A 57,671-nucleotide genomic window follows, 5' to 3' on the forward strand; every position below is an offset into this window, starting at 1 on the left:
CATTATAAGGAGTTATTTACGAATCCAAGCTTCCAATACGGTGTTTGGTACTTGAATACGCTCAAAATTGCAACGTTGACGATGATCTTCTCTACGATTCTGGTCACGCTCAGCATGTACGCGTTGTCGCGCTTCCGCTTCCGCGGCCGTAAGATGACACTGACGATTATGCTTGTACTGGGCATGTTCCCTGGCTTCATGAGTATGATCGCTATCTTTATCTTCTTATTGCAGCTTAACCTGCTCGATACACATGCGGCGCTCATTATCGTATATTCTGCTGGTGCAGTGCTCGGTGGCTTTGTCGTTAAAGGCTTTTACGATACGATTCCTCGGAGCTTGGATGAAGCGGCTCGGATCGATGGAGCAACTCATCTGCAGGTGTTTGTAAAAATCATGCTTCCGCTGTCGCGTCCGATGTTAACCTATGTAGCGCTGACTACATTTGCTGGTTCATGGGTAGACTTTATCTTTGCAAGATTGGTACTTCGAAGCAAAGACAACTGGACACTTGCTGTAGGAATGTGGGATCTTGTAAGCAATTATCAGAACAGCAACTTCACGTTGTTTGCCGCGGGTGCGGTGTTGATTGCGATCCCGATTACTCTCCTATTCATCTTCTTGCAGCGCTTCCTTGTACAAGGGCTGATGTCTGGCGCTTCGAAAGGATAAGAGAATGAACCGCAGCCGTTTGCGTTATGCGATAGTCCTGTTATGCTCGCTAATCTTTATTATGCTCGCTGCTTGCTCTTCAGAGGAGGCGGCGAACAATAATAAACCAAGTAGCACAGCTTCTGCAGAAGCGGATGAAGAAGGTGCAAGCGGCGAAGCTTCCACTGCTGCTTATACGGTAGATGAGCAGCCTGGCGGCGTATACTATGAAATATTTGTCCGTTCCTTCTATGATACGAACGGAGATGGAATCGGCGATTTGAATGGTGTAACCGCTAAGCTTGATTACTTAAAGGAGCTTGGGGTTAGCGGTATTTGGCTAATGCCGATTAACGCTTCGCCAAGCTACCATGGCTATGATACAACCGATTATTATGCGGTAAATCCGGAATACGGCACGCTGGATGATTTGCAGAAGCTGCTTCAAGAAGCGCATAAGCGCGATATTAAAGTAATTATGGATCTTGTCGTTAATCATTCGAGCAAGGAACATCCTTGGTTCAAAGAAGCATTAAAGGATGAGAACAGTCCTTACCGCAGCTGGTACACATTTGCTAAACAAGGTGAGAAGGTTAGAGCAGATGGGGCAGTTGGCGGTGATCCATGGCATAGCTATGGCAGTCTCAAGTATTTAGGTGTCTTCTGGGAAGGCATGCCCGATCTGAACTTTGACGAGCCGAAGGTTCGCGAGGAATTGGTTAAGATCGGACAATACTGGCTGGAGCAGGGGCTGGACGGCTTCCGCCTTGATGCGGCAAAGCATATTTACGGCGACTTCGCGTCTACGGCCAGCACGCCTGAGATTCAAGCGAAAAATAAAGCTTGGTGGCAAGAGTTCCGAGCTGGCATGAACAAAGTGAAGCCAGATGCTTATCTGATCGGAGAGGTTTGGGATTCACTAACGGTTATTGCGCCTTACTTTGACCAAGCGCTGAACTCCGCATTCCACTTTGATCTAGCTGGTCGGCTGCTGAGTGCAGCCGGTACGGAGAAGGATGCAGACTTAGCTTATTCTCTAGGACGTGCATACGGCGTTTACGAGAAATCATCTGGTGGTACATTTGTTGATGCGCCGTTCCTAAGCAATCATGATCAGAATCGTGTCATGACGGTTTTAAACGGAAATATCAATCATGCCAAGATGGCTGCTGCCATGCTGCTTACTTTGCCAGGCACCCCGTACCTTTATTATGGTGAGGAGCTGGGTATGAAAGGGGCTAAGCCGGATGAATACATTCGTGAGCCAATGCCTTGGTATAGCGCAGCAAGCGGAGGAGAAGGTCAAACCACTTGGGAGCAATCGCGATTCAATGGGAATGCCGAGACGGTATCTGTTGAGGCACAGACAGCAGATAAGCATTCGATGTTAAACCATTATCGCGAGCTCATAAAGTGGCGGAACGAGGAGCCCGCTTTGCGCAATGGCGGAATAGCCGAGTTTAAGCTGGAGCCTGCCAATCAGAAGCTAAGTGTATATGTTCGCGTCATTGCTAGCGAGAGAGCGCTTGTTGTGCACAATCTATCGGGCGAGGAGCAGATGACTGATCTTCAGCCATCCAAAACGTTTGGATCATTCGAGGGGATCATTCACTCAAGCAATGATGGGGCTAAGCTGGATAAAGGGAAACTGACCATTCCGGCTTACACCACAGTCATATTAAAATAATACGGTAAGAGGGAGCTGCACCGTCGGTGCTGCTCCCTCTTTTTTTTGTGCGTTCCAATGCGATTCCAGCCCATTTGTATTCAAATTTTGTAAAAAAATTAAGGAAATTACTAGTTGGTATATTGACATGTTGACATATTGTTTATAATATACTATTTGTAAGCGCTTATCACAAAGCTTTATCCAACTTGTAGAAGGATCACCATTAGGAGGAATGTTTGCGAATGAATCTGTCTATTACCGATATGAAAAAGAGTGACGCATTGATTTCATCTCTGGAGAAATGGCCTGAAATCGTTAAGTTTTATAAAAACTGCTTCTATAACACGCTGGAGACGACGACGGAATGGCTTGAGGATGGAACCACTTTTGTATTTACGGGTGATATACCAGCCATGTGGCTGCGTGATTCATCTGCTCAGGTTCGGCATTATATTCCACTGGCTGTTTCAGACAGCCACTATCAGAAAATGATAGAGGGACTTATCAAAAGGCAAATGCAATATATCCAGATTGATCCCTATGCAAACGCATTCAATAAAGGCCCGGACAACAGGGGACATACGGAAGATGTAACCGAGGGCAATTCATGGGTATGGGAAAGAAAATATGAAATTGATTCCCTATGTTACCCGATACAGCTCGCTTATTTGTACTGGAAGGCAACAAACAGCACCGCAATGTTTGATGATGCTTTTAAAGAAGCGGTTAACAAAATTATTGGACTTTGGACAGTCGAGCAGAAGCATGCAGAACAATCGAGCTACAGCTTCCAAAGATTTAATTGTCCAGAATCGGATACGTTAAGCCACGATGGAAAAGGGAGTCCCGTCGCCTATACAGGGATGACATGGTCGGGCTTTAGGCCAAGCGACGATTCGTGCAAATATCATTATTTGATTCCTGCGAATATGTTCGCTGTTGTTGTGCTGAGATATGTGGAAGAAATCGCCCAAGACATATACAAAGACGAAACACTGGCGCTCGCAGCCAAGAAATTAGGCGGCGAAATCGATGCCGGCATCAAAGCATTTGGGATATACAAGCACGAAACGTTTGGCGAAATATACGCTTACGAAACAGATGGCTTAGGAAATTACAACTTGATGGACGATGCTAATGTGCCAAGTCTGCTGTCGATTCCTTATCTCGGATATACAAGCAAAGAGGATATGATCTATCAGAATACGAGAAGGTTTATTTTAAGTGAAGAGAATCCCTATTATTACGCAGGAAAAGCAGCTAGAGGAATCGGAAGCCCACATACTCCCACGAATTACATATGGCATATCAGCCTAGTCATGCAAGCGCTCACTTCAGACAACGACGCAGAAATACAAGAACTTCTAAGAACGATAATCAGCTCAGATGGCGGTACTGGCTTTATGCATGAGGGTTTTCACGTAGACAATCCGAATGAATTCACGAGACCGTGGTTTGCATGGGCTAACAGCTTACTCGGTGAACTTATTTATAAGCTCGTAGAAGACAAGAAACAGCATCTCTTTTAATTGGTTTGACCTCCACTTGTGTTAGAGCGGGCCTGACTCCGCTGCGGACAGGACTTGCATAACAAATAAAAGATTTGAAAGGGGCAGAAAAATGAAACAAAAGAGAATGTTTTTGTTAGTCGTATGCGTCCTCATTATTTCCATCTTTGCGAGTGCTTGCACAAGTAATAACGGCGGAGGCAAAGACAAGGAGACGGCTGAAGCAACGAACAAGGCAGAAAACACAGCCTCGCCAAGTCCGGAAGCAACACCAGATGACGGAGCTCCTCCAGTAAAAGATTTAGGCGGTTATAAATTTATCGTTGCGGATAACAATGCGAACAGATGGTTCCCGCAAGAAGGAAGCTCTGATCATGCCAATGCCATTATTGATCGAATCAAGTGGGTAGAAGAAACGTACAACGTAAAAATTGAAGTGAGAAAACATTCCGAGGAAGAGTTTGGCGCGGCGGTACTGGCAGGCGACAAATACGCTGACATCATCGTTGCTCCTACATGGGAGCTGGGAAGACATATTAACGGCAAGCGTATTGTGGACATGAATACGATTCCTAACCTTCGGATGGATCAAGATTATTGGAAGGAATACAACACTTCATTCTTGCTCACTTACGACAACAGAACATATGGAACAGCAGCTCCATTCGCTAACCAGGGGGATGAAGTATGGGTTCTGGCATTCAACAAAAGCATTATTCAAGAGCTAGGTCTTGAAAATCCTTATGAGCTGGTAAAAAACAAACAATGGACATTCCAGAAAATGCTCGAGATGGAGCAAGCGGCAAAACGTGATCTAAATGGTGATGGCGTGATGGACAGCAATGACCGTTATGGACTGGCGACTGGACATGACTGGGATATTTCTGTAGCGCTTTATCTGGCATCCGGCAATAAAATCATTGATATCGCCAGTGATGGAAAAATGAAATATGCAGTAAATACACCAAAAGCATACGAGACGATTGAAATGATTAAGAAGATGGCGAAAAAAGGTGATACGTTCTTCCCGAAAAACGAAGGCGAGGATATGGACGCTTACGTGAAAGCTTTTGCAGAAGGGAAATCGCTGTTTTTAGCTTACTCCAGAGGCAGAGGCGTTATTGATCCGATTTATGAAATGGAAAGTGACTTTGGCTTTATCCCATTGCCAATGGGCAACAACACAGACGATTACCTTGATTGGGTAAGCCATGATGCTCCTTCGATCGCAGTGCCGGTAACGAACAAAGAGCTTGATAAAACCGGACTTATCTTGGATGCGCTAGCGTGGAAAGCGCAAAGCGAAGAGAAAATTTGGATGGATGAAATTGCTCTCACGCAATTGCGTGATGAGGAATCGCTTCAAACGCTGTTACAGCTGAAAAATTATGGCGTGTCGGACATGGCGTTCATCGGTCAGCAAATGCAAGGCAATGTACACAGTGGTTTGGCACTCATTCCCGATGTTGGGTTCTACGATCAGAACCTAGAGCCTGCCTCCAAGGTTGCGGAAATCGAGGATGCTGTAAATATTGGTCTTGAGGAGCTTGCTTTAAGGCTGAAAGGTGAATTCGTAGAGCCTGAACCGAAGCCTGAGGAAGAGAAAAAGGCGGAATAGCAGCTTTCACCAAATAGATAAAGGGGCTGTCAGACAGATGACGATTGCTGCTAGCGCAACAGCCCCTTTTCTTTTTTTTGCAAAAAAAAGAGGCTGCTTTCTCTATCGTTCACGAAAAGGCAATGAATCTCTGTCCATATGGAGGAAACAAATATGACGGTGCGAGTTGAACGTTTATGAATAATAAAATAGCGAAATTTTCAGTTGCAGCAATAGCCTTATGTTTGTTGGTGATTGTTTGGCCGCATGCGGCATTTGCAAGCAAGGATGATAACTTAATCAAGCTGCAAAGCTACCGCACCTATCTTGAACAGCACGCCGATAAAAAAGCTGGGAAAGCGGATATTGTGATCAAGGCGGATGCGTATACGAATGCGGAGGGAGATTTGAAAACCCTCGATCTTTTTGAAGGAAAGGAAGGCAAATCTGTTCTGACGGGCGAAACCGGAAAGATTGAATGGGAAATTAACGTTCCTGAGAGTGGCATGTACAATGTAGAACTGCTTTATTACCCGATAGATGGGAAAGGCAATTCCATTGAAAGAATGATATCCATTGACGGTGAAGTACCTTATAACGAAGCGAAATACATAAATTTATCACGGGTTTGGAAGGACAAAAGCGAGATTGCGCAAGACAAAAAAGGCAATGACATTAGGCCGAAACAGACAGAAGCGCCTAGATGGAGAACGGTGCTGTTGCATGATTTGCTTGGCTATTATAACGATCCATTACTATTTTATTTGGAAAAAGGTAAGCATACCATTGGATTCGAATCGGTGAGGGAATCGGTGGTTTTAAATACCGTTCGTATTTATAAAGCGGAGGAGCTTCCGACCTATGATGAAGTAAAAGCGGGTTATGAAGCAAAAGGCTATAAGGAAGCGGACGCCGAGACAATTAAGGTTCAAGCGGAAAACAGCTTTGAGAAATCTGATAATACGCTATATCCGGTGTCCGATCGCTCATCAGCTATAACCGAGCCGCAGGACCCATCGAAGCTTCGCTTGAACAGCATAGGCGGCGATAAATGGAAAATGCCGGGCCAATGGATCAGCTACCGATTCACGGTAGAGGAAGCGGGCCTATACAAGATTGCAACGAGATTCAAGCAAAACAAATTAGCTGGGATGTACGTCAACCGTAAAATTTTGCTGGATGGAGCCGTACCGTTTAAAGAAGCGAAAGCAGTGAAATTTAAATACGGGAACAACTGGCAAGTGAAAACATTGGGGAACGACGATCAGGCGTTTTCTTTTTACCTAGAACCGGGCGAGCATGAGCTGACGATGGAGGTCACGCTCGGAGATTTGGCTGATGTGCTGAACAGGGTTGATGATAGTTTATTTCAACTGAATGCCGTATATCGGCAAATTCTGATGATAACCGGCGCTGAGCCGGATTTGTATCGTGATTACGGCTTTGAGAAATTAATACCGGATGCCATAGCCGCCATGAGGGAGCATGCCGCGATACTTAGAGAAGTATCGGCTGACATGGAGGCGCTGGTTGGTCAAAAAGGCGAAAACATGGTGTTGCTCGATAAAGTCGCCTTCCAGCTCGAGCAAATGGTTAAAAATCCGGAAGCCAATATTGCGAAGACGTTTACCCCTTTTAAAGAAAATGTAGGCGCGCTTGGTACGTGGATCTTGACGGTAGGCGAGCAGCCTTTAACGGTCGATTATTTTAGCGTGATGCCGTTGTCCAAGAAGCTGCCAAAAGCGGATGCATCCTTTTTCAAAAAAATGATGTTTGAAGCGAAGTCTTTTTCGATGTCTTTCTTTGTGGATTACAATGCCTTGAATACAGAAGGTGAAACCAAAGGAGAGCCGCTCGAAGTATGGCTGACGTCTGGACGGGATCAATCGCAAATTATTAGGGAAATGATCAATGACACGTTCACGCCGGAATCGGGTATAAACGTAAAGCTCAAGCTGGTAACGGAAGGAACGCTTTTGCCATCGGTGCTCGCAGGTACGGGTCCGGATGTGGCGATGGGAAATCTAGCTGCCGACCCTATTCAATACGCGTTAAGACATGCGGTAGAGAACATCAAAGACATGCCGAATTATGAGGCTATTGCCTCTAGATTCCATCCTAGTGCATTAGTGCCCTTCGAATTAGACGGAAAAGTATACGCTCTGCCGGAAACACAATCGTTTCCCATGATGTTTTATCGGAAAGATATTTTGCATGATATGGGGCTGAAGGCTCCAGAGACATGGGATGAGTTTTACAAGCTAATACCGGAAATTCAGAAACAAAATATGCAAATTGGTTTTCCGGCGGATATTACCGGCTTGCAAATCTTTTTGTATCAGAAAAAGGGGGAGCTTTACAACAAGGAGCGCAGCCGCTCAACGCTGGAAGACGATCTGACGATCGATGCGTTCCAGAAGCAGACGGAGCTGTTCACCACCTATAAGTTTCCGAGGGATTATGATTTCAGCAACCGCTTCCGTACAGGGGAAATGCCGATAGGCATCGCGGATTATACGACATACAACCAATTAATCGCGTTTGCTCCTGAAATTAAAGGACTGTGGGAATTTGCTCCGCTTCCTGGAACGGTGATGGAGGATGGACAATTGAACCGGGCGACACCGTCGACGGGGACAGCGATCATGATGCTTAAGGGCGTTAAGAAAAAAGATGACGCATGGCGCTTTATGGAGTGGTGGACGAGTGCAGAGACGCAGTCCAGATTCGGAATGGAAATGGAAGCGATTCTCGGCAAGGCAGCCAAACAAGCGACCGCCAATATGGAAGCCCTTGTTAATATGCCTTGGACAAAAACAGAGTATGACCATTTGATGACGCAGTGGTCGTTCGCAACAGGTACACCGGAGGTGCCGGGCGGTTACTATGTGACAAGAAGTATTGGATTTGCTGCCGCAACGGCGTATAACAACGGAGACCCTGAATCTCTTCTGGACTATGTGAAAGAAGTTAATACTGAAATAACGCGAAAAAGGCGGGAGTTCAAGTTGGAATGATGCTGCCTTGCGATTTTACTGATTCAGGAGGACCCATTCATGAGTAGAGATTTGGTGATATCAGGAGCTGTTGACCCTAAGAGGCAGGGCAATCCGGTTTTGCGAAAATTGGAGCAGGGCTGGAAGTCGATTAAAAAAAATAAAGTGTCCTACCTCTTTGCTGCTCCCTACATGATCTTGTTTTTTGCTTTTACCGCTCTGCCCGTCATTATTTCATTGATTTTAGGTTTTTTCTCGTTTAACTTGCTCGAAGCGCCTATCTTCGTTGGCATGGACAATTATATAAGGCTGTTTCTAGGCGATGATATTTTCATTAAAGCGATCGGAAATACGTTCCTGCTAGCTGTGATGGTAGGTCCGATCGGTTATATCATGTGTCTAGTGTTCGCTTGGCTTATTAATGAGCTGCCCAAGTCTCTAAGAACGATTTTGACTTTAATTTTTTACGCGCCATCCATTTCAGGAAACATTTATTTGGTTTGGGGCATTTTCTTCAACAAGGACGCTTATGGTTATGCCAATGCTATTCTGCTTCGTTATAATGTCATCTCTTCGCCTATTCTATGGTTTGAGAATCCGAAATATATGATGACTCTTGTCGTCATCGTTGCTTTATGGACCAGTGTTGGAACGAGCTTCCTTTCCTTTATTGCGGGATTGCAGGGGATAGATCGAACGCTTTATGAAGCAGCGGCTATGGATGGTGTTAAAAATCGGTGGCAGGAGCTTTGGTACGTCACGCTGCCTTCGATGAAGCCGCAGCTTATGTTCGGGGCGGTAATGAGCATTACCGGCGCGTTCGGCACCGGCGCCATTGTTACCGCATTATGCGGCATGCCAAGCAACAGCTATGCAGCGCATACCATCGTAAACCACTTGGAGGATTACGGCGCCATACGTTATGAAATGGGCTATGCCTCTGCTATAGCTACCATTCTATTTATCATCATGATTGGAGCGAATAAGATTGTGCAAATGCTTCTGGCAAAGGTAGGTGAATGAAGTGATTCAAATCAAGCTTCATCGAAGCAAGAGCGGCATTAAACGTTCCTTTTTTGCGGATTTTGGCATCTATTTGTTTTTGCTGCTGTTTGGCATTTTTATGATGCTGCCACTGGTATATGCGATTTCAAATTCAATTAAGCCATTGGAGGAGATTTGGTTTTTCCCTCCGCGGTTTCTAGTAAATAACCCAACCCTAGATAACTTCAGAGATTTGCTCGCAGTCATGAGCGACTCATGGGTGCCCTTCAGCCGGTATATCTTTAACACTGTATTTATAACGGCTGTTGGTACGGCTGGCCATGTGGTCATCGCTTCCTTATGCGCTTATGTCTTATCCAAGCATAAGTTTCCTGGCAAAGGAATCATGTTCAGCACGGTCGTGCTCTCGCTTATGTTTAGCGGTGTCGTTACCCAAATACCGAACTTTATCATCATTTCTTCGTTAGGCTGGATTGATTCGTATCAGGCTATTATTGTTCCGGCATTTGCATCCTCGCTCGGTTTGTATCTCATGAAGCAGTTTATGGATCAGATGATTCCCGACGCCATCTTGGAATCGGCTCGCATTGACGGCTCCAGCGAATGGAAGATTTTCTGGTCAATCGTTATGCCGATGGTTAAGCCTGCTTGGCTGACGCTCATCATCTTCTCCATGCAAGGTTTGTGGGGAATCGGCGCGAATCACTTCATCCAAAGCGAGGAGCTGAAAACCTTAAACTATGCGTTGTCCCAAATCTTAGCCGGCGGAATTGCCCGTACAGGGACAGGATCGGCTGCAGCGGTGCTGATGATGATTGTGCCTATCATCGTGTTTATCATCTCGCAGTCGAAGATTATAGAGACCATGTCTGCATCAGGCATGAAAGAATAGGCATGGAAGGGGAAGAATGCGGTGGTTAGAAAAAAGTGGATTTTGTTTTTGGCCGCACTATTATTGTTGTGCAGCTTCGGTATTGAATCAGCTTCCGCCATGGTTCCATATAAAACCTATTTTTATGATTATGACGGGGAGTATCTCGTTTCTCCTGACGCTTATGTGCCAGGCAAAGTGTTAAACGCCAAGGCGATGGGAATCGAGGGCGCTGGGCTGAACCAGCCTCTGGATTTGTTTGTAGACAACAATAACTCGGTTTATATCGCAGATACGGGATCGAACAGAATTATTATTCTCGATGAACAGTACCGAATAAAACGAGAAATTACGGAGTTTGTCCATGAAGACGGCGTGACGAAGGATCAGTTCAACACGCCAAGCGGCATATTTGTGTCAGAGGAGGGGCTGATCTACGTTGCCGACTCCAAAAACGCTAGAATCGTCGTGCTTCATCAGGATGGAAGCGTAGAGAAAATATTGGAGGCACCGGATTCGGATGTGTTTCCTGCCGGCTTTATTTACGAGCCATCAGCAATCGGTGTTGATCCATCCGGTCTTATCTATGTGATTTCGAAGAGCACAAACATGGGTGTTATTGCTCTGAATGCTGACGGCGGATTCGAGGGTTTTGTCGGAGCGGAGAAGGTAGTGCCCAAAGTGTCCGATTTGTTCTGGAAGCTGGTGACGACCAAGGAGCAGAAGAGCCGCACGGCCAAAAGCGTGCCGACCGAGTACAACAACATTACGATCGATGAGCTTGGCTTCGCTTATGTTACGAGCAGTGCGATCCACGCAAGAAACCAATACAGCGCGCTCATTAACCGGGATAAATCGAGCAAGCATGCGCCAATTAAGCGGCTGAACAATACAGGCATCGATGTATTGAAACGAAATGGCGCTTTTCCGCCTGCTGGAGATATTCAAACAACCGACAAGGTTTCACGTTTTATTGATGTAGCTTTGGCAGAGGACGGGGCTTACAGCACGCTCGATTCTTCGCAAAATAAGATTTTTACTTACGACGATAATGGCAATCTTCTTTATGTATTTGGAGGATATGGAACACAGGACGGCGTGTTCCAAAGCGCTTCAGCACTCGCTTACCAGAGTAATAATCTGCTTGTGCTGGATAAGGATTCAAGCAAGCTGATTGTATTTAGGCGGACCGAATACGGCGCTAACATTGCAGCGGCGATTCATCATCGCAAGAATCGCAATTACGATGAATCCATCGCTGCATGGCAGCGGGTTTTGAAGATGAATCCGACGCTTGAGATGGCGTATTCCGGTGTGGCGCAGTCCAATATGCGCAAAGAAGAATACAAGAAAGCGATGCATAATTACAAGCTGGCTAATGACTGGGATCATTATTTCAAAGCTTTTGCGGAGTATCGGAAAGAAATAGTAAGCAAATTTATTATCCTCATTCCAATAGTCGCAGCAGCCATTCTATGGTTAGTGTACAGATTTTTCAAATATGCCAAGAAGGTCAACACAGCAGGCTGGAGAAAGCCCGGCAAGCGAACGCTGTGGGAAGAGCTGCTTTATTCCTTCCATGTGATGTTCCATCCGTTTGACGGGTTTTGGGATTTGAAGCATGAGAAACGAGGCAGCGTTCGTGCCGCTGTCATTATTGTTGCAGCCGTTATGGCTGTAGACATCTTTAAACAGCTGGCAGGCGGATACATATTGTACCCTTCCGACTGGCGTGTTATTGAGCTTTGGGATACGCTGCTTAGCGTCCTTATTCCATTTGGATTATGGTGCTGTGCAAACTGGGGTCTTACAACATTGATGGATGGTGAAGGAAGCCTTAAAGATATTTTTATCGCGTCTTCCTATTCGTTAGTCCCAATGGTGATTATTACGATTCCTGTCACCCTATTCAGCAACATCGTTGTTTTGGAAGAGCAGCAGTTTATTACCTTTTTTACAACCCTAGCGTTAGGCTGGTCTCTCGGGCTCATATTTATAGGTGTATTGGTGACCAATGATTACAGTCCATTCAAGAATTTCTATACCTCTGCTATTTCAATAGTAGGAATGGGTTTCATTGCTTTCCTTACGGTGCTGTTCATTAATATCCTGCAAAATATGAATTCCTTTATTACGACGATCATCAATGAAATTACGTTTCGGTTGTAGAACAAGATGGTGGATAGGAGGTCAGCGATATGAATGCCAAGGGGATTATCTCTAGGCTATTGGTCATAGTGGTTGCCATTACGCTCGGGATACCGACAAATGAGAAAACGGCGGAGGCAGTTGAAGCAACAACAGCAGAAACAGCAGTTGCAGCAAAAGCAAGCCCGCCAAACATGAAAAAAGCTGTAAAGGATGGCGGATTGGCACTTGCTGCTGAGAATGATCGCCTCCTGCTGTACTTCGATAATGAATCGGGCGGCGTGGCGGTTGAAGATAAAGCGACGGGAAGCAAATTTTATTCCAACCCGCCAAGTGCTCTGGAAGACCCGAAAGCCAGTGATGCGATGAAGCAGGAGCTTATGTCGCAGGTCAAGCTTGTCTATAATGTGCAAGGCAAAGAAGGCGACTTGGAAATGAACAGCTACACGCATGCGATGAAGCTGGATCAGGTGAGCTGGGGCAAGATTGATAACGGCATAAGGGTGGACATGGTTATCGGGCGCGAGGAACAGCGCATGCTGCTGCCGCGTCAAATTACGAAGTCCAAATTTGAGCAAAATGTTCTTGATCATATGGAAGCTGATCGGGATAAGAAGAAGCTATTAGCCTACTATATCCTCTACAGTCGTGCTGATGTAGAAGGGAGCAAAGGCAAGGAGCTGATCGCGAAATACCCTGTTTTGGAGAAAGAAGATATTTATGTGCTGAAAACCTCCGTCAAGGAGCGGGACAAGAAAGTGTTGGAAAACTACGTCAAGGAAGCAGGTTATACGTACGAGAAGCAGGAGGAGGACTACGCCGAGGTTGGATTTGACGGAGATGATTCCGTATTCCCTTATTTTAAAATGAGTCTTGATTACGTGCTTGCGGACGGCGGTCTATCGGTCACTCTTTATAACGGCGGCATTGAATATGATCAATCCCGTTTTAATCTTGTGAAGCTTTCCTTGCTGAATTATTTCGGTGCAGGGCAAACCGGCGAGGAGGGGTATGTATTCCTTCCAGACGGCTCGGGAACGCTCCTCAATTTCAATAATGATGCAAGCAAAAATACGCTATTAACGACAGGGAAAATGTACGGGCCGGATTATGCATTAACGCAGTCGCCAAGAGGCAGCTTCAAACAAGAGTTTCGAGCGCCGGTGTTTGGCATCAAGAAGGATGGAGCAGCGCTATTCTCGGTTATTGAAGAGGGCGATGCGGTAGCGGATATTAATGGCGTTATGGGCGGCATTAATCACTCCTATAACACGGCGTATGCTAACTTCACCATTCGAAATAAAGACTCTTTTATTGCCAAAAATGCTTTTGAACAGGCTCCTTGGATTATTTACGAGAAAAATGCTTATACCGGCAACATCGTCATGAAGTACTTCTTCCTTACAGGCGACGATGCAAATTACGTTGGAATGGCAAAGGCATATCGTCAGTATCTCGTTGATAAAGGAAGCTTGAGCAAAGTGAGCGCCGAAGAGAACATTCCGTTCTACTTGGATACGATGGGTTCTGTCGATAAGATGGTGCGGAAGCTGGGTATTCCGTTTCGCAGCCAAGTGGCAGTTACTTCCTTCGATCAAGCGGGACTAATGCTGGATGAGCTGTCGCAAAGCGGTATCCAAAACATTAAGTTTCGCTATACCGGATGGTATAACGGAGGCATGAGCCATACCGCACCTACAAAAATGAAGGTAGAGTCCGTGCTCGGCGGTGCAAAGGGACTGCGCAAGCTGTCAGAGAAAGCGGAGAAGCTGGGGGCAAAGGTGTTCCCGGATGTGGATATGCTATTTGTTTCTTCTAATAAAGCATTCGATGGCTTTAAGCCGCAAAAGGACAGCATTCGTTCCTTGTTTCAGAAAACTAGCTATAAAGGGTTGTTCAATGTAGCTACGCTTGAGTATGAGAGCAGCGTGTGGGGAATTAATCCGGACAAAATTTCAGGTTATTACAATAAATTTTCCAAAGATTATCATTCGCTTGGTTTAAAGGCACTTTCCTTATCGACGATGGGAGAAAGCTTGAACTCCAACTTTAAGAACCGCGCTCAAATCAATCGACAGGACACAAAAAAAATAACGACAGACGTTTTAGCTAAAGCAAAAGAGGATTATGAGGATATTATTACAGACGACGGAAACGCGTACACCTTTCCTTATGTTAATCATATTTTGAACCTGCCTGATGAGGACAGCTCTTTCTCGATAGCAGATGCGCAGGTACCATTTATTCAAATCGCGCTGCATGGCTATATTGGGTACGCGAGCGAAGCCTTGAACCTAGCGAGCGAGCTGCGTCCGGCTGTTTTGAAAGCTCTGGAATACGGCAGCGGTGTCTATTTCAAGTTGAATTACGGGGAGAACAGCCTACTGAAGGATGCTTCGTTGTTCGATGATTTGTACGCTTCCCAGTTTGATGATTGGGAGGAGAGCGCTGCAGCCATCTATGCAGAAATGAACAATGTATTGAAGCATGTTCAGGATCAGGCGATCGTGAATCATGAGCGGCTTGGTGAAGAGGTTTACAAAACAACTTATGAAAATGGTACAGCGATTATTGTTAATTACAGCGATAAAGGAATTGAGGTTGAGGGTACCGCAGTAGATGGATTGGGTTACGCGGTCATTAATCCTTAAACCAAGCGAGGAGGATCACCGGCAATGAACAAATTGTCTGCAGCCATAAACAAAAAAGAAAGGTTTAGGCTAACCGTGACGCAGAAGAGGGATCTGATGGGCTGGGTTTTTGTCAGTCCTTTTGTACTCGGATTTCTCCTGCTGTTTCTGGGTATATTCATTGATTCGTTGCGATTTAGCTTCATGGATGTGAATCTTCTAACCCAAGGCGGATTTTCGGAAAAATTCATTGGGCTGGACAATTACCATCAAATTTTAAGAGTGGACCCTAACTTTAACAAGCAGCTTTACGGTGCTGTTCAGAACATGTTATTCGATATTCCGATTATCGTTATGTACAGCTTGTTTATTGCCGTTTTGTTAAATATGAAAATGAAGGGCCGGGGAATTTTTAGAGCGATTTTTTTCGTGCCCGTTATTTTGGCAACTGGAATCATTGATAAAGCTGATTTAAGCAACTCGATTATGAATGCTTATCAGAGTATCCCAGGGCTTGATACGGGCGCGTCTATCGTGACAGAATCGGCAGGCGGGATGTTCAGCAATCTGGAGCTTAAAAAATATATGTTCCAAATGCTGGATTTCAGTCCGGCACTCGTTAATATAACGGTTGGCGCTGCGGAAAATATATTTGCCGTCATTAATAGTTCAGGCGTGCAAATTCTTATTTTCTTGGCAGGACTGCAGGCAATCTCTTCCTCCATTTACGAATCGGCCAAAATCGAAGGCTGTTCCGCTTGGGAGTGCTTTTGGAAAATTACATTCCCGCTGATCAGTCCATTGATTCTGGTCAATATTATTTATTCGATTATTGATTCCTTTACGGGAAGCAAAAACCAAATTATGCACAGCATTACGAACGCGATGAAGCTTGGCCAATATGGAACAGCCTCGGCTATGGCATGGATTTATTTTCTGGTAGCAGCCGTATTCCTTGTCGTCATTGGCTTTTTTGTCAGCAGATTCGTCTTTTATCAGAATAGGGAGTGAAAAATATGCGGGCTAAATATTTAAATCTGCATGCAATAAATGGCTTGTTCTGGTCGGTTATTCGCTATTTGCTTCTCATTGGGCTGGCGTTTCTTATCTTATATCCGCTGCTCGTAAAGCTCTCTAACAGCTTTATGAGCCCGCAGGATTTGATAGATGGCACGGTGCGCTTCATCCCTAGGCAGTTTACATGGTTTAATTACAAAACGGTCATCGAATATACGTCCTTTTTTAAAGGGCTGTCGAACACGTTCGGCATATCCTTTCTAAGCGGTATCATTCAAATGCTGGTTTGTACGATGGTCGGCTATGGGCTTGCGCGGTTTAACTTTAAAGGGAAAAGCGTCATATTTTCTTTAGTGGTGCTTACGATTTTAATTCCGCCGCAAACGTATATGATCTCTCTTTATATGAAGTTTAGCTTCTTTGATTTATTCGGTCTGATGTCTACCTTTACAGGAGGAACAGTTAGGCTGATGGATTCGATGTGGCCGATGGCGATTTTATCGATGATCGGTTTTGGATTCAAAAATGGGCTTTATATATTGATCATGCGGCAATATTTCAAAGGAATACCGAAAGAACTAGAGGAAGCGGCCTATGTGGACGGCTCGGGCTTGTTTCGGACGTTCAGCATGATCATTCTTCCGCTCTCATTTTCCATGATGATTACGATCTTTGTATTTTCCTTCTCGTGGCAGTGGACGGATAGCTTCTATTCCTCGATGTTCTTCAGCCAGTTCAAGCTGTTATCGAATTCACTGCTGGTCGGATTTGAAGGCTTGATGCTGGAGGGCGCCACCCTTGGACTGAAGCAGGGTCAGCCTCTGACCGCCACCTTAACGAACACGATGTCTTTATTAGTTGTTGTGCCATTAATCATTGTGTATTTGTTCGCGCAAAAATACCTCGTAGAGGGTATTGAACATAGCGGAATTGTGGGTTAAAAGGCGGAAGCCTGCAAGAAGAAGGGACGGATGAGGTGAAATTTATGAAAAGCATATGCATGCTGCTTGTCGGCAGTTTTTTCTTGACAGGCTGCAATGGAAATGAGGAGCGCTTGGAAAATTACAATAATCATGCGGAATGGGCAGAAGAGAAGCTCATCGAGCATTATTGGAATGAGAATGGGAAGCTGATGAACAACGCTTATCCTTATAGCAAAGAACGCGAGGAGAGCCTAAACTATTGGTGGAAGGCACATGCCGTGGATGCCATGATGGATGGGTATGAGAGAACGGGTGATGCTGCTTATACCGATAGGGCAGAGGGGATCGTCAAAAGCATTATTAAAAAAAATGGGTCATTGTTTAATGAATTTTATGATGATATGGAGTGGCTCGCTCTTGCAGCGCTGAGGCTATATGATGCAACCAAAAGCGAGACGGTTAAAGGTTATGTTCTAAAGCTGTGGAATGATATTAAGACCGCTTGGTGGGAAGATGAGCTGGGCGGCATGGCTTGGAAGAAGGATCAACGAGACAGCAGGAATGCATGCTCGAACGGGCCGGCAGCTATTTTGGCTGCCAGGATGTATGAGTATTTTGGCGATAAGGAAGATCTGGAATGGGCCAAAAAAATATATGATTGGCAGAAGAAAAATTTGGTTGATCCTGAAAGCGGTCTTGTGTATGATGGCCTTAAGCTGGAAGAGAATGGTGATCTTAATGTCAATAAAAATTGGATATTCACCTATAATCAAGGCACTTATATAGGCGCGGCAGTTGAGCTTTATAAGCATACAAATGACAAGACGTATTTGGCAGATGCGGAGAAAACCGCTGCCTCGGCTATGAAATATCATACGGTTGCTGAGACCGGAATGATGAAGGAAGAAGGAACCGGAGACGGTGGACTGTTCAAAGGCATATTCATTCGTTATCTGATCCATTTGTATGAAGTCAACGAAAGCGTCCAAATTAAAGAAATGATCTTTCATAATGCGGATACACTGCTCTCGAAAGGCAGCACGAAGGAAATTGGCTTGTTTGGCCCCGCTTGGGATATGCCTCATCAGGAGCCTCTGGATATATCCGTGCAATTGAGCGGAGTTTTCTTAATAGAAGCTGCAGCCAAAATAGAAAGACTAGATTCGGAATAAGTTAGTATTGACGTAGCGGGGCGACGGCAGCGCCGTTGCTCCATTTCGCCTTTTCATATATTGATGTCGTGATAATAAAGTTGTATAGTTGATATATCAAGATACTATGACAAGGTAGGTCGGCTAATGGATAATCCTTTATACGAGCAGATTTATAATTATATTTTTCAAAAAATCAATGACGGCGAATTAAAAAAAGGGGAGCGTGTTCCTTCGGAAAAAGAACTTGCTGCCCATTTTAACGTTAGTCGAATTACGTCTAAGAAAGCGCTGGAGATGCTCTCGCAGTATAAACTCATTGAGAGAATACAAGGGAAGGGCTCCTTTGTGGCGGAGGTTTTGCCTGATCTGCAAGAAACGAAGCTGCAGAAGCAGTCAGAAAGCGTAGAAGCGAGGCTGGAAGATGAGGTTGTGCGCATTGTTGGTGTGATTCTGCCCGACTTTGGCGATTCGTTTGGTGCTGATCTTATTCGCGGAATAGAAGAGCAATGCGCGATTAGTGGCTGCGTCATGATGATGAAGCTGACTTACGATAACCGTGAGGAAGAAGAAGCTGCTATTCGTGCTTTTGTGAAGCTGGGCGTAGATGGCATTGTCGTATTCCCGGGCCATGGCGAACACTATAATGCTGAAGTGCTTAGACTCGTATTAAACGGCTTCCCTATTGTGTTAGTAGACAGATATTTGAAGGGGATTGCGGCTACCGCTGTGTATACAGACAACAGAAAGGCAGCCTTCGACCTTACGAATATTCTCCTGAATCAAGAGGGCCGGCATGTCGGTTTCTTATCGACGCCTGCAGATAATACGACGACGATTGAAGACCGAATACAAGGTTTTAATGATGCGTGCATGCAGCGTGGGTTTACACCTAAACCTGAGCATATTATGACGAATCTATACAGCTCTTTGCCGCAGTCGTTTCAAACGATTAAAGTACAGTATGATATTGAGACGGTACGCCATTTCGTGGAAATTAATAAGGATCTTAATGCGTATGTCGTTACGGAATATAATCTTGCTCTTATTTTGCGGGAAGCGCTGTTGTCCCTAAAGAAACGGATTCCGGAAGACTATCAAATTGTTTGCTTTGACTCTCCGAGTCAGCCGTTTGGCGATTATTTGTTTACTCATGTTCGCCAGAACGAGCGTGATACAGGCAGGAGAGCTGTCGAAATATTACAGCGTGTTTGGAATAATGAGACTACGGAATTAAACAATATTGTGGAGCACGAGATTGTTCAAGGAAATTCTACGGTATCTATCTAACGTCAGAATAGGATAAAGGGTCGTTTCTTAGAGCTGCCAATATGGCTCTTGGAACGGCCTTTTTTTGTAGAAAATTACAGTCCGAAATGTGAAGATGACATATTGACATATTAACATGTGAAATATAGTATATTATTTGAAAGTGCTTTATATTGTACAAATTCAAAGAGGAAGTAATCCCGTGTTAAAGCAATTTGCATTTCGCGGGAAATCTTATGGATCAAAGTGAAACGGAGGTAGAGGAAGATGGCAAACAACGTAAAAGCTGCGTTCTGGGATATGAGAGCGGAGCAGGCTCAACGAACATTGGATTCTCGGTTCTGGAACCCAAGTATCAGCTTGTATGACATTAAGACTCCATGTCCAGGCGGAGCGTGCAACACGATTTTTCATTACTGGTGGATGGCCCATGCGGTTGAAACGCAGGTGGATGGATGGAACCGTACGGGTGATTCCATCTATAAGCAAAGGTTGGCTATGCTTCACCAAGGCCTTCTGGAGAGAAACGGCGGAGAATGGCCTAACAATCTATACGATGATATGGAATGGATGGCAATTGGTTGGCTTCGCGCGTATTTGATTGATCAAGATGAAACCTACGGGCACACTGCGAAGTTGCTATGGGAGGATATTAAGACGGGATGGAATGACCATGTCGGCGGCGGAATTGCTTGGCAGAAAACGCAGCTTGACTATAAAAACACGCCTGCTAATGCTCCTGCAGCTATTTTGGCGGCACGTCTATATCAGGTATTCGGCAAGCAGGAAGATTTAGAATGGGCAATCAAGATTTACGATTGGCTGAAAGCTGTGCTTGTTGATCCTGAAAGCGGTTTCGTGTGGGATGGCGCTAACCGTCTAGGCGATGGAACTATCGATAAGGATTGGAAGTTCACTTATTGCCAGGGCGTATTCATTGGAGCGGCAGTTGAGCTGTACAAAATTACGGGTGAAAATGGTTATCTTGAAGATGCCATTCGGACATGGCAGGCATCTGTGGAGGAGTTTGCTTCGCAGGAAGCTAATGTCCTACCGGCAGAAGGCGGCGGGGATGCTGGCTTGTTTAAAGGCATTTTTGTTCGTTACGCAGGCGAGCTGGCCCTTGCGATGGGCAGCGGCAGCGGAAGTGAAGTAGCAGATGTTTTGTATGCAAACGCATCGTCCCTATGGAGCAGCGTTGCGAGCCGGGGGGATATTCTTTTCAGCAAACGGTGGGATGAATCGCTTGAAGAAGAAATCGAGCTCAGCACACAGCTTAGCGGCGTGATCCTGCTCGAAACGGCAGCAGCTTTGGAGAAGTCTGGATTAAAATAGAGTAGTCTAAGTAGATCCTTGGGAGGTATATCATGAGTACACCGAAACCAGTAAAGACGTTCCGTTTTGTTGCATTGTCGATTGTTGTTTTATTAATGACGTCCGGTCAAAGCGTCTGGGCCAAACCGAATAAAAATCAAAATGCAGAACGGGCTGAAGCGGCTTATCAGGCTCTACAAACCTACTTCTATCAGCCAGACACCAAGCTCTACAGCGAGAACAGCCCGCATGCTGGGAACAACCAATACTCCTATGTTTGGCCTTATGCAGGAACGATGCAGTCAACCGTAGCTTTGGCGAATATACCTGCGGTTGGCGAGAAATACAAAACCGACATTCAGAATCGATTAGATGGTCTAGCTGCATATTGGAATGACACGAAGACACCTGCAGGCTACGATTCTTACGTACGCGCACCGCTTGGCGGAGGCGGGGACATCTTTTATGATGATAATGATTGGATCGCAATAGAACTTATAAAAATTTACCGAATTACTGGTGATATTGCAGCTTTAGATAGAGCAAAGCAAATATTTGAGCTGCAAGTATCCGGCTGGGACACGGATGCCTCTCATGCTTGCCCTGGCGGCGTTTTTTGGACACAGGCATCGTGGAGCAAGGATCGGAATACCGTATCGAATGCACCTGCCGCTCAAATAGGACTGTATTTATATGAAATCAGCAAGGATACATACTATTTAGACTGGGCGAAGAAAATGTATAACTGGGTAAATGACTGCATGCTGGCGCCTAACGGACTTTACTGGGACCATATTGACCTAAACGGGAATATTAATAAAACACAATGGTCCTATAATCAAGGAACGATGATTGGAGCCAGCGTGCTTTTATACAAAGCAACAGGTGAAAAATCGTACTTGAACAAAGCAGTAAGCATCGCTGATGCGGCTTTGAAATTTTATGGCAGCTCACGTCTCTACACACAGCCGATTATTTTCAATTCAATCTTTTTTGAAAATCTGCTGCTGCTGGATGACATGAACAAAAAATCGAAGTATAAAGATTATATACAGAACTATGCGGATGAGGTGTGGACGACGCTTCGGAACCCTCAGACCGGAGTCATTGAAATCGATCCGAATCGTTCAACTGAACTATTGGAGCAAGCAGCGCTGGTTACGATCCACGCTCTCTTGGCAGCTGATACGAAAAAGTGATCAGAGTGATGTGATTCAGCCCTCAATTTAGCGTAGTAGAAAATGCCTTAGGGATCATCCCTAAGGCATTCCAACCCTGTATGGCTTCTTTTTCTATAGCAAGGTTTCTGCCCCATCGATGTAAATTTCGGTTCCTGAGATATGGCTGGATTCCTGCGATGCTAGAAATAGCACTAAATCGGCGACCTGCTCAGGCTGCCCGGGACCATGCTCAAGAGGCTGGCTGCCCTCAGGGTAGTTCACGGGTATGGTGATTTTATCTACTTGAGGAGTGCGATGGGTGTTTTCCCCAATGTTCGTTTGAATGGCTCCAGGACAAATGGCATTCACACGTATTTTATATCTGGCAAGCTCTAGAGCAGCCATCTTGGCAAAAGCGACCTGACCTGACTTGGAGGAGCTGTATGCAGCCATGCCGGCACCTGAAAAATCACGATTGCCGTTAATGGAGCTCGTTATAATGATGCTCCCGCCTGATTTTTTCATATGAGGGATTGCATATTTGACGGTAAGGAAGGTTCCCTTTAGATTCGTTGTTAGCGTTTCATCCCATGACTCGGGCGACAGATCTTCGATAGGGGCGAGAGTGCCGTTAATGCCCGCATTAGCGAACACAATATCGAGCCGTCCGAAATGCTTTGCGGCAGCTTGGATCGCTTCTTGCATCCGTTCAGCATTGGCAACATCGGTATCGATGAAGAAGGACTCGCCTCCTAATTTCTTTATTTCTTGTTCTACCTCTTCAGTGCGGTTGTGAATGAGATCGAGAAGAACGATTTTTGCACCTTGCTGTGCGAGACGCAGCGCGGCAGCGCGTCCAATGCCGGAGCCAGCCCCAGTGATGACCGCTACCTTATCCTTTACGCGAAGCTGAGAAGAGCTGGAATCCTTCTGGTTAGCTGCATTGTTCATTACTAATGATTCCCTCCATTACAAGCTTATTTCCAAATTAGTATTCCTTTGGGGCAAATCATTTATTCTTTAAGGAAACGGGTTAGGAATGACTAGCATTGCTAGATGAAATTCAACTACATAAGCAGCATAGAGGAGATGACCAATTGAGCGCTATATTTTTGAACCGTGCACCGCTTGCTTCGACCCCTTTTCAAGAACTGCCGCTTGGTGCGATTAAGCCGGACGGCTGGCTTAGAGACCAGCTGGAGATTCAAAGCGAGGGAATGACAGGGCATCTAGATGAATTTTGGCGTTATGTCGGGCCAAATAGCGGTTGGCTCGGAGGAGACGGAGACAGCTGGGAGAGAGGACCCTACTACTTGGACGGTCTACTTCCGCTTGCTTATCTCCTTGATGATGACAAGCTTAAGGCAAAAGTAAAGCCATGGATCGAATGGACGCTTGCAAGCGCACGCGAGGATGGGCAATTCGGGCCTGCCGCAAATGAAGATTGGTGGAGCCGAATGATTATGCTCAAGGTGCTGATTCAGCACGCTGAGTATACTGGTGATGAACGGGTAGAACCATTTTTGATGAACTATTTCAAATATCAGCTTGCGGAGCTGCCGAATCGTCCGCTGCAGGAATGGGCAGAGGCTAGAGGCGGCGAAAATCTCATCAGCATTTATTGGTTGTACAATCGCACCGGCGAGCCTTTCTTGCTTGAGCTCTCCCAATTGATTCAGGAGCAAACGCTGGACTGGGTAGGCTTATATGAAGACTATCCTTATTGGTCCTTACAGAAGGCATTTGATCACCGGGTTCATGTTGTTAACGTAGCAATGTCATTCAAGCAGCCAGCTCTCCGCTACATGCAATCAAAGGATAAGCGGCATATCGAAGCTGCATACAAAGGGATCTCAAGCGTGATGACTTACCATGGCCAAGTTAACGGCATGTTTTCTGGTGACGAGTGGCTTGCAGGAACCCATCCTAGCCAAGGCACGGAGCTGTGCTCTGTGGTGGAATATATGCATTCCTTAGAGCATCTGATTCGGATTACAGGCGATGGCTCCTTCGGTGATATTTTGGAGAAGGTTGCTTATAATGCACTGCCTGCCGCAATCAGCCCGGATTGGACCGTTCATCAATATGACCAGCAGGCTAACCAGATTATGTGTACGCATGCCAAACGCAATTGGACGGAAAACAACAATGAAGCCAATCTATTTGGCATTGAGCCGCATTTTGGCTGCTGCACCGCTAACATGCATCAAGGATGGCCGAAATACACGGCAAGATTGTGGATGGCAACAGAGGATGGCGGTTTGGCTGCAATCGCGTATGCTCCCTGTACGATCACAGCTGCCATCGACGCAAGTACCGATGTTTCCATACGTGTAGCAACGGAATATCCATTTAGAGAAACGATAACGATGACCGTGCATGTAAATCAGCCAGCTGAATTCCCGATTAAATTACGAATACCGGAATGGTGCAGCGCGCCGGTTCTGTTGATCAACGGACAACAACAGCCTGCTATGAACATCGAAAAAGGTTTTGCTGTGCTGCGGCAGGTTTGGAACGATGGCGATGAGCTGACTCTTCGGCTTCCAATGGAGGCACGCATGATCAGCAGATCTAACGGTGCGGTCGGTTTGCAGCGCGGAGCGCTTATGTTCGTTATCCCAATCAAGGAGCGCTGGCAGAAGCATCGCACATACGAGCCTTATCATGACTGGGAGATTTACCCGGAGTCGCCATGGAATTATGGAGTGAGTCTGAAGGAACTTGAACAGGGAAAACCTACTGTGGAAGCCGCAATGGTAAGGCAGCCCTTCGTAGCTGAGAACGCACCGATACGTTTGCGAATGAACGGTCGCCGGATCCCGCAATGGACCATGGAGCTTAACTCGGCTGGCACTCTGCCAATAGGGCCTGTTGCTAGCAAGGAACCCGAAGAAGAAATTACGCTCATCCCTTACGGCTGTGCGCGTCTACGGATCGCCGAGTTCCCAGTTATTCAATCTTAAAACGTTGTCAGTCTATTCCTTTAGTTGAAGTGACGCATTTCCTTCATATACATGTAGGAGATGCAGCCAATAATGAGCATTGCTGCGCCGCTTATCGCTATGATGACGGCAGGTCCGTGTATATCAGATAGAGTTGAGAATACGGCTAAGCCGACTGGCGGCGCAACGCTTGTTAGAGCACCGATGAGTCCAAATACTCTGCCTTGCATCGAAGGATCAATGGCTACCCGAAGTGCGATAAAGATGATCGTCGTACTGAAGGAGAAGAGGAAGCCAACGAGAAGGATAAGCGGCAATGCTGCAAATGCAGATGACATTAGCGATATGGCGATGAACATAGGACCCATAAGGATCATGCTTCCAATGATCCATTTTCCTCTGCCTTTTAACCTTGTATCGAGCTTAATAATTAGAATGGAGCCTACGACATAACCGAGTGGGATGCACGCCTCCATAAGTCCGAATACAAACGGTTTTGCATGCCATACATTGACGGCCATGACTTGAATGAGCATGAAGGTGGATAGAAAGAAGAACATAACTACTGGTAATAAAATAACGGCTGCTCTGGCAAATGGATTCGTCCATACGTATCGGAAGCCTGCTTTGAGATCCTCTTTAAAGGTGGTTTGCGCCTTCTCCGTATCTCTAGCCGCTGCATAGGGGAACTTGCCTGTGAAGAGCAGCAGCGCTGCTGAGAGCAGAAAAGTTACTGCATCGATAGCAATTGCAAATGCCCCGCCAAATGCAGCAACAGCGATACCTCCAAGAGCAAAGCCAGATATTCGGATGATGTTATCCGATATATTGATTACCCCAACAGCCTTGGCTATTTGTTCTTTATCAATAATTTCGACGAGCGAAGCTTGAAAGGCAGGCGTTCGAATAACCCCTGCAAATGCGACGATGGCAGTCAAAATAACGATAAAAATAAACGGTATATTAGGCAAGTACACAAGTACAGCGATGGCGCCGACGAGCACAAAACGGATAATATCTGTCACCCACATCAACGTGCGACGATCGGTGCGATCCGCAATCGTACCTGCAAAGGAACCGAACAGCATGCTGATTACGAGATGGGTAATGAGTACGACGGACATGAGCTTGGCGCTACCTGTCGTTTGCAGTACCCACAAGTTTAGCGCGATGCTATGAAAGGTATTGCCTAGCAGCGATAAGCTGTAGCTGGAGAACACGGCGATGAAATTACGGTTTTTCCACAGAGATGAAGCAGAACCTTCTTGCGGTTGAAGATTAGGTGCGCTGCCATTTGATTCTTTTGCTAATCCGAGCATAATATAACCTCCTATAAGAATGATTGACTTGGTTAATAATTAACTACAGATATTAAGGATATAGAGGACAACTTAATCGTTTAAGTTGATATAGAAAAAGCAGAGATTACTCTGCGATTACTTATTTATCAGCTTTTACAAGAACATATTTATTCGCAGGGCCAGACTTCGGATCTTTCAGCAGCTGCATCATAAGCTGGAAAGCTTCTTCTGGCTTGCGATCGCCAAACGATATCTTGGAAGCGGAAGCAGGGGCGATTTCCGGACAGCCTGCCGTACAAATGACGGTTAAGATTGTTGGATCAACATATTTAGCTGCTGAGATGGCGACAAATTCGTTCAGAATGATGCCGGTCCGATCCGAATTGTGTTCGAGGAATGCTTTTAAGTCATGCTCTTTATCCATAACGTGGATTTGATCGCGTCCTATTCGTGAATGAGTACAAATATGGTTAACCAGGTCAGCATTGTTGAAGCTGTCGATTATTAAAAAGCTCTCCTTAGGCTGTAAGAGCGATGCGAATGCATAAGTGAAAGCATCAGCATAATCATAATTAACCTTATAAAATAAGGGATCTTCAATCATGCTGTCCACAACGATTAAAGGGACGTCAGCGAAGAAGTGGCTTGAAATCAGGTGGAAGTTTTCCTCTTTAACATCAACAACAAATACGCCATCCAGCTTGCGTTCCGAGATAATATCAAGATTTGGGTTTAAGGCATCCAAGCTGAACAATACAACGTGGTAGCCGCGATCTGTCAGCAGCCGCTCCAGCCGATTAATAAACTGAGAATAACGGAACTGCTTCCAGAAGCCTTCATTTTCCGCTCTGTTAATCAGAATGCCAATCAATCCAGACTTTTGCTTGACCAGCGATCTGGCAGCAAGGTTGGGTACATAATTCAATTGCTTAGCTGCATCGAGGACACGGCATTTTGTTTCTTCAGGTATCGTCTGATTGGAGACATTGTTGAGTACATAACTGACAGTAGCTACAGATACTTGAGCAGCCTTAGCAATGTCCTTAAGCGTAGCTTTTTTAATGGGGATACAACTCCTTCAACCTTTTTAATACGATTGGTATCGTGAGAACTTGCTAAAGCTTGATAATGATTGTTGGATTATTAAATGGGAAATGGCATATTTAAAAGTAGTTACTTAATCGTTTAAGTAATTATTGCATGAATGCCAATTAGATGTCTAGACTCAATTTTCTAAACATTTCCTCAAACGCTTCTGAGGGTAACGAGTAGTAGTAATAGCTGTAAGCACTATACGTGCTTATTGAGCGAATTCGGCGTATGCGGTGGATAGAAAAGAGGCTGTAAGCACGTATGTGTTCTTACAGCGAGAAACTAGCTATGCTTACTGGTCTGTAAGCACAAATAGGTGCTTATTGAGCGAATTCGGCGTATGCGAAGGGTAGAAAAGAGGCTGTAAGCACGTATGTGTTCTTACAGCCGAGAAGTAGCTATGGTTACTGGTCTGTAAGCACAAATAGGTGCTTATTGAGCGAATTCGGACGTGTGAATCAACCCAAAAAAGGGCAGTCCGCGATTGGACTGCCTTAAGAAATCAAGTTTAGTGGTTACTCGGCAGACTGCTCTAAGATCACATAGCCGTAAGCCGGCAATGTGAATTGAAGTTTGCCGTCGTTGCTGCTTGCAACGGAAGAGCTTACTGCATATTTGCTAGTGTTTGATAACAATACTGACCAAGTTGATATGCCGTTATCGGTGATGACAGCTGTTGCAACCGAACTAGCATCAGCCTTAGCACTTTCGATCGAGGCAGCCACTGGGGATGCAGAAGCCTCGCTTACAGCAGTTGCAGCTGCAGCTGCTGGTTTCGCGAAGCCTCTAAAAGCAACAGCGTGAGGAGCAGCGTTGCAATCAGTCGGCTGAGCTTCAATTACGAAGCTCAAATCAGCAGCTTCGCCGCGAGCATTCATCGCGATAAGAAGCCGTTGGCTGCCTTCACGGCGCTCATAGACCAAGGTGCCATCTGCTGCGCCAACGTGCACGAAGCGAATATCGGCGCTGCGAAGCGCGCTGTACTTGTGGCGCAGTCCGATTGCGTCGGTATAGAACGTGAGCAATTCGCGGTTTTGCTCCTCTGGGTCCCACACCATGCATTTGCGACAGCCTGGATCGCCAGCGCCATTGATGCCTACCTCATCGCCATAATAAATACATGGGGTTCCAGGGAAGGTCAGCTGGAAGAGCGAAGAAAGCTTCATCGCATCGGTATTATCCTCGCAGATCGTAAGCAGACGAGGCGTATCATGGCTATCGAGCAGGTTGAAAGCCGATTCTGTTACCTGTTGCGGATACGCTGCAAGCTGCGCTCCAATCGCATGAGCGAAGTCAGAAGCATCAATCGTTTGATAAGCAAAGAAATCAAGAACTGCATTCGTGAAAGGGTAGTTCATAACCGCATCGAATTGATCACCCTGCAGCCACATCATCGAATCATGCCAAATCTCGCCCAAAATATAAGCGTCTTTATTCACTGCTTTTACCGTTTGACGGAATTCACGCCAAAACTGATGATCAACCTCATTGGCAACGTCCAATCTCCAGCCGTCAATTCCAATCTCCTCGATCCAGTAACGAGCTACCTCGAACAAATATTGCTTCACCTCAGGATGCTCGGTGTTCAGCTTTGGCATAAGCGGCTCAAATGCGAAGGTCTCGTACGTCGGAACGCCGTCCACCACTTGCAGCGGCCATTCCCGAACATAGAACCAATCCGCATATTTTGACTGCTGTCCGTTCTTCTGAGCATCGACGAATGGAGGGAAGGTTTTGCCTGAGTGATTGAATACCGCATCAAGCAAGACACGAATGCCGCGAGCGTGACAAGCATCAACCAATTCCTTTAACTTCTCATTTGTGCCAAAATGCGGATCAACCTTCATGTAGTCCTGTGTATCATACTTGTGATTGGTCGTTGCTTCGAACAGCGGAGTGAAATATACCGCATTAATGCCAAGTGCTGAAATATGATCCAAGTGATCAATTACACCCTGGAGGTCACCGCCAAAAAAGTTTTTTGGCGTAGGCTCGCCGCCCCAAGGCAGCACATTTTCAGGATTGATCGATGGATCGCCATTCGCGAAGCGTTCAGGGAATATTTGATAAAAGACAGCGTCCTTCACCCAAGCTGGCGGCTCAAATACATCGATTGGATTAATATATGGGAAATCAAAAAAAGAATTTGAGTTGTCAGGAAGTGTAAGCTCGATACCTTTATCCGAGAAAATAATCGCCTCATCTCCGCTTATTAAGCGGAACGCATAACGCAGCCTCCGAAAAGGAGGAATAACGGAAGTTTCCCAATAATCGAATCGTGCATCCGAAGTGAAAATATGCATAGGGACCGTTGTAATCGTTTGATCCCACGCGTACTTGTCGCCAACGATTGCTTCAACTACAGCAACATCGTCTTTTTTGGTACGCAAGCGGAGGTGCAGCGTCTTTCCGTCGTAGGCGTAAGCCCAGTTTTGCTTCGGTCTGTGATAAACAGCTTCTAATAACATGATTATCGCTCCTTCATGGATGATGTGAGAGAAGATATGGAAACACGAAAAAAGGCACAACCTCTCTGCTCATAATAAGCCGAGGTTGTACCTTCTCCCATAACACGTTCAGGCGCCGCTCACGCGAAGCATATTGCGAACAAATGGTTGCGGTAGCATTGCCTTTCTATTGTAAATCTCAACACTTTTATTATACATAATTTGCACGTATTGTACTAGTCTAGTTTTGAAAAAAAATTATGCATTAACCGTTTCATGCGCTAGCGATTCCAAGTAGCGCTCGCAATCCAGAGCAGCCATACAGCCGCTTCCAGCAGCGGTAATCGCTTGGCGGTAATTACGGTCTTGAACGTCGCCGCAAGCGTATACGCCTGGGATGTTCGTCTCGGAAGTGCCCGGCTTCACAATAATGTAGCCTTGCTCATCGGTGTCGATTTGACCGCCAAGGAAACCAGTATTAGGCGTGTGGCCGATCGTAATAAATACGCCGTCTGTTTCAAGCAATTCTTCCTCGCCCGTTTCATTATTGCGCACCTTCAACCCTTGCAAGCCCATGCCCGTTGCAGCAACTTCAAGCGGTGTACGGTTTAGGCTCCATACGATTTTGTCATTCGCACGAGCGCGATCCTGCATAATTTTTGATGCGCGCAGCTCATTGCGACGGTTAACTACTCTTACTTCGGAAGCGAAGCGAGTAAGGAACACGGCTTCTTCCATTGCGGAGTCGCCGCCGCCTACTACAATAATTTTTTTGCCGCGGAAGAAGAAGCCATCACAAGTTGCACATGTGCTTACGCCGCGACCGATATTTTCTTGCTCACCCGGAATGCCGAGGTATTTGGCTGAAGCGCCTGTAGAAATAATGATGGATTCGGCTTGCAGCTCGCCAATGCCTTCCACGTCAAGCGTGTAAGGGCGTTTGCTGAAGTCGACGCTTTTTACAGAGCCTGTTTTGAATTTTGCACCAAAACGCTGTGCCTGCTTGCGCATGTTGGACATTAGCTCGCTGCCCAAAATACCATCAGGGAAACCTGGGAAATTTTCAACTTCTGTTGTTGTTGTAAGCTGGCCGCCTGGCTGCCACCCTTCAATAACGAGAGGTTCCATGTTCGCGCGAGCCAAATAGATTGCAGCCGTCAATCCGGCAGGTCCTGTACCAATAATAATTGTTTTATGCATCATCTATATCCTCCATTCAAAATTCCGTTGAATAATAAATCCTACTTTAAAATTATTATAATGTAGATTTAAAGTCAATATCGTTCATGTAACGTTCATGTTGGTCATGTATGCTGAAATCATAACTACATAAGTCTAATTGGAGGAAGAACAAAATGCCCAAAATCGTAGTTGCAGACGACGATCCGAACATTCGCGAGCTGGTAGCTCTTTTCCTAAAAAGAGAAGGCTGTCAGGTCATTGAAGCTATAGATGGTATAGACGCATTAGAGAAGCTGGACGTGGTACGACCAGATCTTGCGATTATTGATGTAATGATGCCCCGCATGGACGGGTGGGCGCTTTGCGCGGAACTTCGAGCGAGCTATGATATTCCGCTGCTCATGCTGACTGCCAAGGGGGAAACCTCGCAAAAGGTGAGGGGGTTTGAGCTTGGTGCGGATGATTATATGGTCAAACCATTTGATCCGCCGGAGCTCATAGCCCGGGTTAAGGCACTGCTCAAAAGATACCGGATCACCGCTTCGCAGACGGTAGAGTTCGGCGATGTCCTCATGAATCGAACGGACTTCCATATGTCAGCTGGTGGCGAGAAAGTAACATTGCCGCCTAAAGAGTTCGAGCTGCTGTTCAAGCTGGCAAGCTATCCAGGCAAAACCTTTGCCCGTGATCATCTGATTGAACAAATATGGGGGATGGACTATGAAGGGGACGAGCGAACCGTTGATGTCCATATCAAAAGACTGCGGGATCGTTTTCCCGAGGAGCAATATCGTTTCCGTATCGTAACGATTCGCGGACTAGGGTATCGACTGGAGGTATGGTCATGATTCGCGGCCTTTACTTTCGAATTACGGCAACATTCCTCGTTATCGTTTTGATTAGCATCGGGGTCGCTTTTTTATTCACGAATCAAATGTTCAAGAGGGATGCAAGGGGGCAACTGCCCAATCAACTGGAGAAGTCGATTGCTCGCATTGAACAGCTTTATGCCGTCTCGAAGCCGGCAGATCTGCAGGCATTTTTGGAGGAGATCTCAAGCTTGCAAGGGCAGTCAATTGTCGCTATTAGCAGCTCTAACTATTTAGTAAGGGCTGGCGAGCGGAGCGAGCTGATTATGGAGCGGCTTACATTCGAGCAGCTAAGAAAGGTTTTCGGCGGCAGCTCTGTCAGACTGGATGTATACGCTAGCGAGGAGGTTAGCCCGCCTTCGCCGCCTGCTTTAGGGAAACTTGTGTCATTCGGCAATGAAAGATGGGCCTTGTTCGTTCAGCCGAATCGTTTTCCGCAAAATAGCAACTTCATATGGACGGCCGTCACGTTGCTCGTCACGCTGCTGCTCGTCGGAAGCGTACTTATTCTAATCGTAGCCCGTTATTTAGTGAGGCCTCTAAAAATGATGACGAACGCTGCGACGCGAATGTCACAGGGGGATTTCAGTGTACGGCTGCCCGCAAGACGCGGCGATGAGCTAGGTGAGCTTGCACAGGGCATGAACAAAATGGCGCTGAGCTTATCACAGCTTGAAATGATGCGTCAGGATTTTGTATCCAATGTCTCGCACGAAATGCAGTCTCCCCTTACGTCGATTGGCGGCTTCGCAGAAGCACTGCGCAGCGAGGAGGTTACTGGAGCTGAGCGGGAGCGATATATTAGCATCATCAAGCAAGAGAGCATGCGGCTTTCTCGGTTAAGTGAAAATTTGCTTAATTTAGCATCGCTCGACTCGCAGCAGCATCCTTTTCATCCGCAGCCGTATCGACTGGATCGTCAGCTTCGAGATGTGGTGCTTGCCTGCGAGCCGCAGTGGATGGCCAAGAGACAAACGGTTGAGCTGTTAATGGAGGAAACGGTGATTACTGCTGATCGTGATCAGCTTAATCAGGTATGGATGAATTTGCTTGCCAACAGCATGAAATTTACACCAGAGGACGGCAAAATCTTTTTGTCTTTGTCCGAACAGAATGGTTCCATTGTGGTCCGAATTACCGATACCGGAATAGGCGTTCATGAGGAGGATCGAGAGCGAATATTTGAGCGTTTTTATAAGGGTGATCTATCGAGGGATAGAAGCCAAGGCGGGAGCGGGCTTGGACTTTCGATCGCACAAACCATCATTCATATTCACGGCGGAACCATTGCGCTTGATCCAAGTGCGGACCAGCTTACTGGAGCAAGCTTTATGATTAAGCTCCCGTTTGCACGAGCAGCTGCTTAGTTATGGGACGAAGCTGGATAAAAGCGACAGTGGAAGCTTTTGAATACATGGAAAAACGAGGGTGAAACCGTTATGATAAAAGGAGCGATTGCATAGAAAGCAAAGAGCTGGGGGAGATGTGAGGGTGGAGAAGCGGATTCGGAAAGCGATCATTCCTGCTGGGGGATTAGGGACAAGGTTTTTGCCGGCTACGAAAGCGCAGCCGAAAGAAATGCTGCCTATTATCGATAAGCCTGCTATTCAATATATCGTAGAAGAGGCTGTGAATTCAGGCATCGAGAGTATCGTAATCGTCAGCGGACGCAACAAACGGGCGATCGAGGACCATTTTGACAAATCTGCCGAGCTCGAAATGGAGCTGGAAGCGCGCCACAACGAAGAAATGCTGGAGATGGTGCGGAAAATATCACAACTGGCGGATATTTATTATGTTCGTCAGAAGGAGCCGCTTGGCCTTGGCCATGCAGTGCTTTGCGCACGCCGCTTCATAGCGGACGAGCCGTTCGCGGTATTGCTCGGCGACGATATTTTGAAGGCTGATCCGCCTTGCTTGCGGCAAATGATGGATGTGTACGAGAGGGAACAGTCATCTGTTGTAGCTGTGATGGAGGTGCCGTGGGATCAGACGCATAAATATGGTATTGTTGATATTGAGCGGGATAAGCAGGTAGCGCGAGTACGCAACATTATTGAAAAGCCGGCGCAAGGACAAGCCCCGTCCAACTATGCGGTTGTTGGACGCTACGTCCTTGATCCTGTCATATTTGATCTGCTTGAGAAAGCGACGCCAGGCAAAGCTGGGGAAATTCAACTAACGGACAGCTTGCAGCAATTAAACCATAACTCTTCTTTAATGGCTTATCGGTTCGATGGTATTAGACATGATGTAGGCGACAAGCTTGGTTTTGTACAAGCTACGATTGATTTTGCATTAGAGCGCGCGGATCTAGGCGATGAGGTCAGAAAGTACATGCTGGAGAGGCTCAAGGAAACGCAGTTCTAACCCATGAGAAATGAAAGCCGCCTATGAGCGGCTTTTTATTTTGTCTCATGGCCGGTTCGATGGTTAGAGCTTGAGATCATGTACGTACAAGTTTCGCATATGATATACTACAGGAATACAACTAACGGAGTTGAGGTGTGAAGTGAAGGAACAGCAAACGCCCAAATATATGCAATTAAAGCAGGAAATCATATCCTGGATCGTCACAGCGCAGTTTAAGCCGCACGAGAAGCTGCCATCGGAGAATGAGATCGGCAAGCAATTCGAGATGAGCCGGCAAACGGTGCGCCAAGCGCTCGGTGATTTGGAGCAGGAGGGCTGGCTCTACCGCGTACAAGGGAAAGGGACGTTCGTGTCGGATCAGTCTGCGCCGGAGCGGAAAAACTCATCCCAAGGGATGACGATCGGGATGATTACGACCCATATATCAGATTATATATTCCCGACCATCGTCAGAGGCGTTGAATCGAGCTTGCGCGCTGTAGGGGCAAGACTTCTGCTGGCGAGCACGGATAATGAAAAGGATAAAGAAAAGGACAGCTTGGAGTCAATGCTGCGCGAGCCGCTGACCGGGCTCATTATTGAGCCGACGAAGAGCGCGGAGGGCAACCCGAACTTTAATTATTTTTTGGCGCTCGATGCGCTCAAAATTCCATACATTATGCTCAATGAGCGATACAGCGACGTGGATGCGCCATGCTTGCGCGTGGATGACGAGCTTGGCGGCTATCGTGCCGCAGAGCATTTAATTAAGCTCGGCCATACGCGAATCGCTGGTTTTTTTAAGACGGATGACTTTCAAGGCGTACACCGGATGCGCGGTTTTTTACGGGCTCATCGGGAGCAAGGGCACACGGTTCCGCCGGATTATTTGCTGCGCTATACGACGGAGGAGAAGCAGGACAAGCCGATGCAGGCCTTGTTTGCGATGCTGCAGCGTGAGCCGGATCAACGGCCGACCGCTATTATTTGCTATAACGATGAGCTGGCTGTAAAAATGCTTGATATCGTAAGGCAGGCTGGCTTAACGGTGCCTGAGGATCTTTCGATTGTCGGTTTTGATGATGCGAATCTGGCTACGGCAACTGAAGTGAAGCTGACTACCGTTGCACATCCAAAAACAGAAATGGGCACGGATGCGGTCGAATTACTGCTTAGTATGCTGGATAAGCAGCACCAGAGGCGACAAACGCAGGATAAAATATATGATCCGCAGCTCGTTGTACGTGATTCAACTAGACCGCCCCAAAGCTAAGCTGTTGTTGAACGGTTAATGCTTTTTAAATGAATGAATAAAAAAGACGTGACACACTTGTACGTACAACTTATAATAAAGCAAAGATATTCTATGGCGATGTCCGTATAAGTGAATGCGGATCAGCATAGAAATGTGAGCTTGAAGGGAGCGATAAGTGGTCATGTTAGAAGCATTGAAGCATGCGGTTTGGGAAGCGAATATGGATCTTCCGAAGTATGGATTGGTTACATTTACTTGGGGCAACGTCAGCGGTGTAGATAGAGAGTCTGGCTATGCGGTTATTAAGCCGAGCGGCGTTCCTTACGAGGAGTTAAAAGCCGAGCAGATGGTTGTCGTAGATTTGGAAGGCAATATGATTGAAGGAAATCTTCGACCTTCCTCGGACACGGCTACTCATGTGCTGCTCTACAAAGCGTTTCCTTCGATAGGCGGAATTGTACACACCCATTCGCCTTGGGCGACAAGCTGGGCACAGGCGGGGCGCTCTATTCCATCGCTTGGCACGACGCATGGCGACTATTTCTATGGCGAGGTGCCTTGCACACGCGCGATGACAGAAGCGGAAATCAACGGCGCATATGAGCTGGAAACGGGCAATGTCATCGTTGAAACCTTCAATAAAAACCATATCGATCCAAACCAAGTGCCTTCGGTGCTCGTAAACAGCCACGCTCCTTTTTGCTGGGGCAAAGACCCGCATAACGCCGTTCATAATGCGGTTGTGCTGGAGGAAGTGGCGAAGATGGCTCTTCATACGTATCAGCTTAACCCGAATGTTCAGCCGATGGATCAAGCTTTATTAGACCGACACTATTTACGCAAGCATGGAGCGAACGCCTACTATGGCCAAAAATAAGGAGGATTCGGATAATGAGCAAAAAATACGCAATTGGTGTAGACTACGGCACGCAATCGGGCCGAGCTGTTCTTGTGGATCTATCTAACGGTGCCGAGATAGCGGAGCATGTCACGCCGTATACTCACCACGTTATTGATGAGAAGCTTCCGGTATCTGGCATTAAGCTTGAGCATGACTGGGCGCTTCAGCATCCGCTTGATTATATTGAAGTGTTGGAATTGTCCGTTCCTGCTGTAATGAAGGAGTCGGGTATCCATGCTGCTGATGTCATCGGTTTAGGCATCGATTTTACAGCATGTACAATGCTTCCCATCGATGGAGAAGGGAATCCGCTATGTGTACAGGATGCCTACAAGGATAATCCGCATAGCTGGGTGAAGCTGTGGAAGCATCACGCTGCACAAGATGAGGCTAACCTTATCAACGAAATGGCAGCGCAGCGCGGTGAGAAGTGGGTGCCGCGTTATGGAGGCAAAATATCATCAGAGTGGATGATGGCCAAAGCTTGGCAGATTTTGAATGAAGCGCCGGACATTTATGAAACGGCAGATAAATTTGTTGAAGCGACGGACTGGGTTATCGGCCAATTGACCGGCAATATTGTTCGCAACAGCTGTACGGCCGGCTACAAAGGCATGTGGCATAAGCAAGAGGGCTACCCAAGCAAGGATTTTTTCAAAGCGCTTGATCCTCGTTTAGAAAACCTGACAGAAACGAAGCTGCGCGGCGAAGTTGTACCGCTTGGCTCGAAGGCTGGAGAATTGCTGCCTGATATGGCTGTACGCATCGGACTTGCGCCAGGCACGGCGATCGCGGTTGGCAATGTGGATGCACATGCGGCGGTGCCAGGTGTTGGCGTCGTTACGCCAGGCAAGCTGGTTATGGCGATGGGCACATCGATTTGCCACATGCTGCTCGGAACGGAAGAGAAGGAAGTGGAAGGAATGTGCGGCGTCGTTGAGGACGGCATCATTCCGGGTTACTTTGGCTACGAAGCGGGACAATCAGCGGTTGGCGATATTTTTGAATGGTTCGTTGAGGAATCTGTTCCAGCCTACGTACTTCAAGAGGCAGAGCAGGCTGGCGAAAATGTACATGTTTATTTGACTCGCAAAGCCAGCGAGCTGAATGTTGGCGAATCCGGCGTTCTGGCGCTTGACTGGTGGAACGGAAACCGTTCGGTACTTGTAGATACGGATTTGACAGGTACCATTGTAGGCCTCACCTTGCTAACGAAGCCTTGGGAAATTTACCGCGCCCTTCTTGAAGCAACGGCATTTGGCACACGCAAAATCGTCGATGCGTTCCACAGCAACGGGGTTGAAGTAAATGAATTGTACGCATGCGGCGGACTGCCGCAGAAGAATGCGCTGCTCATGCAGATTTATGCGGATGTAACGAATCGCGAGATCAAGGTCGCAGCATCCAAGCAAACGCCTGCACTTGGTGCAGCGATGTTTGGAGCAGTAGCAGCTGGTGCCGCAAAGGGCGGTTTCGACAGCATTGTTGATGCGGCTCAGAAGATGGCTCGTGTACGCGAAGAAACGTTCAAGCCGATTCCGGCAAACGTTGCAGTTTACGAGAAGCTGTATGCGGAATATAATTTGCTGCACGACTACTACGGACGCGGCGCAAATGATGTAATGAAACGCCTTAAGGTTATAAAAGAAGAGCAAGCTTAGGCAGCTATTATTCAATCATCTATATACCAAAAAAACGACTCCAGCATTTAATTATGCGAGGGAGTCGTTTTTTTTATTAATTTCTAGCTTTTTCCACTATTCTTGTCGAAATTGTACAGAATTTGTACAGATGTGAATGTTATTATAGGTCGTCGGACTTATAAAAAATAGACAGAAGAAAGTAGACAACTTTTGAAAGCGATCTTAATAGTAAAGGAGAGTACGTGAATGAAGGAAGATGGTAGGTCTATGGAACCAAGAAGTTCTAGGAACAGAGGTCGAATGAACAGCAGACTGTGGCGAAAACGGTTATTTACCGCATTTATGGCATTTGCGGTGCTGCTCGTTCAGCTTTTCCCTGTTCCATACGCAGCAAGTGCTGCAGCGATTGATACAGGAGCGACTTATTTTACCGGTACGGATAACTGGGGCGGCGGAGCTGCGAATAGTGCAGCTGACGGCGATGTAGACAGCAGCACTGGGAACAGTATGGCTCTTTATCCAATCGAATTTAAAATTAAAGACATTAAAGCCAAACCTACAAAAAGCGCTTATATGCTTATACGGGCTCTTGATGTAGACGAATACGATGAATCAAACAAAAGCGGTACAGGCGAGTGGGACCGTGTATATTTCTCATCTAACCCTGCAGATATTGCATTAGGTGCACCTACAACCCCATGGCCAGCAAATTTTGGGTCTGCTACATACAAGAAGGAATTCCCTCAAGCATTTAACTTGGGCGCTTTATCCGGAAAAAATGATGTGTGGAATACGACCGTTCTGGAAATTAAACCTGATCAATGGAATAGTATCGTCGCCAATCAGGATTTATATGTTGGCATTTCCGTACATCATTATTTCATGAATACTTCTAATTTCAACAGCGGCTGGGTGACGACCATCGATTGGGGTCAGCTTGTCATTGACGGCGGCGTGAGAGAGACCGGAGAAATTACCGGAGCCGCTGTTGCTGTTACGAAAGACAAAGTAACGATAAATACAGGTTTCTTGCCTAAACAAGACGGAAACTTTTATATGGAAGTCAACGTCATTGAGAAAACGAAAGTCGGCAATGAGATTAGGGAGAAAAACTTGGATTTGTCGCAGAAGTACTTTAGCGGCTCCAAGCAAGGAACCGAGCAGAAATGGGACAACATTGTACTTAATGCTCCTGGAGCAGATCCAAGCAAAGAATACACGGTAAATATTATATTGTTCGACAAGCAGCCAGATAAGAATGAGCCTGGAACAGCTCAGCATATTTATTCGATGTCTACGTTTGACCCTGCGGTAAAAGATATTGCAAAACCGGGACCTCAATACGAGCCAACGAATTTTACGCTAACGGACTTCAGCAGCAAATATTATCGTGTAACAGGTGAAGCACAAGCTGCTAAGCTTGAAAAAGTGAAAATCGTTTCGCTTCCTAGCGGCGGCAAGCTCCAGCTTGCAGGAGTGGATGTTAAATTAGATGACGAAATCGCTAAGGCAGATGTCGCTCAATTGACCTTCGTTCCAGATGCAGCAGGTTTAACGGGCACGACTTCATTTAAGTGGAATGGCTATGATGGAAGCAAGTACGCAGCTATCGATGGGACGGTAACGATTACTGCAAATGCCGCTCCTGTTGTAACAGATATGAATAAAGCTATTAATCAAGGTGAAGCACTTACATTTACAGCTTCAGATTTCACAAGCCAGTATACGGATGCAACTTTGCCAAAGGAAAACTTAAGCAAGGTGAAAATCGTTTCATTGCCGGCGCCAGCTGCCGGTAAGCTGATGATTACAAACGGTGGTTCTGCTGCAGCTGTGGCCGTGGGCGATGAAATCAGTGCAGTTGATTTGGGCAAGCTGAGCTTTGTTCCTACGAGCAATGCCAGCGGTGCAGTTTCGTTTGAGTGGAATGGCTCAGACGGCGTTCAGTATGCGAAGGATAACAAGCAAGTGACCATTGCTATTAATACGGCGCCAATTGTTAGTAACATTTCTTTTGCAGCTATAGCTGGCAATACGGTTCAAATGAAAGCTACCGATTTCACTAATGCGAATGCATATAGCGATGCGGATGGCGATGCACTGACAAAAGTACGTATTAACCTGCCAGCCAACTTTTCCAATAGCGGAAAGCTGCGTTATACATCCGAAGGGGTGGACTACGTAGTATCTTCTAATACTGAAATTTCTTTAACGGAATTAAATACGCTGCGTTTCGTTCCAGCTGCAAATTTGGCGGAAGAAAGCACAGTTGCCTTCACTTGGGATGGATTTGATGGCAAACAGTATTCTTTATCGCCAGCAAATGTGAGCATTACTTATACGAACGACCCTGTCGTGAGCAACATTGCGAAGGACGGCCTTCAATATGAGCCGACTGCTTTTACAGCTAACGAGTTTAGAAGCCAATATGCGAAAGCAAACGGTGCTGCTAATTTCAATGGACTTCAGCGTGTGAAGATAGTTACTCTGCCAGCAGTGGGACAAGGCTCCTTATTCCTAGGCAGCAAGGCAGTTGAAGCCGGTGATGAAATTGCGATCGGTGAAGTGGATACGTTATCCTTTGTTCCAGCTGATGCTGGGTTCACAGGTACGGCAGCATTTAATTGGAATGGTTATAATGGATCGAAATACGCGAAGCAGCCAGCTACGGTAACTATTAAAGCGAACGCTGCTCCAACGGTAGAACAGATTAACAAGGAGATATTGAAAGGCGGCACGGTGCCTTTTGCAATTAAGGACTTTACGGATTCGTACAGCGATTCCAACAGTGAGAGCTTAAGCAGAGTAAAGCTCGTATCGCTCCCAGATCCTGCAAAAGGCAAGCTTGTTTTTCAAATAGGCAATGGTCCAGTTTATGAGATTACGACTGCCGGCTTTGTTATTAAAGCAAGTGACTTAGATGGTTTGACCTTTGTGCCTGCTGCAGGGGTGACGGGTTCAGTAACATTCGACTGGAACGGCTCGGACGGCAAGCAATATGCGAAGGAGAAGAAGAAAGTTACGATTACCATTAATACTCCGCCAGTCTTAGATGACATTATAAAAGCGGGACTTTCCGGTGAAATTATTGCTTTTAAAACAACGGATTTCACGGAATCGCCTCGTTACACAGATGCAGATGGCGATTTGCTGAAAGAAGTTGCGATTATTGTTCCAGCAAATTTCAATCAGAGCGGAACGCTTTGGTACACACCTTCAGTTGGTGAGTCAGTCTATTTGATGCCAGGCAGTACTGAAATCATTGCAAAAAGCGATTTGGAAAGTCTGAAATTCCAGCCTTCAACTTCATTAGCAGAAGGAAGCACGGTTGAATTTGGTTGGAGGGGCAGCGATGGGAAACAATTTGCAGAAGCGGCTGCTGCAATCACGATTGGCTACAACGGCAAGCCGGTTGCAGAACCAATCACTGTAAATGTTGCCGAAGGCACAACTGATATTATTATTGTTTTTAAAGGTTCAGATCGCGAGACAGTTACGAAGCTTGTTTACGGCTTAGAGAGCAATCCAGGCAAAGGTACGCTAGAGCCTGCCGATTATAATGTATCAGGTGATACATGGATCTATAAACCGGGTTCGGATTTTATATCTGGACAAGATAGCTTTACGTACACTGTAATGGATGGAGATAATCAAGTTTCAGCTCCTGCAACGGTAACGATCAATATTCATAGAGCGCTCGATGGATGGGCCGGAGACAAAGCGCAAGGCGAATCAAAGGTATTAAACATCATTCCAGGCGAACAGCTTAAGCTGAGTGCGGTCAGTTCCTTGCTTGCTAAGAGCGTTACGGCGAATGTGAACGGTATTATCGTACCGCTTACGCTTGTCAATCAAGATACCTTCGTAGCAGACGGCTATAAGAAGTGGGAAAATACAACGTATTTACTTCCTGAATTAACAGCAGCAAGCAAATACGAAGTTACATTCAGGGCATTGGACGTTGAAGGAGCCTTATTGCCTTCAGAGACAAAATTAGCGGATAACAGCTTTGAAGTGGTTAAAGCGGTACTAGCGTTAACCGCAAGTCCAGAGAAAATTTTGGGAGATGGCAAATCAACTACCGAGCTATCAGCATTGCTAACAAATGCCGATGGCACTCCAATTAAAGGTGTAACGGTTATTTTTGAAGCTCCTGTTGGTAAAGGGACGTTTGTTGGTGGAAACACTGCGGTAACTGACGCGCAAGGAATAGCGAAGGTTACGTACAAATCACAGCAAATTACAGGCATCAACGAGCAGCAGATTCCGATTCAAGCGAATGTGTACAACAAAGAGCGTGGCTTGAAGGAGCAGGATGAGATCATCATTACTTTCTTGCCTGCGGCAGTTAAAGGCTTTATTACAAAGGGTGATACGAATTCGCCAATTGCTGGCGTGAGTGTTCGCGTAACGCTTGATCTAGATGGCGACGGCGTTATCACTCCAGGAACAGACTTTGATGAAACGGTTATTACCGATGCTAGCGGAGCTTATTATGTCGTAGTTCCGAAAGGCGATGTCGTTTATGAGTTGGAAGTGACGCAAACGGTTGACGTTGGCGGCGTTCCTACACCTGTAACCTATAAGCAATCGGCTCAAGTTGGTGAAGTAACAGGAGCAGGCGAGGAAAACTTTGAATCTGAGAAAACGGTAACAGGTATCGTGCTGCTTAAGCAGCCGGACGGCAAGTCTTCTTTGTTCAATACTGATCTGCTTGCTAAGACTAGTATTTATTTGAAACAAGCGGATGGCAGCTACATTTCCGAAGGCGGAGCTCCGAAAGCATTTGCACTTAGCCCGCAAGGCGTATTTAATGCGAATGGGCTTGCTATTGGAGAATACGAGCTGGAAATTAGATATGAGGTTGAACCTGGCAAGGAAATAATTTTCAGCCATGCAGGGGTCAAAGTAACGGCTTCAGGGGAAATGAATATTTCTGAGGCGCTTGTCGATCCATATGGAACGGTTACTAATTCGGTTACAAAAGCAGTAATTGAAGGTGCGTCCGTTGTCCTTTATTACGCAGACACAGCAAGAAATAAAGGCAAAGGGATTATACCTAACACGGAGGTTGTTTTGCCGGCTCTCGTTGGTTTTGCGCCAAATGACAATGCGAGTCCAGAACAGCTGACGGATGCACACGGTTTCTATGCCTATATGGTGTATCCAGAAACGGACTATTATCTTGGCGTAATGAAGAATGGGTTCTATAACTATAAAAGCCCAGTTCTCTCCGTTGAATGGGAGATTGTCAAACATGATCTAGAGCTGACGCCTTTTGAGGCAAATGTTCCATCTGCCAATCCTGCGCTTACTCTTTCAGTCGACAAGAACAAAGTAAAAGAAGGAACAACGTCGACTCTAACGGTGGATTACAAAAACAGCTCCAGCAGTCCAATGGCAGCAGGAGAAATCAAGGTCAAGATTCCTACGGGCGCAGTTGTTGTGGATGCAGCTGGCGGAATCGTAACAGATAACACCATTGTATGGAAAATAACAAATGTACAAGGCGGACAGAACGGCAGCTTCAAAGTGGTCATCGAATGGCCGCTTATGAAAGCAGCAGATACGGCATTTGATATTTCGGGTGAATTTATCGGGAATAATGCTACTGTCCAATCATCAGTAAAAGTAAATGTATTCTCAGATCGCTTCGGAGAGCTTACTCATACTCGTTATATTCTTGGATACCCGGATAAGGAATTCAAGTCAGAAGGGTCACTTACTCGTGCGGAGCTTGCAGCCATTGTTGCAAGACTATCTGGAAACGAGAAAGTGGAAGAGCCGCTTTCATTTAACGATATTCGCAAAGGTCACTGGGCGACGAACTACATCCAAAGCGTTACGGTAAACGGCTACTTCAGCGGATATGAAGACGGCTCTTTCCGTCCAGATGCGGCAGTTACAAGAGGAGAGCTTGCAGCGGTTATGGCAAGGTTCCTCAAGCTTGAAGTGAGCGCGCCTGCGACAGCCCACTTTAAGGATACTTCAGGCTACTGGGCAGCGGACACGATCGAAGCTTTGTTTAACGGCAAGTTTTTAACCGGTTATCCGGACGGAAGCTTTAAGCCGAAAAAAGAAATTACTCGTGTTGAGGCAGTTACGATGATCAATCGTATGCTTTATCGCGGTCCGCTTCAGGGGCTGGCTCCATTGTTCCCTGATATGCCGCAAAGCCACTGGGGCTTTGGCGATGTACAGGAAGCAACGATCTCACACAAAGCTGAGCGCAAGGAAGACGGCAGCGAAAAATGGATCGAAAGCATCAATGATAGCGTGAAATAAAGAGCATTAATAGAAGCAGCCTATCTGTTCACAGTGTATTGTGACCATGATAGGCTGCTTTTTTTAAATATGGCTCCATTTCCCACTATAAAAAAATGGAGATCATTTACTTTTTGATATAGAATAGATAGATATGTTTAGAGAGAAACGTGGGCTGGGGGATGAACGGAAGTGTATTGCCATCATTGTGAAAAAAAACAGACGGATGATGCCATTTATTGCAGCCAGTGCGGCAGATTGCTTGCTGATGGAGAAGAAACTGCAGCGGCTCTAAGTACTGAGCGATCTATGCTGTTATCGGAGCAGGTTGCTTCTGTAGAGATAGACGAAGCAAGCCAGCAGCCGAGCAAGCCTAAAAAAACGCGGAGACGTAGAGCTAAGAGCTCTATTTTGGCATGGCTGATGCCTATCATTTTAGCACTTGTTACCGCTGGTTCCGTATTTAGTTACTATATATATCAATCCGAAATAAATGATAGAGTCATCAAGCTTCATGTTGAGGCGAAGGCGGAGGCGCTAGCAGGGAAATATGACAAAGCGCAGAAGCTGCTTCAGGAAGCCTCGGATGCGCGTCCAGGCTTTGGCGCTCTGCAGAAGGATGCGGAGATCGTTGCCCTTGTCGCAGAGCTGGCACAGTCAATTACAGCTGCGGGGAAGCAGCTGGAGGAGCGGAAGCTTGAAGAGGCAGAACAGACACTGGAGCGGATTAACGGTGAATTAAAGGGTCATAAAGAGCCAATCTATATAAAGATTAAGCATCAGCTTGATGACTATAACGTTAAACTTGGTGTCATGAGGCTGACGGAAGAGCTAGCAGATCTGAATACAGTGGATGAGCTGGAGTCAAGGCTTAACATTGCGAATCAATTAGACGGTGAAGAGGCGCTAGCTGTAAAAGAGCAAATTGTCGCCAAAATCGTCGATATAAGCTATAAGGATGCCGAAGCATTACTTAAGAAAAAAAATTATTCGGATGCGTTGGCACTGACGGACCGAGCGCTGCTTTTTGCCAAGGATAATGAGCGGATTATGACACTGGCCAAAAAGATAACTGATGCACAGGCAGATTACGAGAAACGGGAACAGCGAAGATTAGAGCAAGCGATGCAGCAGGCTGCAGCAGAGGATCTAAAAAATCAGACGGCAGCCGTCGAGGTTGTTAAAATCGAATCGACGCTCGATGAGTTCGGAGATTTAAATATAGTAGGCGAGCTGAAAAATGCCGCTACACGGCCTATTTATTCGATTAGCGTTCAATTTATCGTCTACGATGCTGACGGCAAAGAGGTAGGCAAGGGCAAGGCAGAGGCAACGCCGGATTATGTTGATCCAGGCCAGAAAATCACCTTTAATAGTACGGTATATGGTGTTTATGTAGAGAATACAACCGTCGTCGTTGATCACGCGACTTGGTATTTGGATTAAGGGGAAGATGTGATGAGAAAACGAGCTTGGATTAGCGTCATCGCTTCTACTCTCATTGTATGTGGAGGATTGGCTGCTGCGTTAGCCATTCATTCAGAGGTGCCAAACAGGCTGACGGGAAAGCCGTTGCTTGCGGTAGCTGATGAGACGAAGCAGAAGTCTCTTAAGGATATTATTTTTGAAACGCAGAAGCTGGTCGTCATGATTGAAAATGAAAATGGGGATCAAGGCTCAGGCTTCCTTTATAATAAGCAAGGGGATCTCATTACGAATGCGCATGTCGTCGCTGGCTCCCATACTGTGAAAATTAAAACGGCGGATGCGCGCGAGCTGGACGGAAAAGTCATTGGCATTAGCACGGAAACGGATATTGCGGTTGTTCGTGTGAAGGAACTGGCTGGAACGGAGCCGCTGCAGGTAGAGCGTAAAGAAAGAGCGGAAGTCGGGGACGAAGTGCTTGCTGTTGGCAGTCCGCTCGGATTTCAAAATACGGTTACTACCGGTATTGTCAGCGGACTAGGAAGAACGTTCAAAATTGATTCCTACTTGTATTCGGATCTCTATCAAATTTCTGCGCCAATTGCTCCTGGTAACAGCGGTGGACCGCTCGTTGATCAGAAAACGGGATCGGTGCTTGGCATTAACTCTGCAGGTTATGAGCAAGGTTCAATTGGCTTTAGTATCCCTATTGCGAACGTAATCGATATCGCTGAAGGCTGGTCTACTAAACCGATGACTAAGCTGCCCGATCTGGAGCTTTCGGATAAGGAACTGAAGATGGAAGATGAAGCGAAGATTGAGGAATATGCTGATTATCTCGTTACTCATTTTTATGACAGCCTGAACAATGCCGATTATGTCTATGCTTATTCATTGCTAGGCGGCAATTGGAAGGAAGGGACGAGCTACGAGAAGTTCAGGGCAGGTTACTTGGGGACGCTGAATGTGGTCATCGAAAATATGCATGTGACGGAGAGCAGAGAAGACAAAGCTACCGTTATCGCTGTTATTTCAGTAGATGAGCGGGTCGAAGGCAAGTATGTGTTAAGCAAATACCAGGTGACCTATGAGGTCGGCTACGAGAACGATCAATTAAAGCTGCTGAGCGGCAAAGGTAAGGCTATTAAGTAAAAGAATAACGTTTAAAAAGCTAGAAAAAATCGGTCAGGGGAGACCGCTTTTTCTAGCTTTTTTTTGAATTGCTGTGGGGCGTCTTTTAATGAGGAGTATATCGATCGATCATCAGTTTTAATTAGTTTTCTATGCTTGTATTTTCGATTTCATCCTCGCGCAAAACAGGGCTTAAAAAGAGCTCAAGTGCTACAGAGTCATTGCGCTGAAGCGGGAAGCTGAGCAGCGATGCTGGAATTACGCGTCCATTCAGTACAAGTTGATAGCTGGTATTGCCGCCAATAGGAACTCCACTAACGGAATTAATTTGACCATTGAAGCTGAAGCTAACAACCCCCGTTTCCGCTAGAGCCTGATAGATGCTCAAACCCGGTCGGAAAGGAATGCGATACGCCTCCGTTATGCTAGGAAACGCTCTTCCACCGTTTATGAGAACCGTTACGGTCGCCTGTGGTCCCGCAGGCGGGAACAGCCATGGCCCACCAATCCAGAAGCCTCCTGGTCCAAAGCCGCCGGGTCCGCCTGGTCCAAAACCGCCGGGTCCCCCTGGCCCAAAACCGCCGGGACCGCCCGGTCCAAAGCCGCCGGGTCCCCCTGGGCCAAAGCCGCCGGGTCCCCCTGGCCCAAAGCCGCCGGGACCGCCCGGTCCAAAGCCGCCGGGTCCCCCTGGGCCAAAGCCGCCGGGTCCCCCTGGGCCAAAGCCGCCGGGTCCCCCTGGGCCAAAGCCGCCGGGTCCCCCTGGGCCAAAGCCGCCGGGTCCCCCTGGCCCAAAGCCGCCGGGTCCCCCTGGCCCAAAGCCGCCGGGTCCCCCTGGCCCAAAGCCGCCGGGGCCGCCCGGCCCAAAGCCGCCGGGACCGCCCGGCCCAAAGCCGCCGGGTCCCCCTGGGCCAAAGCCGCCTTGCTGAGGCGTTGGCGTGATCATTCGAGGTCCGCCACAACCGCAGCCCTTGGTAGCTGGACGAGAATTCACATTATTAGCATAAGTATATTCCATGAGAGTACTCAGACTCCTTTACATCACAAATTAGGCATATATCCTACTGTAACGTATGCGGCGAATGCCTATGAGGTGAGTGTGCTTATGAGGCGGGAGTAAAAGGAAAACTAGTATTTCTTGTTGAGCTTAACGGACATCAGTTCCGCTATTTTGGCTTAAAACGTCAGTTTAGCCTACTAACGGACATAGCGGGTTAACCCCCTAAATTTGGACACATGCGCACTCATTCTTTTTCAATCGCATTATAATGCAATTTTTTTAGGCATTAGTTTTTCAGAAAGTATCAACTGTAAATATTCGTAAGGCGACCAGTCCTGAAGACTTCCATGAATACGGACTTGGTTGTAATAACGGATAAACCGATCTACTTCCGTGAATGCCTCTTCGTAGGTCTCAAAGCAATGACGTTGGTAACATTCTCGTTCCAAAATACTGTGAAACGATTCGATGTAGGCGTTCTTGTTAGGTGAACGGTTCGGAATACGTTCGTGCTCAAGCGGGGCTTGCTCACAATACGTATAGAAAGCCTTGCTTATAAACTGCGGACCATTGTCGGTTCGGATAACCAATTTGTGTGCTTGCTCGTGGATGTTGCGCTTCAAAATCGCCTTTTGTACCACCGTTATTATGTCGTTCGTATTACAGGCTTTGCCTCGATGATACGAGATGATGGCACGGTCAAATACATCAATTATGCTTGCCAGATAGAAGTGTCGCCGTTGACCAGCTACATAGCCGTATTTAATATCCAGCTGCCATAGTTGATTAGGACCGTCCACTACGCGGTTATTGGCTATTCGTTTCGGTACGGGATTCGCTGCCTCTCGCTGAGGAGCAAGGATTTGGAGCTCTTTGCACAGTCGATAGATCTTCTTCTTATTAATGACGAGTTGGTATTTTCGACGTAATAGGACGGTTAGTTTACGGTAGCCGAATGCAGCATTAGGTCCTTTGATGAGAACACGAAGCCAGCCTTTAATGCGAGCATCCAAGACGACGTTGCCACTTTTATCATAGGAATAGCCCGGAATTGGCCGCCCCTTTCCTTTGGGATGACATCGATCTGGATGTTGAAGGCGGTAGTAATACGTTGAACGAGGTAGGTCACAGATGCGCAATACCGTTCGGACGGGATAGCCTCGCTCAATCCATGTTAACGCTGTCTCCAGTCTGGGTGCTTTTTTTTTACCAAATCTCTGAGAATGCTTAGTTCCAATTCTTTCTCTCCAAGCTGTTTTATTGCTTGATCATATTTAAGCTGCAAGGCTTCCAGCTTGGCTGCATCCTTTTTTAGTTTATTTTCATCGTCATGTCTTTTCGCCATAAGTTCCCCCACCTCATCCTGATATTGACGAACCCAACAGCTAAGCGTCTTAGGAGACATACCGTGTTTTCTGGCCACAACCTCCGTACGGTAACCAGCTAACACTTCTACAACAAGCTCCTTTTTCGCTTCAACCGGGCATCTAAATCGTCTTTTCACTGGTCATTCCCCCACCATAAATTTAGTGTAGCTGAAAGGAGTGGGAGTGTCCAAATGGATTAGGGGGCTATATAGATAGGATACGTTATTACCCTCAAAATGAGCTCAATTAGCCCTAATTCCAGCAAATAAAGGATCCTATGTCGGTTAAAACTTCAATTTGCGTATATTTCGCCAAATAGAGGAACCTATGTCCGTAAGGAGAGACAACCTGACCTTTATCCAGTACGGAAGCACAAATGTATCTAAGGAGAGACAACCTAACTGTTATAGAACACGGAAGCACAAATGTACCTAAGGAGCGACAACCTAACTGTTATAGAATACGGTAGCACAAATGTACCTAAGGAGCGACAACCTAACTGTTATAGAATACGGAAGCACAAATGTATCTAAGGAGAGTCAACTTAACCTTTATCGATTATGGAAGCACAAATGTACCTATAAGGAGAGACAACTTAACTGTTACCGAATATGGAAGCGCATATGTCCCTAAGGAGAGGCAACCTAACTGTTATAGAATACGGAGGCACAAATGTACTTAAAGGAGAGACAATCTAACTGTTATAAAATACGGAAGCACAAAAGTACCTAAGCAGAGACAACATAACTGTTATAGAATATAGAAGCACAAATGCTCCTAAGGAGACCAACCTAACCTTTTTTGAAAACAGAGAGTCCTATGATTGTAAGGGGATCAACCAAACCTTTAGCAACAAATAGATCTCCTGTCTTATTAAGGAGAGCGTCCGTGATTATATCGAAAACAGATGAGCCAATGTTCATAATGAGATCATCCTCTCCTTTATTAAAAGCAAAGGAACCAATGTCTGACCTATGTCTGTAATTGCGATCGCAACCAAACTTTTATCGGAGACAGAAGCTCCTATGTCCATAAGTTTCAAATACTCCAACAGCCATCCCAAAATCACACAAGCTAGCTAGTCGGAAAATAAATGAATACACTCTGCCACACTGTCTATCATTTGTATATATTTGCCTATAGAGAAACAGTCCCTATATAATGATATGAAAATATTTACAGAAGGTGGTTTTTGCGTGAGTCAGCTGCGGGGCATTATATTGGAAGGATTTTCGCATGCAGGTAAAACATCGGTATTGAAGTCGTTAAAGCTCATGCAAGCGCAGGACGAATCAGCAGAGCGTAGTGTTATCGTTTTAAGCGAGCATTATTCACAGGTGCTGCATAACGTGCGTGGTCAGTTTATAACATCAAGTCACGAAGAACATCTCCAATTGTTGAATGAAAGAGTATCTATGCTGAGGCAATTAGAAGAATGGTCAACTAAGCTTGGGAGAGCTTCACGCGGCTCGCGAGGTGTATTCTTTATACTAGAAAGGTTTCATTTAAATCATAGAGTTGCCTATTCTGATAAAACTATTAATGAAATTGAAGCTATCGAAAAGGAACTCTTACACTTTGGGGCAAAATGTGCTTTATTAACGATATCTCCGGAAATAGCCGAACTAAGAATACAAAGCCGCACGCCTGATGAATGGTCGAATAAGAGTAGTGAAGAAATTAAAGCAGCAGCAGATGAACAGCAAGCAACTCAATTGAAACTTCGAAAAGCAGCAGCAAACTCAGTCATTCCTACTCTAGAAATCAACACCGATAACAAAGCTTGGGACACTTACGCAAAAGAAATCATTCGTTCGTTGAACTAGTATATTACGCCAGCAATTAATGAGCATCATAAGCGCATTGTCAGTGTTACACTCCAACTCCCTGAACCTTAGCAGATAGGAAAGAGTGTAATTCAACGTCCTGCAACAGAAGCAGATAGGCAGAGTTGTACTTCAACTTCCAGCACCCTAAGTGCACTAGCAGCATCGCAACTCCAATTCCCGCGCATTATGCACATTGTCAACATTCCACTCTTTTCTCTGCACTTAAGCACTTAAGCAACTTTGCACTCCAACACCTAGCACCTTATACGCACTATAAAAAATAAAAAAACCGGCGCTTGCCTCATTAAAGAGGCAAGCGCCGGTTTGGAAAAACAATATTATTTAACAGCTGCTTCGTAACGTTTGCCAACTTCATCCCAGTTAACTACGTTCCAGAACGCTGCGATGTAATCAGGGCGTTTGTTTTGGTAGTTCAGGTAGTAAGCGTGCTCCCATACATCAAGACCAAGGATTGGCGTTTCGCCTTCCATGATTGGGCTGTCTTGGTTTGGCAAGCTGTATACTTTCAATTTGCCGTTTGCAACTGCTAGGAATGCCCAGCCGCTGCCGAAACGTGTTGTTGCTGCTTTTGCGAAGTCAGCTTTGAAAGCTTCAAAGCCGCCTAGTTCGCTTTCAATTGCTGCTGCAAGAGCGCCAGTAGGTGCTCCGCCAGCGTTTGGAGCGATTGTTTCCCAGAACAAGCTGTGGTTAGCATGTCCGCCGCCGTTGTTGCGAACAGCAGTACGGATTGCTTCAGGAACGCTAGCAAGATCGGAGATCAAATCTTCGATTGATTTGCTTTGCAATTCTGGAGCGGACTCCAAAGCAGCGTTAAGGTTAGTCACGTAAGCGTTATGGTGACGGCCGTGGTGAATTTCCATTGTAGTCGCATCGATATGCGGCTCAAGTGCGTTGTGCGCGTACGGCAAAGCAGGTAGTTGATGTGCCATTTTTTACAGCCTCCTAATTATATGTAGTTATCCAAGTCCATTATCCCTTATCCGATTGAATAAATCAACATTATTGTTTCAAAAGTCGAATGGGCTAAAACGATCAAACATAACCTAAAATAGGGTATCTCGACGCTAGCTAAAATATACAGATTAGGAAGATAGAACTGCATTTATAGAGAAATAAATGGATTAAATCGTTGTAAGCGCTTAATATTAAGCGTTTACACGAGATAATTGATGATTTCTTTAATTTTTTTAAGGAATATTAAAGATTGAAGCAGGATTTCGTTTAATTTTGTCGTAATATATTTTAAATGCAATACTATGACATGGTATAGAAGGTGTAATTTTAATGAATGTTCGTTCCTTCCAGTTGTCCGATTACCGATCAATTACAGCACTGCTTGAAGAGGTTCTAACAGAAGAGTGCTACGAACAAACGATGGAAGCTTTTGCCCGCCAGTTGTCATGGGATAGTGATTTAGTATTAGTCGCTGTCGAAAATTCCGAAATTGTGGGCATGATTATCGGTACGATTGATAATAACAAAGGTTATTATTATCGAATTGCTGTATCTCCTCTCCACAGGCGGAAAGGAATCGGTAAAACGCTTATCCAGGCATTGCGCCAGCGCTTCGAACAGCGCCGTGTCACAAAGATACTAATTACCGCGGACGAGCACAACGAGCCAGTTTTACCGCTGTACGAGTCGATGGGGTATGTAGCCAACGATTTTATCAGATCTTTTCAGAAATTGAGCATTGTAGCTGGTTAACGCGAACTTTACTGCATGTAAGTTGTACGCAGGGCATATCTGCATCGCCATTGCTTTTGGCGGTCAGATATGCTTTTCTTATTACTATATACATTTATGAGGAGAACGGGATGGAACCATATCGGCACTGTGTCATCAAAAGCTTCAAACATAACGGTCACATTCACCGTATATGGCAACAGAATTGGCTTGTGCCTGATGAGCTGCTTGACGAGAAGCATAAAGCGGAATCCATTAAGGTGCTCATAAACCGTCAAACGCCAATTCAAGAGTCTGATGGTAAGATATGGATCAGCCGCGTCCCAGCAGTCTCCTTTTTTATACCGGGGCAGTGGTTCAATGTTGTGGCTCTGCTAGAGGACGGAGGCGTCCGCTATTATTGCAATATTGCCTCACCGCTGTACATTCAGGGTGATGTGCTTACCTATATCGATTATGATTTGGACGTTATTCGTACTGTTGATGGTGGAAGAACGGTCGTCGATCAAGATGAATATGAGATGCACAAAGCGGCTTACCACTATCCGAAAATGGTCGAAGAAAAGGTGCATGAGGGTCTTGATGCGCTTTTGAAGCGGATGGATCAAGGGCAATCGCCTTTTCAGGATCAGCTCGTGCTGAAGTATTATGAGGATTGGCTGAAACGAAGTGAAGAGGTGGAACAATGAGCCTTGAGGACCAGAATCGCAAGCCAAGTAATGAAAAAGCAGGAATCAGTGTAGATGCGGGATTATCTGCCCATACTGTTGCAAGCAATCGCTCCAATTGGCTCGCAGAACTGCTCGATTGGTCGAAAACATTGGTTGTTGCATTTGCTGTGGTGCTGCTTCTGCATTTTTTTGTATTTAACCTCTCGAAGGTAGAAGGTCATTCAATGGAGCCGACGTTAACGGAGCATGAGTGGCTGTTTGTTAATAAATTTGTATACCTGGTCGGCAAGCCCAAGGTTGGTGATGTCGTTATTTTGAAGGAACCGGATATGGGGGAAGTCGAGGAAAAGTTTCTTGTAAAAAGGATCGTTGGGGTTTCCGGTGATCGTATTGAAATCCATAATAAACAATTGTACCGTAACGGCGAGCTAGTGGACGAGCCTTACACGGATTCATTTATAGAAGATATGAGCTACGGGCCTGAAGTAATTAGCGAAGGAAACTATTTTGTAATGGGAGATAATCGACATGCTAGGGCGAGCTTGGACAGCCGGACGTTTCACGCGGTTCCAGAAGAGCTGATTCGCGGCAGAGCCGATTATATTTTATGGCCTTACAAAAAGATAAGAGCGCTTTAACCACTTTTTGTGTGAAAAGCTGGGTGCTGACGAGGTAATTTTGCATGTGCAACGTTACGCTGCTGCTTACGAAGTAAGTTTGCTACCGCAAACTTTAAGTAGATGCTTACGAAGTAGGTTTGCGTTCGCAAACCTTTAGGAGGAATTCTTATGAAGGACGTTATGATTTATACGGACGGTGCATGCTCCGGCAATCCGGGGCCGGGCGGCTGGGGAGCAGTGCTGTTTTTTGGCGTTCATCAGAAAGAAATTTCAGGTGGAGAGAAACACTCGACGAACAATCGTATGGAGATCCAAGCAGTAATCGAAGGGCTGAAGCTGCTCAAGGAGCCCTGTAAGGTGACGGTGTATAGTGATTCAGCGTATGTCGTGAATTGCTTCCAGAAAGGCTGGATACACGGCTGGCTGCGCAACGGCTGGAAGAACAGCAAGAAGGAACCTGTTGAGAACCAAGAACTTTGGAAAGCGCTTTGGGAGCTTATGCAGCGTCATAAAGTAGAATACGTAAAGGTAAAAGGCCATAGCGATAATGAATGGAATAATCGTTGTGACGAGCTTGCTCGTGAAGCAATTAAAAGGTTATAGATGATGACAGATAGATGGGCAAGGCTGAAGGAAGAGATGATTGCGGCGGCACCAAGCCTCGGCATCGACAAGATTGGGATCGCTTCTGCAGATCCATTCACATCATTAAAGCAGATTTTGCTTAGGCACCGCGAGCTCGGAAGAGAGTCTGGCTTCGAGGAGCCCGACATTGAGAAAAGAACGAATCCAGCGCTGTTGTTTGAAAATCCGCAGTCGATTATTGCAATAGCCATTGCCTATCCATCCAAGCTGAAGGACCCTCCTAAATCAGAGCCGGGTGCAAGGCGAGGCATTATGTCACGTTCGGCTTGGGGAGAAGATTACCATAAAGTGCTGCGCGATCGGCTTGCTAAGCTGGAAGCATGGCTAAGGGAGCGGATGCCGGATTTGCGCGTGGAAAGCATGGTCGATACCGGCGCATTGTCGGATCGCGCTGTTGCTGAGCGTGCAGGCATTGGCTGGAGCGCAAAAAACTGCGCGATCATATCGCCGGAGCTCGGCTCGTGGATTTACCTCGGTGAGATGATTACCAATGTTCCATTTGAACCGGATGAACCGATAACGGAAAGCTGCGGCAGCTGCACCAAATGTATTGACGCTTGCCCGACGGATGCACTAGTTGGACCGGGGCAATTGAATTCAAGCCGCTGCATCTCCTTTGTTACACAAACGAAGGGAATGATATCGGACGAGTTCATGCGAAAAATCGGCAATCGGCTTTATGGCTGCGATACATGCCAGACGGTCTGCCCGATAAACCGCGGCAAAAACTGGACGCATCAACCAGAACTGCAGCCGGATATGGAATTAGTGAAGCCGCTGCTCGTTCCGCTTCTAACGATAGGCAACAAGGAGTTTCAAGCCAGATATGGCCGGACATCCTCCGCTTGGCGGGGCAAGAAGCCGATTCAGCGCAATGCAGTAATTGCGCTCGGCAACTTTAAAGAGGCTAGCGCAGTGCCGGATTTGATCCGGGTGCTGGAGCAGGATCCTCGCCCGGTGCTCCGCGGCACAGCTGCATGGTCGCTTGCGCGAATTGGCGGCGAGCAGGCAAAGTCTGCATTGCTTGGAGCCTCAGTAAAGGAAACGGATGAGGAAGCACTGCAGGCGATTGCGAATGCCATTGCTCAATTAAGCACGATTCCAGAAGAGAACTTGGAAGCAGGTGGCGCAAGTGAGTGAACGACTTTACACGGCTGAGATCGATTCGCCTATCGGGCCGATGACGTTAACGGCAACGGACAAAGGGATTTGCCACTTGGACTTTGCTCCTTACGATTCGGCTTTAGAGAAACTAGAGCAGTGGACGAAGCGTGTATTTGGGCACGTTGGCGCGGATATTACGCGGGTCGAAGCAGCCTCTCATGAACAGCTGAATGAAGCAGCAAGGCAGTTGGCGCTTTATTTTGCCGGAGAGCTTCAGCAATTCGATCTGCCTATTCAAATGTATGGCTCACCGTTTCAGCAGAAGGTGTGGGCAGCTTTGCAGCAAATCCCTTATGGGGAAACGCGTACTTATAAGGATATCGCTGTGATGCTGGATCAGCCTGGAGCCATGCGTGCCGTAGGTGGAGCGAACAACCGCAACCCTGTCTCGATCATCGTGCCTTGTCATCGCGTGATTGGGGCAAGCGGCCAAATGATCGGTTATGGCGGAGGTCTTCCTATTAAAATCGCGCTGCTTGATCTGGAAAAGAGTGCGAAATAAGAGCATCAAAAAATGTCACAAAAAGGTTAAGCGGAGCGCCAGCATGTTCATTGCGAACAAGAGGTGAACATGCTATCATGGGAACATTATACACAGCAGGAGATTTGGAAAGGGTCAGGTGAAAGGTATGTCGTGGGTGAACATTGTTGTACCAATTGTTACTTTAATTGCAGGAGCTGTTGGGGGCTTTTTTGTAGGCGTATTCTATCTGCGGAAGCAGCTTGAGAAAATGCAAAACGATCCAGAAATGATTCAGAAAATGGCGAAGCAAATGGGCTACAATCTGAATAAGCAGCAAATGCAAAAAGCGCAGCACATGATGAAAAACCAAAAGATGCCTCGCAGATAAAGAAAGACGCGGGGGGACCGGAAGGAGAGTTCAGAAATGGCGGGAAAGAAAGATTACGTCAATTCGAGTGTTTCGAGCAACCGGGAGCAAATTGAACATCACATAAGAGAAATATTAAAACTTGTCGGTGAAGATGTAGAGCGTGAAGGCTTGCTGGAAACACCCGCTCGTGTGACTCGAATGTATGAGGAGATTTTTGCCGGATATGAGGTTGATCCTCGTGAGGTGCTGGGCGTTACGTTCGATGAGCAGCATGAAGAGCTTGTCATTGTAAAAGATATCGTTTATTACAGTCAGTGCGAGCATCATATGGCGCCGTTTTTCGGAAAAGCGCATATTGGCTACATTCCTAGCGGCAAAATCGCTGGTCTTAGCAAGCTTGCTAGACTCGTAGAGGCGATTACTCGCCGCCTGCAGGTGCAAGAGCGGATTACATCACAAATTGCGGATATCCTTACTGAGGAGCTGCAGCCGCATGGCGTCATGGTCGTCGTGGAAGGCGAGCATTTGTGCATGTGCTCACGCGGAGTGAAGAAGCCTGGCAGCATGACCGTAACGTCTGCTGTAAGAGGCGACTTCCGCAGCAATCCTGCGCTGCGCTCCGAGTTTTTGACATTATTAAAGCAATAGACGATATAAACAAGCAAAAACGCCTTCAGCGTCTTCTGGATGTTGAAGCAGCTTTGACGAAGAAATATAAGATAAGTATGAGAAAATGATATGCTTTCTTATATTTTGAAAAAGTCCGACAGTGAACCGGGGTTAGTCCCCAGCTCCCGTGTCGGGCTTTTTTTGCTAAATAGATTAAAATGGCACCCACACAAGCTTTCGAGCTTCTTCAAATCGATCACTAACGAAGGTCCAATTCACGACATTCCACCAATCCTGAATATACTCAGGCCGTTTGTTTTGATGTTTTAAATAATAAGCATGCTCCCACACATCCAAGGCTAACAAAGGTATAACATCCCATTGTGATAAATTCTGATGTTTCTCTGCGGTTAATATTTCAAGCCGGCTGCTGCGTGGACTCCAAACTAGAATCGCCCAGCCGCTTCCCTCCACCTTCGCCGCTGCCTTGCTGAATTGATTCTTAAAGGCGGA

Annotated in this window: 44 protein-coding genes (2 of these 44 only partly in view); 34 read left to right on the plus strand and 10 right to left on the minus strand. The window is 46.3% G+C overall.

Features of this window, described 5'->3' with window-relative positions; genetic code table 11:
- The 15 genes from AC0VYE_RS04115 to AC0VYE_RS04185 all read left to right on the plus strand — a co-directional run.
- On the plus strand, positions 1-672 hold the 3' portion of the coding sequence (locus AC0VYE_RS04115; protein WP_475449431.1) for a sugar ABC transporter permease. It extends 168 nt beyond the left edge of the window; only the last 672 of its 840 coding nucleotides appear in the window; its start codon lies off the left edge, out of view; it ends in the stop codon at positions 670-672.
- 4 nt (positions 673-676) lie between these two features.
- Positions 677-2,338 (plus strand): alpha-amylase family glycosyl hydrolase, encoded by a 1,662-nt coding sequence (locus AC0VYE_RS04120; protein ID WP_475446234.1) that lies wholly within the window; start codon positions 677-679, stop codon positions 2,336-2,338.
- A 245-nt stretch (positions 2,339-2,583) separates the two neighbouring features.
- Positions 2,584-3,849 carry a glycoside hydrolase family 125 protein gene (locus AC0VYE_RS04125; RefSeq protein ID WP_475449433.1) on the plus strand — a complete coding sequence of 422 codons (1,266 nt, stop codon included), beginning with the start codon at positions 2,584-2,586 and terminating at the stop codon, positions 3,847-3,849.
- Between the two features lie 91 nt (positions 3,850-3,940).
- On the plus strand, positions 3,941-5,446 hold the full coding sequence (locus AC0VYE_RS04130) for an ABC transporter substrate-binding protein (protein ID WP_339206816.1): 1,506 nt from the start codon (positions 3,941-3,943) through the stop codon (positions 5,444-5,446).
- Between the two features lie 176 nt (positions 5,447-5,622).
- Entirely contained in the window at positions 5,623-8,442 is a 2,820-nt protein-coding gene (locus tag AC0VYE_RS04135; RefSeq protein ID WP_475446236.1) for an extracellular solute-binding protein, read from the plus strand.
- Between the two features lie 39 nt (positions 8,443-8,481).
- The gene (locus AC0VYE_RS04140; RefSeq protein WP_076268836.1) at positions 8,482-9,444 is read left to right on the plus strand and encodes a carbohydrate ABC transporter permease; all 963 of its coding nucleotides are present in this window, start codon (positions 8,482-8,484) and stop codon (positions 9,442-9,444) included.
- Between the two features lies 1 nt (position 9,445).
- Positions 9,446-10,318 (plus strand): carbohydrate ABC transporter permease, encoded by an 873-nt coding sequence (locus AC0VYE_RS04145; protein WP_430055165.1) that lies wholly within the window; start codon positions 9,446-9,448, stop codon positions 10,316-10,318.
- 21 nt (positions 10,319-10,339) lie between these two features.
- Positions 10,340-12,466, plus strand: coding sequence for a YIP1 family protein (locus AC0VYE_RS04150; protein ID WP_475446238.1), 2,127 nt, complete (start codon positions 10,340-10,342; stop codon positions 12,464-12,466).
- Positions 12,467-12,495: 29 nt separating this feature from the next.
- Entirely contained in the window at positions 12,496-15,096 is a 2,601-nt protein-coding gene (locus AC0VYE_RS04155) for a DUF5696 domain-containing protein (RefSeq protein ID WP_475446240.1), read from the plus strand.
- 24 nt (positions 15,097-15,120) lie between these two features.
- Complete coding sequence (locus tag AC0VYE_RS04160) at positions 15,121-16,086, plus strand: carbohydrate ABC transporter permease (RefSeq protein WP_076268840.1); 966 nt, start codon at positions 15,121-15,123, stop codon at positions 16,084-16,086.
- Positions 16,087-16,091: 5 nt separating this feature from the next.
- Positions 16,092-17,033 carry a carbohydrate ABC transporter permease gene (locus tag AC0VYE_RS04165; protein WP_475446242.1) on the plus strand — a complete coding sequence of 314 codons (942 nt, stop codon included), beginning with the start codon at positions 16,092-16,094 and terminating at the stop codon, positions 17,031-17,033.
- A gap of 44 nt (positions 17,034-17,077) precedes the next feature.
- Positions 17,078-18,187 carry a glycoside hydrolase family 76 protein gene (locus AC0VYE_RS04170; protein WP_083682122.1) on the plus strand — a complete coding sequence of 370 codons (1,110 nt, stop codon included), beginning with the start codon at positions 17,078-17,080 and terminating at the stop codon, positions 18,185-18,187.
- Positions 18,188-18,313: 126 nt separating this feature from the next.
- Entirely contained in the window at positions 18,314-19,456 is a 1,143-nt protein-coding gene (locus tag AC0VYE_RS04175) for a GntR family transcriptional regulator (protein WP_076268842.1), read from the plus strand.
- Between the two features lie 246 nt (positions 19,457-19,702).
- Positions 19,703-20,770 (plus strand): glycoside hydrolase family 76 protein, encoded by a 1,068-nt coding sequence (locus tag AC0VYE_RS04180; protein WP_475446244.1) that lies wholly within the window; start codon positions 19,703-19,705, stop codon positions 20,768-20,770.
- A gap of 32 nt (positions 20,771-20,802) precedes the next feature.
- A complete protein-coding gene (locus AC0VYE_RS04185; RefSeq protein ID WP_475446246.1) occupies positions 20,803-21,948 on the plus strand; it encodes a glycoside hydrolase family 76 protein in 1,146 nt (381 codons plus the stop codon).
- Between the two features lie 93 nt (positions 21,949-22,041).
- Here the strand turns inward: AC0VYE_RS04185 and AC0VYE_RS04190 are convergent, their stop codons facing one another.
- A complete protein-coding gene (locus tag AC0VYE_RS04190; RefSeq protein WP_076268844.1) occupies positions 22,042-22,860 on the minus strand; it encodes an SDR family oxidoreductase in 819 nt (272 codons plus the stop codon).
- Positions 22,861-23,006: 146 nt separating this feature from the next.
- Between AC0VYE_RS04190 and AC0VYE_RS04195 the strand changes: the two genes are divergently transcribed.
- Complete coding sequence (locus AC0VYE_RS04195) at positions 23,007-24,875, plus strand: beta-L-arabinofuranosidase domain-containing protein (protein WP_475446249.1); 1,869 nt, start codon at positions 23,007-23,009, stop codon at positions 24,873-24,875.
- Between the two features lie 20 nt (positions 24,876-24,895).
- Here AC0VYE_RS04195 and AC0VYE_RS04200 read toward each other — a convergent pair whose 3' ends face one another.
- From AC0VYE_RS04200 to trxB, 4 genes are all read right to left on the minus strand, one after another.
- Positions 24,896-26,173 carry an MFS transporter gene (locus tag AC0VYE_RS04200; RefSeq protein WP_475446251.1) on the minus strand — a complete coding sequence of 426 codons (1,278 nt, stop codon included), beginning with the start codon at positions 26,171-26,173 and terminating at the stop codon, positions 24,896-24,898.
- A gap of 121 nt (positions 26,174-26,294) precedes the next feature.
- A complete protein-coding gene (locus AC0VYE_RS04205) occupies positions 26,295-27,224 on the minus strand; it encodes a LacI family DNA-binding transcriptional regulator (RefSeq protein WP_475449435.1) in 930 nt (309 codons plus the stop codon).
- 538 nt (positions 27,225-27,762) lie between these two features.
- A complete protein-coding gene (locus AC0VYE_RS04210; RefSeq protein ID WP_475446253.1) occupies positions 27,763-29,715 on the minus strand; it encodes a glycoside hydrolase family 13 protein in 1,953 nt (650 codons plus the stop codon).
- A gap of 237 nt (positions 29,716-29,952) precedes the next feature.
- The gene (gene trxB / locus AC0VYE_RS04215; RefSeq protein ID WP_475449437.1) at positions 29,953-30,894 is read right to left on the minus strand and encodes a thioredoxin-disulfide reductase; all 942 of its coding nucleotides are present in this window, start codon (positions 30,892-30,894) and stop codon (positions 29,953-29,955) included.
- Between the two features lie 155 nt (positions 30,895-31,049).
- Between trxB and AC0VYE_RS04220 the strand changes: the two genes are divergently transcribed.
- The 9 genes from AC0VYE_RS04220 (at position 31,050) to AC0VYE_RS04260 (ending at position 46,737) form a co-directional block, all read left to right on the plus strand.
- Complete coding sequence (locus AC0VYE_RS04220) at positions 31,050-31,724, plus strand: response regulator transcription factor (protein WP_076268851.1); 675 nt, start codon at positions 31,050-31,052, stop codon at positions 31,722-31,724.
- Positions 31,721-33,112 carry a sensor histidine kinase gene (locus tag AC0VYE_RS04225; RefSeq protein ID WP_083682137.1) on the plus strand — a complete coding sequence of 464 codons (1,392 nt, stop codon included), beginning with the start codon at positions 31,721-31,723 and terminating at the stop codon, positions 33,110-33,112. Before AC0VYE_RS04220 ends, AC0VYE_RS04225 begins: the two co-directional genes overlap by 4 nt.
- A 124-nt stretch (positions 33,113-33,236) precedes the next feature.
- The gene (gene galU / locus AC0VYE_RS04230; protein ID WP_475446255.1) at positions 33,237-34,115 is read left to right on the plus strand and encodes a UTP--glucose-1-phosphate uridylyltransferase GalU; all 879 of its coding nucleotides are present in this window, start codon (positions 33,237-33,239) and stop codon (positions 34,113-34,115) included.
- Between the two features lie 142 nt (positions 34,116-34,257).
- Positions 34,258-35,370: a GntR family transcriptional regulator gene (locus AC0VYE_RS04235; RefSeq protein ID WP_076268853.1), complete on the plus strand. Its 1,113-nt coding sequence runs from the start codon at positions 34,258-34,260 to the stop codon at positions 35,368-35,370.
- Positions 35,371-35,533: 163 nt separating this feature from the next.
- Positions 35,534-36,229: an L-ribulose-5-phosphate 4-epimerase gene (gene araD / locus AC0VYE_RS04240; RefSeq protein WP_475446257.1), complete on the plus strand. Its 696-nt coding sequence runs from the start codon at positions 35,534-35,536 to the stop codon at positions 36,227-36,229.
- Between the two features lie 14 nt (positions 36,230-36,243).
- A complete protein-coding gene (locus AC0VYE_RS04245) occupies positions 36,244-37,914 on the plus strand; it encodes a ribulokinase (protein ID WP_475446259.1) in 1,671 nt (556 codons plus the stop codon).
- A gap of 282 nt (positions 37,915-38,196) precedes the next feature.
- Positions 38,197-44,181, plus strand: coding sequence for an S-layer homology domain-containing protein (locus tag AC0VYE_RS04250; RefSeq protein WP_475446261.1), 5,985 nt, complete (start codon positions 38,197-38,199; stop codon positions 44,179-44,181).
- A gap of 171 nt (positions 44,182-44,352) precedes the next feature.
- Complete coding sequence (locus tag AC0VYE_RS04255) at positions 44,353-45,606, plus strand: FxLYD domain-containing protein (RefSeq protein ID WP_475446263.1); 1,254 nt, start codon at positions 44,353-44,355, stop codon at positions 45,604-45,606.
- A gap of 12 nt (positions 45,607-45,618) precedes the next feature.
- Complete coding sequence (locus AC0VYE_RS04260) at positions 45,619-46,737, plus strand: S1C family serine protease (protein ID WP_076268858.1); 1,119 nt, start codon at positions 45,619-45,621, stop codon at positions 46,735-46,737.
- Positions 46,738-46,858: 121 nt separating this feature from the next.
- Here the strand turns inward: AC0VYE_RS04260 and AC0VYE_RS04265 are convergent, their stop codons facing one another.
- The 3 genes from AC0VYE_RS04265 to AC0VYE_RS04275 form a co-directional block, all read right to left on the minus strand.
- Positions 46,859-47,731: a hypothetical protein gene (locus AC0VYE_RS04265; RefSeq protein ID WP_475446265.1), complete on the minus strand. Its 873-nt coding sequence runs from the start codon at positions 47,729-47,731 to the stop codon at positions 46,859-46,861.
- A gap of 245 nt (positions 47,732-47,976) precedes the next feature.
- Complete coding sequence (locus tag AC0VYE_RS04270) at positions 47,977-48,951, minus strand: IS3 family transposase (RefSeq protein WP_475449439.1); 975 nt, start codon at positions 48,949-48,951, stop codon at positions 47,977-47,979.
- Positions 48,888-49,217 (minus strand): transposase, encoded by a 330-nt coding sequence (locus AC0VYE_RS04275; protein ID WP_475446268.1) that lies wholly within the window; start codon positions 49,215-49,217, stop codon positions 48,888-48,890. The genes AC0VYE_RS04270 and AC0VYE_RS04275 overlap by 64 nt, the downstream gene beginning before the upstream one ends.
- 1,059 nt (positions 49,218-50,276) lie before the next feature.
- On the opposite strand from AC0VYE_RS04275, the gene AC0VYE_RS04280 reads away from it, so the two are divergent.
- On the plus strand, positions 50,277-50,906 hold the full coding sequence (locus AC0VYE_RS04280) for a hypothetical protein (RefSeq protein WP_475446270.1): 630 nt from the start codon (positions 50,277-50,279) through the stop codon (positions 50,904-50,906).
- Positions 50,907-51,247: 341 nt separating this feature from the next.
- On the opposite strand, the gene AC0VYE_RS04285 is transcribed toward AC0VYE_RS04280, so the two are convergent.
- Complete coding sequence (locus AC0VYE_RS04285; protein WP_076268860.1) at positions 51,248-51,859, minus strand: superoxide dismutase; 612 nt, start codon at positions 51,857-51,859, stop codon at positions 51,248-51,250.
- A gap of 355 nt (positions 51,860-52,214) precedes the next feature.
- Between AC0VYE_RS04285 and AC0VYE_RS04290 the strand changes: the two genes are divergently transcribed.
- The 8 genes from AC0VYE_RS04290 (at position 52,215) to folE (ending at position 57,197) form a co-directional block, all read left to right on the plus strand.
- On the plus strand, positions 52,215-52,637 hold the full coding sequence (locus tag AC0VYE_RS04290) for a GNAT family N-acetyltransferase (RefSeq protein WP_076268861.1): 423 nt from the start codon (positions 52,215-52,217) through the stop codon (positions 52,635-52,637).
- Between the two features lie 110 nt (positions 52,638-52,747).
- The gene (locus tag AC0VYE_RS04295; RefSeq protein ID WP_475446272.1) at positions 52,748-53,305 is read left to right on the plus strand and encodes a DUF402 domain-containing protein; all 558 of its coding nucleotides are present in this window, start codon (positions 52,748-52,750) and stop codon (positions 53,303-53,305) included.
- Entirely contained in the window at positions 53,302-53,925 is a 624-nt protein-coding gene (gene lepB / locus AC0VYE_RS04300) for a signal peptidase I (protein ID WP_475446274.1), read from the plus strand. The genes AC0VYE_RS04295 and lepB overlap by 4 nt, the downstream gene beginning before the upstream one ends.
- Positions 53,926-54,075: 150 nt before the next feature.
- Entirely contained in the window at positions 54,076-54,510 is a 435-nt protein-coding gene (rnhA, locus tag AC0VYE_RS04305; protein ID WP_339206864.1) for a ribonuclease HI, read from the plus strand.
- A complete protein-coding gene (gene queG / locus AC0VYE_RS04310; RefSeq protein ID WP_256710936.1) occupies positions 54,511-55,692 on the plus strand; it encodes a tRNA epoxyqueuosine(34) reductase QueG in 1,182 nt (393 codons plus the stop codon).
- The gene (locus AC0VYE_RS04315; protein WP_475446275.1) at positions 55,685-56,218 is read left to right on the plus strand and encodes a methylated-DNA--[protein]-cysteine S-methyltransferase; all 534 of its coding nucleotides are present in this window, start codon (positions 55,685-55,687) and stop codon (positions 56,216-56,218) included. Before queG ends, AC0VYE_RS04315 begins: the two co-directional genes overlap by 8 nt.
- A 127-nt stretch (positions 56,219-56,345) precedes the next feature.
- A complete protein-coding gene (locus tag AC0VYE_RS04320) occupies positions 56,346-56,567 on the plus strand; it encodes a YneF family protein (protein ID WP_053372732.1) in 222 nt (73 codons plus the stop codon).
- Between the two features lie 36 nt (positions 56,568-56,603).
- Positions 56,604-57,197 (plus strand): GTP cyclohydrolase I FolE, encoded by a 594-nt coding sequence (folE, locus tag AC0VYE_RS04325; RefSeq protein ID WP_076268865.1) that lies wholly within the window; start codon positions 56,604-56,606, stop codon positions 57,195-57,197.
- 174 nt (positions 57,198-57,371) lie between these two features.
- On the opposite strand, the gene AC0VYE_RS04330 is transcribed toward folE, so the two are convergent.
- Positions 57,372-57,671, minus strand: the final stretch of a protein-coding gene (locus AC0VYE_RS04330; RefSeq protein WP_076271914.1) for a Fe-Mn family superoxide dismutase. 786 nt of this gene lie beyond the right edge of the window; only the last 300 of its 1,086 coding nucleotides appear in the window; the start codon falls outside the window, past its right edge; it ends in the stop codon at positions 57,372-57,374.

It is taken from the genome of Pristimantibacillus sp. Z349TD_6 (genome assembly GCF_056173205.1).

Coding starts and splice junctions, on each gene's coding strand:
- queG (WP_256710936.1), top strand. CDS start 54,511: ATGATGACAGATAGATGGGCAAGGCTGAAGGAAGAGATGATTGCGGCG.
- AC0VYE_RS04260 (WP_076268858.1), top strand. CDS start 45,619: ATGAGAAAACGAGCTTGGATTAGCGTCATCGCTTCTACTCTCATTGTA.
- AC0VYE_RS04175 (WP_076268842.1), top strand. CDS start 18,314: ATGGATAATCCTTTATACGAGCAGATTTATAATTATATTTTTCAAAAA.
- araD (WP_475446257.1), top strand. CDS start 35,534: ATGTTAGAAGCATTGAAGCATGCGGTTTGGGAAGCGAATATGGATCTT.
- AC0VYE_RS04170 (WP_083682122.1), top strand. CDS start 17,078: ATGAAAAGCATATGCATGCTGCTTGTCGGCAGTTTTTTCTTGACAGGC.
- AC0VYE_RS04225 (WP_083682137.1), top strand. CDS start 31,721: ATGATTCGCGGCCTTTACTTTCGAATTACGGCAACATTCCTCGTTATC.
- AC0VYE_RS04250 (WP_475446261.1), top strand. CDS start 38,197: ATGAACAGCAGACTGTGGCGAAAACGGTTATTTACCGCATTTATGGCA.
- AC0VYE_RS04125 (WP_475449433.1), top strand. CDS start 2,584: ATGAAAAAGAGTGACGCATTGATTTCATCTCTGGAGAAATGGCCTGAA.
- AC0VYE_RS04160 (WP_076268840.1), top strand. CDS start 15,121: ATGAACAAATTGTCTGCAGCCATAAACAAAAAAGAAAGGTTTAGGCTA.
- AC0VYE_RS04200 (WP_475446251.1), bottom strand. CDS start 26,173: ATGCTCGGATTAGCAAAAGAATCAAATGGCAGCGCACCTAATCTTCAA.
- trxB (WP_475449437.1), bottom strand. CDS start 30,894: ATGCATAAAACAATTATTATTGGTACAGGACCTGCCGGATTGACGGCT.
- AC0VYE_RS04180 (WP_475446244.1), top strand. CDS start 19,703: ATGGCAAACAACGTAAAAGCTGCGTTCTGGGATATGAGAGCGGAGCAG.
- AC0VYE_RS04290 (WP_076268861.1), top strand. CDS start 52,215: ATGAATGTTCGTTCCTTCCAGTTGTCCGATTACCGATCAATTACAGCA.
- AC0VYE_RS04185 (WP_475446246.1), top strand. CDS start 20,803: ATGAGTACACCGAAACCAGTAAAGACGTTCCGTTTTGTTGCATTGTCG.
- AC0VYE_RS04165 (WP_475446242.1), top strand. CDS start 16,092: ATGCGGGCTAAATATTTAAATCTGCATGCAATAAATGGCTTGTTCTGG.
- lepB (WP_475446274.1), top strand. CDS start 53,302: ATGAGCCTTGAGGACCAGAATCGCAAGCCAAGTAATGAAAAAGCAGGA.
- AC0VYE_RS04120 (WP_475446234.1), top strand. CDS start 677: ATGAACCGCAGCCGTTTGCGTTATGCGATAGTCCTGTTATGCTCGCTA.
- AC0VYE_RS04155 (WP_475446240.1), top strand. CDS start 12,496: ATGAATGCCAAGGGGATTATCTCTAGGCTATTGGTCATAGTGGTTGCC.
- AC0VYE_RS04265 (WP_475446265.1), bottom strand. CDS start 47,731: ATGGAATATACTTATGCTAATAATGTGAATTCTCGTCCAGCTACCAAG.
- AC0VYE_RS04220 (WP_076268851.1), top strand. CDS start 31,050: ATGCCCAAAATCGTAGTTGCAGACGACGATCCGAACATTCGCGAGCTG.
- AC0VYE_RS04140 (WP_076268836.1), top strand. CDS start 8,482: ATGAGTAGAGATTTGGTGATATCAGGAGCTGTTGACCCTAAGAGGCAG.
- AC0VYE_RS04320 (WP_053372732.1), top strand. CDS start 56,346: ATGTCGTGGGTGAACATTGTTGTACCAATTGTTACTTTAATTGCAGGA.
- AC0VYE_RS04135 (WP_475446236.1), top strand. CDS start 5,623: ATGAATAATAAAATAGCGAAATTTTCAGTTGCAGCAATAGCCTTATGT.
- AC0VYE_RS04190 (WP_076268844.1), bottom strand. CDS start 22,860: ATGAACAATGCAGCTAACCAGAAGGATTCCAGCTCTTCTCAGCTTCGC.
- rnhA (WP_339206864.1), top strand. CDS start 54,076: ATGAAGGACGTTATGATTTATACGGACGGTGCATGCTCCGGCAATCCG.
- AC0VYE_RS04130 (WP_339206816.1), top strand. CDS start 3,941: ATGAAACAAAAGAGAATGTTTTTGTTAGTCGTATGCGTCCTCATTATT.
- folE (WP_076268865.1), top strand. CDS start 56,604: ATGGCGGGAAAGAAAGATTACGTCAATTCGAGTGTTTCGAGCAACCGG.
- AC0VYE_RS04295 (WP_475446272.1), top strand. CDS start 52,748: ATGGAACCATATCGGCACTGTGTCATCAAAAGCTTCAAACATAACGGT.
- AC0VYE_RS04245 (WP_475446259.1), top strand. CDS start 36,244: ATGAGCAAAAAATACGCAATTGGTGTAGACTACGGCACGCAATCGGGC.
- AC0VYE_RS04285 (WP_076268860.1), bottom strand. CDS start 51,859: ATGGCACATCAACTACCTGCTTTGCCGTACGCGCACAACGCACTTGAG.
- AC0VYE_RS04210 (WP_475446253.1), bottom strand. CDS start 29,715: ATGTTATTAGAAGCTGTTTATCACAGACCGAAGCAAAACTGGGCTTAC.